This is a genomic window from Pseudomonas sp. GW821-FHT04D07 (assembly GCF_059420225.1).
Genome location: NZ_JBWKTH010000026.1, coordinates 57,672 through 103,780 on the forward strand (window position 1 = coordinate 57,672; position 46,109 = coordinate 103,780).

Genomic DNA, 46,109 nt, shown 5'->3' on the forward strand with positions numbered 1-46,109 from the left:
CGACGAACTGCTTATGACCGAGTACACGCCGTTGATCACTGAAACGCCCGCCGAGCACCCATTCGCCCAGTTCGTCCGCATTCTCGGCAAGGGTAAGCGTGGCGCCCGCAACCTGACCCGCGAAGAAGCCCGCGAGGCCATGGGCATGCTGCTGGACGGCAAGGTCGAGGACACCCAGCTCGGCGCCTTCCTGATGCTGTTGCGGCACAAGGAAGAAAGCCCGGAGGAACTGGCCGGCTTCACTGAAGCCCTGCGCGAGCGCTTGCAGGCGCCCAAGCTGGCGATCGACCTGGACTGGCCAAGCTATGCCGGCAAGAAGCGTCATCTGCCCTGGTTCCTGCTGGCCGCCAAATGCCTGGCGCAGAACGGCATCAAGATCTTCATGCACGGCGGTGGCGCCCATACCGCCGGTCGTCTCTATACCGAGCAGTTGCTCGAGACCCTGCGGATCCCGCTGTGCCGCAACTGGGCGGCCGTCGAGCAAGCGACCGGCCAGGGTAATATCGCCTTTATGCCCCTGGGCGACTGGGCAGCGCCCTTGCAGCGCATGATCGACCTGCGCAACACCCTCGGCCTGCGCTCGCCCATCCACTCCCTGGCGCGCCTGCTCAACCCGCTGGGTGCGCGCTGCGGCCTGCAAAGCATCTTCCATCCCGGCTACCAGGCAGTGCACCGCGAGGCCAGCGGCCTGCTCGGCGACACGGTGATCGTGATCAAGGGCGACGGCGGCGAAATCGAGGTCAACCCGGACAGCAGCAGCCATCTCTACGGCAGCACCGGCGGCGAAAGCTGGGACGAGGAATGGCCGGCGCTGTCCGAGCAACGCCATGTCAAACCGGCGACTCTGGAACCGGAACACCTCAAGGCCATCTGGCGCGGCGACGTCGAGGACAGCTACCCGCAACTGGCCCTGATCTCGACCATCGCCCTGGCCCTGCGTGGTCTTGGCACACCCCGCGAAGCAGCCTTCGAACAGGCCCGACGCTACTGGGATGCGCGGGATAGATCGATCTGATCGATAATTAACCCCGAGGGTTTGCGCTATTTTTTCGAACAAAGGCCTTTAGACTGGACTCCAACGCACACTTGCCGAGGAGTTTCCGATGGGCCTTTTGATCGACGGCCGCTGGCATGACCAGTGGTACGAAAGCAGCAAAGACGGCGCCTTCCAGCGCGAACAGGCGCAACGCCGCAACTGGCTGACCGCCGACGGCAGGCCCGGCCCCAGCGGCGAAGGTGGTTTCAAGGCCGAAGCCGGGCGTTATCACCTTTACGTCTCCCTGGCCTGTCCCTGGGCCCACCGCACGCTGATCCTGCGCCAGCTCAAGGGCCTGGAAAAACTGATCGATGTGTCCGTGGTCAGCTGGCTGATGCTGGAAAATGGCTGGACCTTCGACAAGGCCTACGGCTCCAGCGGCGATAAGCTCGATAACCAGGCCTTCATGCACCAGCGCTACACCGCCGATACCACCGACTACACCGGCCGCGTGACCGTGCCGGTGCTGTGGGACAAGCAGTTGCAACGCATCGTCAGCAATGAATCGTCGGAAATCATCCGCATGTTCAACAGCGCGTTCGATGGGCTGACCGGCAATCAGTTGGATTTCTATCCTGAAGCCTTGCGCCCGCAGATCGACAGCTGGAACGAGCGCATCTATCCGGCGCTGAACAACGGGGTCTATCGGGCTGGATTTGCGACGTCACAGGAGGCCTATGAAGCGGCCTTTGATGATGTGTTCGGTGAGTTGGAGCAGCTGGAACGGCATCTGGGGGAGAACCGTTATCTCGCGGGGGAATACCTGACCGAGGCGGATATACGACTGTTCACCACGCTGATCCGTTTCGATGCGGTGTACTACGGCCATTTCAAATGCAACCTGCGGCGGATTGCGGACTATCCGAACCTGTCAAGCTGGCTGCGGGAGCTGTATCAATGGCCCGGCGTGGCCGAGACGGTGGATTTTGCCCATATCAAGGGGCATTACTACGCCAGTCACCGGACCATCAATCCGACGGGGATTGTGCCCAAGGGACCGCAGCAGGATTTCACGGCCAAGCATGATCGCGAGCGGTTGGCGGGACGTGGGGTTTGGAAAAGCTGAGGGGCGCGCTGGAATCAGCACTTGAAAACGCCGCGCCCCTGTAGGAGCCCGCTTGCTGGCGATGGACGTCAACAATAACACGGAGAATCTGGATCACCGCGCTGCTCTTGCGTTCATCGCCAGCAAGCTGGCTCCTACAGTAGAGGTTCGCGTCAACCGTAGGGATGGCGTCAAACCTGGGATTGAGCGCCTTCGAACCAGGCCAGCTTCTCACGCAACTGCACCACTTCTCCGACAATTACCAGCGTTGGTGCATGCACTTCATGCTCCGCCACCAGTTGCGGCAGGTTGGCCAAGGTGCCGGTAAACACCCGCTGATTGGCCGTGGTGCCCTGCTGGATCAAGGCCGCCGGGGTCTGCGCCGAACGACCATGGGCAATCAACTGCTCACAGATCACCGGCAACCCGACCAAGCCCATGTAAAACACCAAAGTCTGCGCCGGCGCCACCAGATCCGCCCACGGCAGATCCGTGGAGCCATCCTTCAAGTGCCCGGTGACAAAACGCACCGACTGCGCATAATCGCGATGGGTCAATGGAATCCCGGCATAAGCCGAGCAACCGCTGGCCGCGGTGATTCCTGGCACCACCTGGAACGGAATACCCTGGGCCGCCAGCTCCTCGATCTCTTCGCCACCACGGCCGAAGATAAACGGATCACCACCCTTCAGTCGCAGCACGCGCTTGCCCTGTTTCGCCAGATCCACCAACTGCTGGTTGATCTGGTCCTGAGGCACGGCGTGATCGGCGCGACGCTTGCCGACATAGATCCGGTCCGCATCGCGGCGGCACAATTCCAGAATCGCCGGCGCCACCAGGCGGTCATACAGCACCACATCCGCCTGCTGCATCAGGCGCAAGGCACGGAAGGTCAGCAGGTCCGGATCACCCGGCCCCGCGCCCACCAGATACACTTCGCCCGGCGCATTCGGCGCCGCACCGTTGATCTTATCCAGCAGCAGACGCTCGGCTTCGGCACCCTGCCCGGCCAGTTGGCGGTCGGCAATCGGGCCCTGGAACACCTCTTCCCAGAACGCCCGGCGCTGTTGCACACCCGGAAACAGACCTTTGACCTGGGTCCGGAAACGCGCGGCCAAACCGGCCAGTTGACCGTAGGTCGAGGGAATCCAGGTTTCCAACTTGGCCCGGATCAAGCGCGCCAGCACCGGCGCATCGCCGCCGCTGGACACCGCGATGATCAACGGCGAACGGTCGACAATCGCCGGGAAGATCACGCTGCACAAGGCCGGCGCATCCACCACATTGACCGGCACGCAGCGCCGATGGGCATCCGCCGAGACCTGGGCGTTGAGCGGCTCGTCGTCGGTGGCGGCAATGATCAGCCCGCAACCGTCGAGGTCGGTTTCAAGGTAACCGCGCAACAGCAACTCGCCGCCGCTGCCACTGACCAGCTCACGCAACTGGACCTCGACCTCGGGTGCGACAACCCGTAGCACCGCGCCAGCATCAGCCAGCAGGCGGGATTTGCGCAAGGCAATCTCCCCCCCACCGACCACCAGCACACGGCGGCCACGCAGGTTGTGGAACAGCGGCAGAAATTCCATTTAGCCGATGACCTCGATACCGCCCATGTACGGTTTGAGCACTGCCGGCACACGGATCGAACCGTCGGCCTGCTGGTAGTTTTCCAGCACCGCCACCAGCGTACGGCCCACGGCCAGGCCGGAACCGTTCAGGGTGTGCACCAACTCGGGCTTGCCGGTTTCCGGGTTGCGGAAACGCGCTTGCATGCGCCGGGCCTGGAAATCGCCGCAGTTGGAGCACGACGAGATTTCACGGTATTTGTCCTGACTCGGCACCCAGACTTCCAGGTCGTAGGTCTTCACGGCGCTAAAGCCCATGTCGCCGGTGCACAGCGCCAGGACACGGTACGGCAGCTCGAGCAGTTGCAGGACCTTCTCGGCGTTGGCGGTCAGGCCTTCCAGGGCTTGCATGGAGGTCGACGGCTCGACGATCTGGACCATCTCGACCTTGTCGAACTGGTGCTGGCGGATCATGCCGCGGGTATCACGCCCCGACGCGCCGGCTTCACTGCGGAAGCACGGGGTGTGGGCGACGAACTTCAGTGGCAGCAGTTTCGGATCGAGGATTTCGCCGGAAACGATATTGGTCAGCGACACTTCGGCGGTCGGGATCAGGTACAGGTCGGCTTCGCCTTCGCGGCTGATCTTGAACAGGTCTTCCTCGAACTTCGGCAACTGGCCGGTGCCCTGCAGGGCTGGCGCCTGGACCAGATAAGGCGTGTAGGCCTCTTCGTAGCCGTGCTCGTTGATATGCAGGTTGATCATGAACTGCGCCAGGGCGCGGTGCAGGCGCGCAATCGGACCGCGCAGCAGGGCGAAACGGGCACCGGAGAGCTTGGCGGCGGTTTCGAAATCCAGCCAGCCAAACTTCTCACCCAGGGCAACGTGGTCCTGGATCGGGAAATCGAAGGCGGTCGGCGTGCCCCAGCGGCGTACTTCGACGTTGCCCTCTTCGTCGGCACCGACCGGCACGGAGGCGTCGGGCAGGTTCGGAATATTCAGCAGAATCTGGTCCAGCTCGGACTGGATCGCATCCAGCGCGACCTTGCCTTCGCTCAACTCGGAGCCCATGGTTTCGACACTGGCCATCAACGGCGCGATGTCTTCGCCGCGCTGCTTGGCCTGACCGATACTCTTGGAAACCGCATTGCGCTCGGCCTGCAATTGTTCGGTGCGGGTCTGCACCACCTTGCGCTGGTTTTCCAGCGCTTCGATGCGTGCCACATCGAGGCTGAAGCCACGGGAGGCCAGGCGATCCGCTACGTCCTGAAGGTTGCTACGTAACAGTTTGGAATCGAGCATGTCGGTTTCTCGTTATCAGAGTTTGGTCAAGGACAGGCCGGCCCAGGTCGCGAGCAGCCCGCCGAATACGCTGAGGGCCGTATAGCCCAGGGCAGTGAGCACCTGCCCGCTTTCCAGCAGGCGCACCGTATCCAGTGAAAAGGATGAAAATGTGGTCAGGCCGCCGACAAATCCCACGATCAAACCGGCGCGGATCTCAACCGGCACCTCGGGGCGCAGCAAAAACAGGCCGTAGAGCACGCCAATCACCAGGCAGCCCACGATATTAACGGCCAATGTCGCGCTATAGAAGTGCCGCGGCCAATTGGCGTTGACCAGGTTGCCGGCGGCGAAGCGTGCCAGGGTGCCGATAATACCGGCAACGGAGACGGCAAGGACCGTACGGATCAAGGTTTTCTCCGTTGCCGCGGGCTGTTGCGGTCGAGGATCGCCAGGTGGTTGAGCTTTTCGCCGATCTTCAGTTCCAGCCCGCGAGGCACTGGCTGGTAGAACGGCTGGGGCGCCAGTTCTTCGGGAAAATAGTCCTCGCCCGCCGCATAGGCCTCGGGCTCGTCATGGGCGTAGCGGTATTCGTCGCCGTAGCCCAGCTGTTTCATCAGCTTGGTCGGCGCATTGCGCAAGTGCAATGGCACTTCCAGCGAGCCATGCTCGGCGGCGCTGCGCATGGCGGCCTTGAAGCCCATATAGACCGCGTTGCTTTTCGGCGCGCAAGCCAGGTAGGTGATGGCCTGGGCCACCGCCAATTCGCCTTCGGGGCTGCCGAGCCGCTCCTGCACATCCCAGGCCGCCAGGCACAGGCTCAGGGCCCGGGGGTCGGCGTTGCCGATGTCTTCGCTGGCCATGCGCACCACCCGGCGGGCCAGGTAGAGCGGGTCGCAACCGCCATCGAGCATGCGTGCGAACCAGTACAGGGCGCCATCGGGATTCGAACCGCGCACCGACTTGTGCAGCGCGGAAATCTGATCGTAGAAGGCCTCGCCGCCCTTGTCGAAACGCCGACGGGTATCACCCAGCAAGCTTTGCAGCAGCTCGACGCCGATTTCCTCGCCGTCTTCGGCCAGGTCCGAGGCGTTTTCCAGCAGGTTGAGCAGCCGCCGGCCATCGCCGTCGGCCGCCGACAACAGCATCTTGAAGCCTTCTTCGCCCAGGCTCAGTTGGCGCTTGCCGAGGCCGCGCTCTTCGCTCAAGGCACGCTGCACCAGCTTGTTCAGCGCCACCTCGTCGAGGCTTTTCAGGACATAGACCCGCGCCCGGGAGAGCAAGGCGTTGTTCAGTTCGAACGAGGGGTTTTCAGTGGTGGCGCCGATAAAGATCAGCGTGCCGTCTTCCACATACGGGAGGAAGGCGTCCTGCTGGGACTTGTTGAAACGGTGCACTTCGTCGACGAACAGGATGGTGCGCTTGCCGTACTGCCCGGCCTGTTGCTTGGCGACTTCCACCGCCTGGCGGATCTCCTTGACCCCGGCCAATACCGCCGAGACGGTTTCGAAATGGGCGTCCGAGACTTCCGCCAGCAATCGCGCCAGGGTGGTCTTGCCCACCCCCGGCGGGCCCCAGAAGATCATCGAATGCAGCGCGCCCTGCTCCAGGGCTTCGCGCAATGGCTTGCCACGAGCCAGCAGATGCTCCTGGCCGACGTACTCATCCAGGTTGGTCGCGCGTAAACGGGCGGCCAGTGGCTGGGCAATCGGGGCACGGCTGAACAGGTCCATGGCGGGCGTCTGAAACCTCTTATTCCTGGATCACGTCCGCACCCTTGGGGATGTCGAACTTGAACTTGGCGGCATCGATGGGTTCATTGGCCTTGACCCCGGTGAACAGCAGGTTGGTGCGCTGGCCGACGCTGTCGACCAGTTGCATGTCATTGATCAGGCCATTGCGGAACGACAGACGCAGGCTGTCGAACAGGGTGTCCTTGGTTTTCGGCTTGAGGACGAAGTCGATCACCCCGCCGGCTTCCTTGGCACTGATATCGAAGCTTTCGCTGATCTTGGAGACATCACCGGACAGCAACAGAGCCGGCGTCTGGGTCAGGCGCAGGTCAAGCTTCTTGATGGTGACCTGTTCCAGATCCGGGTCCCAGAGGGTGACCTTCTGGCCATCGGAGATCATGGTCTGCTCCTGCGGCGCATCGGTGTGCCAGTAGAACAGGCCCGGGCGCTTGAGGGTCATTTCGCCAGCGGTTTCCTGCAGCTGGGTACCGCTGCCGTCCAGGGTCAACTGCGAGAAACGCGCGGTGAGGGTCTGGGATTTTTCGAGCAACTGGGTCAAACGTGCCACGTCCTTCGGATCGGCGTGGGCCGACAGCGTGGTCAGGGCCAGAACCGGCAGCAACAGCATGCGGATAAAACGCATGGGAATCCTCATTGAACTCATTGAAAAGGCGCGCCGCGTGAACCCACGCGGCACGGATCAGTCGCGCGACGGCCCGGGGGCGAGTACTTCACGCGAGCCGTTGGTGTTCATGGCGGTCACGACCCCGGCCATTTCCATGGACTCGATCATGCGGGCGGCTCGGTTGTAGCCGATCTTCAGCTTGCGTTGGACCGCGGAAATCGAGGCCCGACGGCTTTCCAGGACGAACTGTACCGCTTCATCGTAGAGCGCGTCGGTTTCGGCGTCGTCGCTATCGCCACCACCGCTGCCGCCGTCGAAGCCGCTGCCGGCCTCTTCGACGCCATTGAGGATGTCGTCGTTGTATTCCGGTGCACCGCGCAGTTTCCAGGCTTCCACCACCCGGTGGACCTCATCGTCGGAGACAAAGGCGCCATGCACGCGAATCGGCAGGCTGGTGCCCGGCGGCATGTAGAGCATGTCACCGTGACCGAGCAATTGCTCGGCGCCGCCCTGGTCGATGATGGTTCGCGAGTCGATCTTGCTCGACACCTGGAAGGCCATGCGGGTCGGGATGTTGGCCTTGATCAGGCCGGTGATCACGTCCACCGACGGCCGCTGGGTCGCGAGGATCAGGTGGATACCGGCGGCCCGGGCCTTCTGGGCGATACGGGCGATGAGTTCTTCGACCTTCTTGCCGACGATCATCATCATGTCGGCGAATTCGTCGACCACCACCACGATGGTCGGCAGCTTCACCAACAACGGCGCTTCATCGTGGATGCTTTCGCGGTTGTACAGCGGGTCGGTCAGCGGCGTGCCGGCTTCCTGGGCTTCCTTGACCTTGTGGTTGAAGCCCGATAGGTTACGCACGCCCATCTTGGCCATCAGCTTGTAGCGCCGTTCCATCTCGGCGACGCTCCAGCGCAGGGCGTTGGCGGCGTCCTTCATGTCGGTGACTACTGGGCAAAGCAGGTGCGGAATGCCTTCGTAGATCGACAGTTCGAGCATTTTCGGGTCGATCATGATCAGCTTGGCGTCTTCCGGACCGGACTTGAACAGGATCGACAGGATCATCGCGTTCACACCCACCGACTTACCGGAACCGGTGGTACCGGCCACCAGCAGATGCGGCATCTTCGCCAGGTCGGTGATGACCGGCTTGCCGCCGATATCGTGGCCCAGGGCCAGGGTGACCGGGGATTTCGCGTCGTCGTATTCCGGGGTTGAGAGCACTTCGGAGAAACGCACGATCTGGCGGTCCTCGTTGGGAATCTCGATGCCCACGGTGGTCTTGCCGGGAATGACTTCCACCACCCGCACGCTGGTCACCGCCAGCGAACGCGCCAGGTCCTTGGCCAGGTTGGAGATCCGACTGACCTTCACCCCCGCCGCCGGTTGAATCTCGTAACGGGTAATCACCGGACCCGGGTGGATAGAGTCCACCGAGACTTCGACGCCGAATTCCTTGAGCTTGATTTCCAACAGATGGCCGACGGCCGCCAGGGATTCCGGCGAGTAATTGAGCTGCTTCTTTTCCGCCGGATCGAGGATCGAGATCGGCGGCAAGGTGCCCTCCACCGCGCTGTCGACGAACAACGGCGCCTGTTTCTCTTTCTCCACGCGCTTGCTCTGCTGCACCGGTTTCACCGGTGCCGGGGCAATCACCGGCGGTATCTGCTTCTCGCGCTCGGACATGTGCTTGCTCAGGGCCTGCTCGCGCTCGATCAGGCGCTCCTTGACCTTGGCCTGCTCGCGCTTGTCGGGGACGCTCGGCGCCACCACATCGTGAACGCGGTCGTCGACTTCACGCAGTTGCGCCACCAGTTGCTTGCGCTCGACCCGGGCCGACCACCAACGATTCAGCGCGCCCTGGAACAGTTCGAACAGGTCCAGGGTGATCTTGCCGGTGACGTCCATGACCTTGAACCAGGAGAGGTCGGTGAATACTGTCAGGCCGAACAGGAACAAGGCGATGAACAACAGCGTACTGCCCTGGATGTTCAGGGCGTTTTTCGCCAGGTTACCGAGGCTTTCGCCCAAGGCACCGCCAGCGCCCGCCGGCAGGCCGAAGGGCTGATGGAAATGGATATGGGCCAGCGCGGCCCCGGACAGCACCAGGAACACCAGGCCGATCAGCCGCCAGGAAAACAGCCAGCCGCTCCATTGCCAGGGTTCGTGGCGCTGACGGAAGATCTGGTAGGTCTTGATCGCCAGCAGCAAGGGGAACACGTAGGCGAAATAACCCAGCACCATGAACAGGATGTCGGCGCTGTAGGAACCCGCGGGACCGCCGAAGTTCTGCACGTTATCGATCTTGCTGTTGTGGCTCCAGCCCGGATCGTCCTTGCCATAGGTCAGCAAGGCCATCATCAGGAACAGGCACAACGCGCCGATAGCGATCAGCGCACCTTCCTTGAGGCGATAATGCAGCTGCTGCCGCCAGAGCGGAACGACTGCTTTAGAGGGTGTGGCGGTGGATTTCTTCAAAATGATTCACTGTTTCATTACATAACCGGCATTGTACGGATTTGTCCGCCCGATGCCACGCTGTCACCGCATGGGTGTAGCATAACCGACAGCACTTTTCACGCGGTTCAATTTGAGCACGCATTCTCTTTTGTGACAAAGGCTTATGAGGTGTTTTATGAGCGCAACCAAGCATTCACGCCTGATCATCCTGGGTTCCGGCCCTGCCGGTTACAGCGCGGCCGTTTACGCCGCTCGCGCCAACCTCAAGCCTTTGGTCATTACTGGCCTGCAAGCCGGCGGTCAATTGACCACCACTATCGAGGTCGACAACTGGCCCGGCGATGTCGAAGGCCTGACCGGGCCGGTGCTGATGGAGCGCATGCAAAAACACGCCGAGCGTTTCGACACCGAGATCGTCTATGACCACATCCACACCGCCAAGTTGCAGCAGCGCCCGTTTATCCTCGAGGGCGACAGCGGTATTTATACCTGCGACGCCTTGATTATCGCCACTGGCGCCTCGGCGCAGTACCTCGGCCTGCCGTCCGAGGAGGCCTTTGCCGGCAAGGGCGTGTCGGCCTGCGCGACCTGTGACGGTTTTTTCTACCGCAACCAGGTGGTGGCGGTGGTCGGCGGCGGCAATACCGCGGTCGAGGAGGCCCTGTACCTGGCCAATATCGCCAAGGAAGTGCACCTGGTGCATCGCCGGGACAAGCTGCGCTCGGAGAAGATTCTCCAGGACAAGCTCTTCGAGAAAGCCGCCAACGGCAATATCCGCCTGCACTGGAACGAGAATCTGGATGAGGTGCTGGGCGATGCCAGCGGCGTCACCGGCGCCCGCCTGCGCCATAGCGACACCGGCGAAACCCGCGAACTGCCGCTGACCGGGGTGTTTATCGCCATCGGCCATAAGCCCAACACCGATTTGTTCGAGGGCCAGTTGAGCATGCACAACGGCTATCTACGGGTGCAAGGTGGCAGCGAGGGCAATGCCACGGCGACGGAAATCCCCGGGGTGTTCGCCGCCGGCGATGTGGCCGACCATGTCTATCGCCAGGCCGTTACCTCGGCCGGTGCCGGCTGCATGGCGGCACTGGACGCCGAGAAGTTCCTGGACGATAACTGAACCTGTAGGCGCTGCGCTGGCTTGCCAGCGATGACAATGGTGAATGTCACATCGCAATCGCTGGCAAGCCAGCGCCTACAGGTTGCGTAGCGCCAACAAGACCGCCCTCCCCTCCTCTGCCCAAGCCTGAATCCCATGCTGACCTGGTTACAACGCAACTCTCTGAGCTTCCCGCCCCTGGCCAAGGCCATGCGCGAACCCAACGGTCTGCTGGCCGCCGGTGGCGACCTGTCCGCCGATCGGCTGGTCCAGGCCTACCGCCATGGCTGCTTCCCGTGGTTTTCCGAAGGCCAGCCGATCCTCTGGTGGTCGCCGGACCCGCGCACCGTGCTGTTTCCCGACGAACTGCATGTGTCCCGCAGCCTGAACAAACTGTTGCGCCAGCAACGCTACCAGGTCACCTTCGACCGCGATTTCGCCGCCGTGATCCGCGCCTGCGCCGCCCCACGGGACTATGCCGACGGCACGTGGATCACCGAAGCCATGCAAAACGCTTATCTGCAGCTGCACGAGCGCGGTTTCGCCCACTCGGTGGAGGTCTGGGACAATGAGCAACTGGTGGGCGGCCTCTACGGTCTGGCAATGGGCCAGCTGTTTTTCGGCGAATCCATGTTCAGCCGTGCCGACAACGCCTCGAAATTCGGTTTCGCCACCCTGGTCCGACACCTCAAGGCCGCGGGTTTCGTCCTGATCGACTGCCAGATGCCCACCGACCACCTGCACAGCCTCGGCGCCCGGGCCATTCCCCGCGACGACTTCGCCCGCTACCTGAGCGAACACCTGGACCAGCCCAACAGCGCGACCTGGGTGCCCTGACCCGTTACGATCAGGTAACCTTCACACAGCGCCTAGGCGACTTTTCCCAGGCTGGCTTACACTTGATTCAATGTAATTGAAAGCTTATTCCGAGGGTCGATCATGACCGAGCTGGCGCGCTTGAAGTTTTATGCCACTCAACCCCACTCTTGCAGTTATCTGCCCGAAGAGCAGGCCACCACGCTGTTCCTCGACCCTAGCCAGCCCATGGATGTGCATGTCTACGCAGACCTGTCGGAAATGGGCTTCCGTCGTAGCGGCGACCACCTGTACCGCCCCCACTGCCAGAACTGCAACGCCTGCGTGCCGGCGCGGATTCCCGTGGCGCAGTTCCAGCCCGATCGCCAGCAGAAACGCATTTTCAAACGCAACACCGAGCTCAAGGTCAAGGCCGTCAAGCCAGGATTCAGCGAGGAATACTTCGATCTGTACCAACGTTATATCGAACAACGCCACGCCGATGGCGACATGTTCCCACCCAGTCGCGACCAGTTTTCCACCTTTCTGGTACGTGACCTGCCGTTCTCGCGCTTCTATGAGTTCCGCCTGGAGGGACGCCTGCTGGCCGTGGCCGTCACCGACCTGCTGCCTAACGGTTTGTCGGCGGTCTACACCTTCTACGAGCCCGCTGAGGAGCGGCGCAGCCTGGGGCGCTACGCTATCCTCTGGCAGATCGGCGAAGCGCAGCGGCTGGGCCTGGAAGCGGTCTACCTCGGCTATTGGATCAAGAACTGCAAGAAGATGAACTACAAGACCCAATATCGGCCGATCGAACTGCTGATCAACCAGCGCTGGGTCACCCTCAGTTAAAGCGCCGGTCCCGGCGCAATCGAACTGTATTTCCCAGGCCAGTACTAACCCCTTGGCGTGAACCCCCTTTTTCGGGCACAATGCACGCCGCTTTTGCCTGGCGCAGTTGCACCGGGCCATTCACTGGACACCGAGGGCTTTACTGCATGTCGAAAGAAGACAGCTTCGAAATGGAAGGCACTGTCGTCGACACCCTGCCGAATACCATGTTTCGCGTGGAATTGGAAAATGGGCACGTCGTAACCGCGCATATCTCCGGAAAAATGCGCAAGAACTACATTCGTATTCTCACCGGTGACAAAGTGCGCGTCGAGCTGACGCCCTACGACTTGAGCAAAGGGCGCATCACTTACCGCGCCCGCTAAGCAAGTCGATACAAAAACGCCCGGCATCGCCGGGCGTTTTTGTTTGTGTGCACTTTAGGGACTGACGCCCCTCTTTTGTGGGAGCCGGCTTGCCGGCGATGGAACCCTTGAATCCTGCATTGATCTCAGGGACGCCGTCGCCGGCAAGCCGGCTCCCACAGAAGACGCGGTGTTTTCAAAATCACAGACACAACAAAGGCGCCAGAAGGCGCCTTTGTTGTGTTTGCAGGACCTACATCACGCCATTTCAGCCGTGGTTTCGAACTCGAAAGTCAGCTCGCCATCCTTGATGTCGATGTGCACCACACCGCCATGGTCGGACAACTCGCCGAACAGGATCTCTTCGGCCAATGGCCGCTTGATCTTGTCCTGGATCAGACGCGCCATTGGACGTGCGCCCATTGCCGCGTCGTAACCACTCTCCGCCAGCCAACTGCGTGCCGCATCGGTGACTTCCAGCTGCACGCGCTTGTCTTCCAGCTGCGCCTGAAGTTCGGTAAGGAACTTGTCCACCACGCTCTTGATGACCTCATGACTGAGGCGACCAAACTGGATAATGGTGTCCAAACGGTTGCGGAACTCCGGCGTGAAGCTCTTCTTGATCACTTCCATGGCATCGGAAGAGTGATCCTGGTGCGCGAAGCCGATCGACGCACGCGCCGCGGTCTCGGCACCGGCGTTGGTGGTCATGATCACGATCACGTTGCGGAAATCCGCCTTGCGCCCGTTGTTGTCGGTCAGGGTCCCGTGGTCCATTACCTGCAACAGCAGGTTGAAGACTTCCGGGTGAGCCTTCTCGATTTCATCGAGCAGCAGGACGCAATGCGGTTGCTTGGTGATGGCCTCGGTCAGCAGGCCGCCCTGGTCGAAACCGACATAGCCCGGAGGCGCACCGATCAGACGCGATACGGTGTGCCGCTCCATGTACTCGGACATGTCGAAGCGCACCAGCTCGATCCCCATCGCCTTGGCCAACTGCCGGGCCGCTTCGGTCTTGCCGACACCGGTGGGACCGGCGAACAGGAACGAACCGACCGGCTTGTCCGGCGACTTCAACCCGGCACGGGACAGCTTGATGGCGGTCGACAACGAGTCGATGGCCGCATCCTGGCCGAACACGGTGAGTTTCAGGTCGCGTTCCAGGTTACGCAGCAGTTCCTTGTCGGAGCTGGTGACGTGTTTTGGCGGAATCCGCGCGATCTTCGCCACGATGTCCTCGACCTGCGCGACCTCGATACGCTTGACCCGTTTCTCGATCGGTTGCAGGCGCTGATAGGCCCCCGCCTCGTCGATCACGTCGATGGCCTTGTCCGGCATGTGCCGGTCATTGATATAACGCGACGCCAGTTCGGCGGCGGCGCGCAAGGCCTCGTCGCTGTACTCGATGTTGTGGTGCTGCTCGAAACGCCCTTTCAGGCCGCGCAGGATGCCGATGGTGTCTTCCACCGAAGGCTCGGACACGTCGACCTTCTGGAAGCGCCGCGCCAGGGCCCGGTCCTTCTCGAAGATGCCGCGAAACTCCTGGAAGGTGGTCGAACCGATGCAGCGGATATCACCCGAGGAGAGCAACGGCTTGAGCAGGTTCGAGGCATCCATGACGCCACCGGAAGCGGCACCCGCACCAATGATGGTGTGGATTTCGTCGATGAACAGGATCGCCTGCGGACGTTTTTTCAGCTCGCCGAGCAGCGCCTTGAAGCGCTTCTCGAAATCGCCACGGTATTTGGTACCGGCCAGCAAGGCACCGAGGTCGAGGGAATAGACCACGCTGTTGGCCAGCAGGTCCGGCACCTGGTTGTCGACGATGCGCTTGGCCAGGCCTTCGGCGATGGCTGTCTTGCCCACGCCCGCCTCGCCCACCAGCAACGGGTTGTTCTTGCGCCGACGCGCGAGGATCTGCGCCACGCGCTCGACTTCCAGCTCACGCCCGACCAGCGGATCGATACGACCCTGGCGCGCCAGTTCGTTCAGATTGCTGGCGTAAGCGTCCAGTGGATTGCCTGAAGATGAAGACTCACCGCCCTCTTCGTCCTGCATGTCTTGCTCGCCTTCGGAGTGATCGCCGTGCCCGGGCACCTTGGAGATGCCATGGGCGATGTAGTTGACGACATCGATACGCGCCACGCTTTGTTGCTTGAGCAGGAAGACCGCCTGGCTTTCCTGCTCGCTGAAGATCGCGACCAGCACGTTGGCGCCCGTCACTTCACGCTTACCGGAACTCTGCACATGGAAAACGGCACGCTGCAGGACACGCTGGAAGCCCAGAGTCGGCTGGGTTTCGCGATCCTCGTCATGAACGGGGATCAGCGGCGTGGTGGAGTCGATGAACTCCTGCAGGTCGTGCTTGAGTTTATCGAGATTGGCGCCACAGGCACGCAGGACGGTGGCGGCAGCCTCATTGTCCAAAAGGGCCAGCAGCAGGTGCTCGACGGTCATGAATTCATGACGCTTCGAGCGAGCCTCCTTGAAGGCAAGATTGAGGGTGACTTCGAGTTCGCGGTTTAACATAGTTCACCTCATACCCAAGTGGTCGGCATTAACCGTCCTTCTCGATTTCACAGAGTAGCGGATGCTGGCTTTCCCTAGCGTACTGGTTGACCTGCATGGCCTTGGTCTCGGCGATGTCGCGGGTAAACACTCCACATACTGCCCGTCCTTCTGTGTGGACGGCCAGCATGACCTTGGTCGCCAGCTCGCGATTCAGGTTAAAAAACACCTCGAGCACTTCGACGACGAAATCCATCGGTGTGTAGTCATCGTTGAACAAAACCACCTTGTACATCGGCGGCGCCTGCAACGCGGGCTTGGATTCCTGTACTGCAATACCCGCGGAATCGTCGTCGTGGGAATCCGGGCGATCCTGATTGAATGTTAGTCGAATCTGGCTGATTGCATGCATGGAAAGAAAGGTTCGTCAGTTGAGCAATTGCAGTGATGGGGACGCGGTGGACAGATTTCAATACTGACCGCCAGGTCACCTTGACTATCGGCAAAACGGTGTTACAACCAATAGAGCCCACAGTGGGTAATAAAGGTCCATACCGTCAACCGTTTTTCTGGTTCACGCAGTGAAGGATGAACTGGATGATACTCCAGTGATGGGGTCGTTTGCAGAGGGATATGAGCATGCTGAGTGGTAAAGTCAAGTGGTTCAACAATGCCAAGGGCTACGGCTTCATCATTGAAGAAGGCAAAAGTGAAGACCTGTTCGCCCATTACTCGGCCATCCAGATGGATGGCTATAAAACCCTTAAGGCTGGCCAGGCAGTAAGCTTTGAGATCATCCAGGGCCCCAAGGGCTTGCATGCGGTCAACATCCGGCAGTTGGTGACTGCTGCCGCGCCTGCTGCCAAACCGCAGAACGTTGCAGCACAAGCCCCCACAGCCAGAGTCTGAAAGCCACACACGTCCAGATAACGAAACGCCCGACCCAATCACTTGGGCCGGGCGTTTTCGTTGACCGCCGGTCGAGTTACATGTGCTTGATCAGCGCATCGCCAAAGCCGGAAGACGACACCAGCGTCGCACCGTCCATCAGCCGCTCGAAATCGTAAGTCACGGTTTTCGCGCCGATGGCACCGTTGGTGCCCTTGATGATCAGGTCGGCCGCCTCGGTCCAGCCCATGTGCCGTAGCATCATTTCCGCGGAGAGGATCAGCGAACCGGGGTTGACCTGGTCCTTGCCGGCGTACTTGGGCGCCGTACCATGGGTCGCCTCGAACATCGCCACGGTGTCCGACAGGTTGGCCCCCGGCGCGATACCGATACCACCGACTTCGGCGGCCAGGGCGTCGGACAGGTAGTCACCGTTCAGGTTCAAAGTCGCGATCACATCGTACTCGGCCGGACGCAGCAGGATCTGCTGGAGCATGGCATCGGCGATGGCGTCCTTGACCACCACGTTGCGGCCGGTCTTCGGATTCTTGAACTGCATCCACGGACCGCCATCGAGCAGGGTCGCGCCGAACTCTTCGGCCGCCACTTCGTAGGCCCATTCCTTGAAGGCACCCTCGGTGAACTTCATGATGTTGCCTTTGTGCACGATGGTCAGCGACTTGCGATCGTTATCGACGACATATTGCAGGGCCTTGCGCACCAGGCGCTGAGTGCCCTCTTTCGACACCGGCTTGATGCCGATCCCGCAGTCCTGGTCGAAACGGATCTTGGTCACACCCATTTCTTCTTTCAGGAACTTGATGACCTTGATCGCTTCCGGCGAACCGGCTTTCCATTCGATGCCGGCATAGATGTCTTCGGAGTTCTCACGAAAGATGGTCATGTCGACATCGCCAGGTTTCTTCACCGGGCTGGGCACGCCTTCGAACCAACGTACCGGACGCAGGCAGACATACAGGTCGAGCTGCTGACGCAAGGCCACGTTCAGCGAGCGGATACCGCCACCCACCGGCGTGGTCAGCGGGCCCTTGATGGAGACCACGTAATCCTTGACCGCATCCAGGGTTTCCTGGGGCAGCCAGGTATCCTGGTCATAGACCTGGGTGGCTTTCTCGCCGGCAAAGACTTCCATCCAGGAGATCTTGCGCTTGCCGCCGTAGGCCTTGTGCACCGCCGCGTCGACGACCTTGATCATCACCGGGCTGATATCGACGCCAATACCATCGCCTTCGATGAAGGGGATGATCGGGTTGTCAGGAACATTGAGAGAATGGTCTGGATTGACGGTGATTTTGTCGCCGACGGCCGGAACCTGAATCTTCTTGTATCCCATGTTGAACTCCATCTATGGATTGAACATCTGGCTGCGTTCGAGCGTACCCCAGGTGCTTGCGCGTGGGAACCTCACACCCGACTCATCTGCCGCGAAAAACCTCGAATTCGCGGCCTACAAGCTTGAAAGCAAAGGTAAAAGCGCCAAAGTCGAGCACTTCTTGCGACACCTCGCCGCAGGGCGCCCTGCGACCTTTAGACCAATGGACGAGTGTAGTCGCTTATGAAGCATCGGCGTTTTGCCAGCAACCTATGTATAATCGCGCCGCTGACCATGGAGTCACGCCGGCTGACCTCTCTACAACGAGACTTTCCGCCCGAAAAAGCCGGGTTGTTATAGCAATCCGACCGCTTGACGCTCGACTGATGCACCCAACATCACCGCGCGCGAAGAAACCTCGACATTCGGCTCATGGATGACTTTTGAACGAACGCGCTTACCCGGCGCATCTCGAGTTTCTGCGCATGCTTTAGCAAAGAAGAGAGTTAATCCGAATATGCCCAACCGTTCGAAGATCATCTACACCTTCACCGACGAAGCCCCTGCCCTCGCCACTTATTCACTGTTGCCTATCGTAGAGGCCTTTACCGCTTCGGCTGATATCGCCGTGGAAACCCGCGATATCTCGCTGGCCGGACGCATTCTCGCAAGCTTCCCCGAACAACTGGGCGCCAAGGCCGTGCCGGATCACCTCGCCGAACTGGGCGAGCTGGCCATCACCCCTGAAGCCAACATCATCAAGCTGCCGAACATCAGCGCCTCGGTTCCACAACTGCAGGCCGCGATCAAGGAACTGCAAGCCCAGGGCTTCAACATCCCGGACTACCCGGAAACCGTCAGCAACGACGCCGAGAAAGACGCTCGCGTCCGTTACGACAAGATCAAGGGCAGCGCCGTGAACCCGGTCCTGCGCGAAGGCAACTCCGACCGCCGCGCGCCGTTGTCGGTCAAGAACTATGCACGCAAGCACCCGCACAAGATGGGCGCCTGGGCCGCCGACTCCAAGTCCCACGTCGCGCACATGAGCACCGGCGACTTCTACGGCAGCGAAAAAGCCGCGCTGATCGACACGGCCGGCAGCGTCAAGATCGAGCTGATCGCCCAGGACGGTACTGCCAGCGTCCTGAAAGAGAAAACCAGCGTACAAGCCGGTGAGATCCTCGATTGCGCCGTGCTGAGCAAGAACGCCCTGCGCAGCTTTATCGCCGCTGAAATCGAAGACGCCAAGAAACAAGGCGTGCTGCTGTCGGTTCACCTGAAAGCCACCATGATGAAGGTCTCCGACCCGATCATGTTCGGTCAGATCGTTGCCGAGTTCTACAAAGACGCACTGACCAAGCACGCCGCCGTGCTGGAGCAGATCGGCTTCAACCTGAACAACGGCATCGGCGATCTGTACGCCCGCATCAAGGCCCTGCCGGCCGAGCAGCAGGCGCAGATCGAAGCCGACATCCAGGCGGTCTACGCCGCCCGTCCGGCGTTGGCCATGGTCAACTCCGACAAAGGCATCACCAACCTGCACGTGCCGAGCGACGTCATTGTCGACGCCTCGATGCCAGCGATGATCCGTGACTCCGGCAAGATGTGGGGCACCGACGGCCAGCTGCACGACGCCAAGGCAGTGATCCCGGATCGCTGCTACGCCACCATCTATCAGGCGGTGATCGAAGACTGCAAGCAACACGGCGCCTTCGACCCAACCACCATGGGCAGCGTGCCGAACGTCGGCCTGATGGCGAAAAAAGCCGAAGAGTACGGCTCCCACGACAAGACCTTCCAGATCAAGGTCGACGGTGTGGTTCGGGTTTCCGACAACAGCGGTCGCACCCTGCTGGAACAAACCGTGGAAGCCGGCGACATCTTCCGCATGTGCCAAGCCAAGGACGCGCCGATCCAGGACTGGGTCAAGCTGGCCGTCAACCGCGCCCGCGCCAGCAACACTCCGGCAATCTTCTGGCTCGACCCAATGCGCGCCCATGACGGCGTGGTGATCGAAAAGGTCCAGACCTACCTCAAGGACCACGACACCACCGGCCTGGACATCCAGATCATGTCGCCGGTCGATGCCATGAAACTCACCCTGGCCCGCACCCGTGCCGGCAAGGACACCATCTCGGTCACCGGTAACGTGCTGCGCGACTACCTGACCGACCTGTTCCCGATCATGGAACTGGGCACCAGCGCCAAGATGCTGTCGATCGTGCCGCTGATGAATGGCGGTGGTCTGTTCGAAACCGGCGCCGGCGGTTCGGCACCGAAACACGTGCAGCAACTGGTGGAAGAGAACTTCCTGCGCTGGGATTCCCTGGGTGAGTTCCTGGCCCTGGCCGCTTCCCTTGAGCACCTGGGCGTGACCTACAACAACCCGAAAGCCCTGGTGCTGTCGAAGACCCTGGACCAGGCCACTGGCCAGTTCCTCGACAACAACAAGTCGCCATCGCGTAAAGTCGGCAACATCGACAACCGCGGCAGCCACTTCTACCTGGCGCTGTACTGGGCCCAGGCCTTGGCCGCCCAGAGCGAAGACACTGCGTTGCAAGGCCAGTTCACCCAACTGGCCAAGACCCTGGCCGAGAACGAGGCGACTATCGTTGCCGAACTCAACGCCGTACAGGGCAAGCCAGTGGACATCGGCGGTTACTACCACGCCGATGCCGAGCTGATCAGCAAGGCCATGCGTCCGAGCACGACCTTCAACGCGGCGATTGCTGCGCTGGTGTAAGCGTTCTGGAAACACCACAAACCCCGGCCCAGTGCCGGGGTTTGTGTTTGTGGCCCAAGCATTCATCGCCCTGTGAATACAAATCCTGTGGGGCCGGCTTGCCGGCGATGAGGCCCCTGAGCCATGCATCGCCGGCAAGCCGGCTCCCACACGGGACCGCGTTCGCCCTATGATGCCCTCATGTTCAAAGAGAGCCCCACCCTATGGAATGGCAACCCCACATCACCGTCGCCACCGTCGTCGAAGACAATGGCCGTTTCCTGCTGGTCGAAGAACTGCAAGACGGACAGGTGGTCTTCAACCAGCCCGCCGGCCACCTGGACCCGCATGAAAGCCTCAGCGACGCCGCCCTCCGCGAAACCCTCGAGGAAACCGGCTGGGACGTCGAACTGACTGGCGTCATCGGTATCTATCTCTATACCGCCCCGAGCAACGGCGTAACCTACCAGCGCGTCTGTTTTGCCGGCAAACCGCTCAAACACCACCCCGAATATCAACTGGACCACGGCATCATCGGCCCGCGCTGGCTGACCCGCGACGAATTGCTGGCCCTGCGCCCGCAATGGCGCAGCGAGCTGATCATCCGTTGCCTGGACGATTATCTGGCCGGTCCCCCGCACAGTCTCGAGCTGATCCGCCCTTCTCTTTAGCCTTGCGGGCCCGGGCCTGTTAGAATCGCGTCCTTTTTCGAAGACACTCATTGAATCCCTATGCGTGATCCAGCTGCCACCGCCCCAGAAAACCTGCGCGTCATCGTCGGCATGTCCGGCGGCGTAGACTCTTCCGTTTCCGCTGTCCTGCTGATGGAGCAGGGTTATCAGGTGGAAGGCTTGTTCATGAAGAACTGGGAAGAAGACGACGGAACGGAGTACTGCACCGCCATGGACGACCTGGCGGACGCCCAGGCCGTGTGCGACAAGATCGGCATCAAGCTGCACACCGCCAACTTCGCCGCCGAATACTGGGACAACGTGTTCGAACACTTCCTGGCCGAATACAAGGCCGGACGCACGCCGAACCCGGACATCCTCTGCAACCGCGAAATCAAGTTCAAGGCGTTCCTCGACTACGCCCTGATGCTCGGTGCCGACCTGATCGCCACCGGCCACTACGTGCGTCGCCGCGACATCGACGGTCGCACCGAACTGCTCAAGGGTCTGGACCCGAACAAGGACCAGAGCTACTTCCTCCACGCCGTCGGCGGCGAGCAGATCGCCAAGACCCTGTTCCCGGTCGGCGAGCTGGAAAAGCCCGCAGTGCGTGCGATCGCCGAGAAACACGAGCTGGCCACGGCGAAGAAGAAGGACTCCACCGGCATCTGTTTTATCGGTGAACGGCGCTTCAGCGATTTCCTCAAACAGTACCTGCCGGCCCAACCGGGCGAGATCAAGACCACCGAAGGCGAAGTCATCGGCCGTCACCACGGCCTGATGTACCACACCATCGGCCAGCGCCAGGGCCTCGGCATCGGCGGCCTGAAGGACGCCAGCGACGAGCCGTGGTACGTGCTGCTCAAGGACCTGGAGCACAACGAACTGATCGTCGGCCAGGGCAACGAGCACCCATGGCTGTTTTCCCGCGCCCTGCTCGCCTCGGAGATCTACTGGGTCAACCCGGTGGACTTGAGCGCGCCACGCAAACTGACGGCCAAGGTGCGCTATCGCCAAAGCGACCAGTCCTGCACCCTGGAACAGACCGCAAACGGCTATCGCGCCGTGTTCGACGAACCGCAGCGCGCGGTGACCCCGGGTCAATCGGTGGTGTTCTACGACGGCGAGATCTGCCTCGGTGGCGGCGTGATCGAAGTCGCCGAGCCCTGGACCTTCAAGGAACAGCGTCCATGAGCCCGACCCAGGAGCAACTGACGGCGTTGGGCGGCGTATTTCTCGCCGCGGTGCTGGTGGACAAGATCGCCAAGAGCGGCCAATCCAGCGAAGCCGGCCTGAGCTGCATGCTCGGCAGCCTGCTGGTGCGCGACCCCAAGGACACCCTGGAAGTCTACGGCGGCGACGACCTCCAGCTGCGTGAAGGCTACCGCGCGCTGATCGGCGCCCTCGAGCGCGATCCCAGCGCCCTGCAACGCGAACCGCTGCGCTATGCCCTGTCGATGCTCGGCCTCGAGCGCCAACTGGCCAAGCGTGACGACCTGCTGGAGATCATCAGCAAGCGCCTGCCGCAGATCCAGTCCCAGGTCGAGCATTTCGGCCCGTCCCACGAAAACGTGGTGGCCGCCTGTGGCGCCCTGTACCAGGACACCCTGAGCACCCTGCGCCAGCGTATCCAGGTGCACGGCGACATGCGCAACCTGCAACAACCGAGCAACGCCTCGAAGATCCGCGCCCTGCTGCTGGCCGGTATCCGCTCGGCGCGCCTGTGGCGACAACTGGGCGGCCATCGCTGGCAACTGGTGGTCAGCCGGCGCAAGCTGCTCAAGGAACTGTACCCGCTGATGCACAGCGCCTAGGCGCTGTTATCCGCGAAAAGCGCAAGACGCCGGTCGGTTGGCAACAGACCGGTGGTTATTTTCATGTATGATACGCGCCCCATTTCGTTGCCCGACTGTCCGAGAACACCCCATGCAGCTTTCTTCGCTCACTGCGGTTTCCCCTGTTGACGGCCGCTACGCCGGCAAAACCCAGGCCCTGCGCCCTATTTTCAGTGAATACGGGCTGATCCGTGCGCGCGTGCTGGTGGAAGTGCGCTGGCTCCAGCGCCTGGCCGCCCACGCCGAGATCGGCGAAGTTCCGGCTTTTTCCGCCGAAGCCAACGCGGTCCTGAACACCCTCGCCGAGAACTTCTCCCTGGAACACGCCGAGCGTGTGAAGGAGATCGAGCGCACCACCAACCACGACGTCAAAGCCATCGAGTACCTGCTCAAGGAACAGGCCGCCAAGCTGCCTGAACTGGCCAACGTCAGCGAATTCATCCACTTCGCCTGCACCAGCGAGGACATCAACAACCTGTCCCACGCCCTGATGCTGCGCGAAGGCCGTGACGACGTGCTGCTGCCGCTGATGCGCCAGATCGCCGAAGCCATCCGCGAACTGGCCCAGCGCTTCGCCGCCGTGCCGATGCTCTCGCGCACCCACGGCCAGCCGGCCTCGCCGACCACCCTGGGCAAGGAACTGGCGAACGTCGTCTACCGCCTGGAGCGCCAGATCGCCCAAGTCGCCGCCGTGCCACTGCTGGGCAAGATCAACGGTGCCGTGGGCAACTACAACGCGCACCTGTCGGCCTACCCGCAGATCGACTGGGAAGCCAACGCCCGCGCCTTCATCGAAGACGAACTGGGCCTGGGCTTCAACCCCTACACCACCCAGATCGAGCCGCACGACTACATCGCCGAACTGTTCGACGCGATCGCGCGCTTCAACACTATCCTGATCGACTTCGACCGCGATATCTGGGGCTACATCTCCCTGGGCTACTTCAAGCAGCGCACCATTGCCGGCGAAATCGGTTCCTCGACCATGCCGCACAAGGTCAACCCGATCGACTTCGAGAACTCCGAAGGCAACCTGGGCATCGCCAACGCGCTGTTCCAGCACCTGGCCAGCAAACTGCCGATCTCCCGCTGGCAGCGTGACCTGACCGACTCCACCGTGCTGCGCAACCTCGGCGTCGGCTTCGCCCACAGCATCATTGCTTACGAAGCCAGCCTCAAGGGCATCAGCAAGCTGGAGCTCAACGAGCAGAAAATCGCCGCCGACCTGAACGCCTGCTGGGAAGTCCTGGCCGAGCCGATCCAGACCGTCATGCGTCGCTACAACATCGAAAACCCGTACGAAAAACTGAAAGAACTGACCCGCGGCAAGGGCATCAGCCCGGAAGCGCTGCAGACTTTCATCGACGGTCTCGAGATGCCCGCGGACGCCAAGGCCGAGCTGAAAAAGCTCACCCCGGCCAACTACATCGGCAACGCCGTGGCCCAGGCCCAGCGTATCTGATCGCACCGTACCCGCTCTGAACGCCCGGCTGAGCCGGGCGTTTTTATTCCAGTCTTAAAAATACGTTTTTTCAATAGGTTACACATGAATCCTGATACTCCTCTGCAACTTCTGGGCGGCATCACCGCCCGGGAATTTCTGCGTGACTACTGGCAGAAAAAACCGCTGCTGATCCGTCAGGCCATTCCGGATTTCGAAAGCCCGATCGACGCCGATGAACTCGCCGGCCTGGCCCTGGAAGAAGAAGTCGAATCGCGCCTGATCATCGAGCACGGCGAGCGCCCCTGGGAACTGCGCCGTGGCCCGTTCGCCGAAGACGCCTTCAGCCAACTGCCGGAACGCGAGTGGACCCTGCTGGTGCAGGCCGTGGACCAGTTCGTCCCGGAAGTCGCCGAGCTGCTGGAGCACTTCCGCTTCCTGCCGAGCTGGCGCATCGACGACGTGATGATCAGCTTTGCCGCACCCGGCGGCAGCGTCGGTCCGCACTTCGACAACTACGATGTGTTCCTGCTCCAGGGCCACGGCAAGCGCAACTGGAAAATCGGCCAGATGTGCGATTCCACCAGCCCGCTGCTGGAACACGCCGACCTGCGCATCCTCGCCGGCTTCGAGGAAACCGCCGAGTGGACCCTGGAACCCGGCGACATGCTCTACCTGCCACCGCGCCTGGCCCATTGCGGCGTGGCCGTGGACGACTGCATGACCTATTCGGTAGGTTTCCGCGCACCGAGCGCCGCTGAAGTACTGACCCACTTCACCGACTTCCTCGCCCAGTTCCTGCCGGACGAAGAACGCTACACCGACGCCGACGCGCAGCCGGTGGCCGATCCGCACCAGATCCAGCACGACGCCCTCGACCGCCTGAAAAGCTTGCTGGCCGAGCACATGAGCGACGAGCGCCTGTTGCTGACCTGGTTCGGCCAGTTCATGACCGAGCCACGTTATCCGGAGCTGGTGGTGGGCCCGGAACTCGAAGAAGAAGACCTGCTTGATGGCCTGCAACAGGGCGCGGTGCTGATCCGCAACCCGAGCGCACGCATGGCCTGGTCCGAAGTCGACGACGACCTGCTACTGTTCGCCAGCGGACAGAGCCGCCTGCTGCCGGGCAAGCTGCGCGAGCTGTTGAAAATGATCTGTGCGGCCGATGCGCTGCACGAGGATAATCTGGCGCCATGGTTGGCCGATGAAGATGGCCGTAGCCTGCTGTGTCAGCTGGTCAAACAAGGAAGCCTGGGATTTGCCGATGAATAGAATTCACGTACGTGTCGCGGACTGGCAAAAGGATAACGCCGAGATTCGGCGCATTCGTGAGTCGGTGTTCATCGCCGAGCAGTCGGTTCCACCGGAACTGGAGTGGGACGCCGATGACAGCGGTGCCGCGCATTTCCTGGCCTTCGAGGGAGACTTCCCGATTGGTACCGCCCGGCTGCTGCCGGACGGTCATATCGGCCGGGTGTCGGTGCTCAAGGACTGGCGCGGGCTGAAGGTCGGTGACGCGCTGATGCAGGCGGTGATCGGCGAGGCCGAGAAACGCGGCCTCAAGCAACAAATGCTCAGTGCCCAGGTCCAGGCGACCCGGTTCTATGAGCGTCTGGGGTTCAGCATTGTCAGCGAGGAGTTTCTCGAAGCCGGGATTCCCCACGTCGATATGGTGCGCAACTCGGTTTAAAAGCCGGCGCTGCTGCGCAGCCATTCGCGGGCAAGCTCCGCTCCCACAGGATTGAGGGCAACCACAGATTTTGTGTGTGGCGCAAAACCCGTGGGAGCGGAGCTTGCCCGCGAAGGCGTCAGCAGACACACTCCAAAAACGCCCCGCCATCCCCCGATGCCGGGGCGTTTTGCCGTCCGCGATTCAACTTGACCCACCAATGGCCGAGAAACTGTCAAACTCAAGCCATTGCCCAGTCCAACGCGGAGATAACGGACATGTCCCTACGCACCCTGCTCACCGGCCTGCTACTGACCTGCACGCTCAGCGCCCAGGCCGCCACCGAAATCATCCCCCTGAACTACCGCACCAGCGCCGACCTGCTGCCCGTGGCCCAGGACTTTCTCGGTAAGGACGGCAAGGCCAGCGCCTACCAGAACCAACTGATCGTCAATGCCGAACCGGCCAAGATCAAGGAACTGCGCGACTTCCTCGGACAACTGGACACCCCGGCCAAGCGCCTGCTGATCAGCGTCGACACCAGTGAAAACAACGATCAGAACAGCCAGGGCTACGCCGTCAACGGCCAGAACCAGACCCGTATCATCAACTACGGCACCGCCAGTCGCGACGGCGGCATACAGCAGGTGCAGACCGTCGAAGGCACCCCGGCACTGATCCAGGTCGGCCAGAGCGTGCCGCTGACCACCGCCATCAGCACCAACCAGTCCTTCGGCAACGGCTCCAACCAGAACCAGAACCCGAACCAGCAACCCCTGACGCAAATACAGAGCCAATACCGCAACGTGACCCAAGGCTTCTACGTCACCGCCAGCGTCACCGGCGACATCGTTCACCTGTCCATCAGCACAAATCGTGACCGGATCAGCCAGGAACGTCAGGATGTAGTGAATGTGCAAAGCACCGACACAACCGTCAGCGGGCGCCTGGGCGAGTGGATCACCCTGGCTGGCGTCAATGGCCAGAGCCAGGCCGACCGGCAGGCGCTAACCCGCAGCTACTCGACCTCCGGACGTAACGACATGACTTTGCGGGTGAAAGTCGACAGCCTGGACTAAAGCACCAAAAACTGACTGACAAGTCGTATTAGACTAAAGATGTAGTGCCTAAAAAAAAGCACTACAAAATGTTTGACGAGCCAAAAAACCGAAGGCATGATGACCTCGCTCCCGCTAATCAGGGGCCCTGGCAAGGGCCTTCGGATCGCCGCTCTAACCTACCCACCTGAGCCGATTCGTGTCTGTACCGCCCACAAGGCGCGTTTGACGAGGTTGCGACTGGAACGAAGTTGTCCCGAGGGACGGAAGCGTAATAGGTAGAACGGCAAGACCCTGAAGTCTGCATGAAGGCCCACGATGCCCCAATGCGCCCGATGGCTCGCCCTCGCCTCGCTCACTTCCCCCTTGAGCCCATCGTTCAATCGTCGCCTTCCCCGCCAGACCGCACCTGAGCGCCTAAGCTTCTGGTCAGCGAGCAGCCGTTTGTCCAAGCCCTCGGCTTGAACACCCGGCGGAGCATGAATTCTCCACCTAAAGACCTATGCGACGAGGTTTATCTCCATGGCACTGACACGCGAACAGCAAATTGCAGCCCTTGAAAAAGACTGGGCTGAAAACCCGCGCTGGAAAGGCGTGACACGCACTTACTCCGCCGCTGACGTGGTCCGCCTGCGTGGCTCGGTTCAACCCGAGCACACCCTGGCCCGCATGGGCGCCGAGAAACTGTGGAACCTGGTCACCCAGGGCGCCAAGCCATCCTTCCGTCCGGATAAAGATTTCGTCAACTGCATGGGCGCCCTGACCGGCGGCCAGGCCGTGCAACAAGTCAAGGCCGGCATCCAGGCGATCTACCTGTCGGGCTGGCAAGTGGCCGCGGACAACAACTCCGCCGAATCCATGTACCCCGACCAGTCGCTGTACCCGGTGGACTCCGTGCCGACCGTGGTCAAGCGCATCAACAACTCGTTCCGTCGCGCCGACCAGATCCAGTGGAAAGCCGGCAAGAACCCGGGTGATGACGGCTACATCGACTACTTCGCACCGATCGTGGCTGACGCCGAAGCCGGTTTCGGCGGCGTCCTGAACGCCTACGAACTGATGAAGAGCATGATCGAAGCGGGCGCCGCCGGCGTGCACTTCGAAGACCAACTGGCTTCCGTGAAGAAATGCGGCCACATGGGCGGCAAGGTACTGGTTCCAACCCAGGAAGCCGTACAGAAGCTGACCGCCGCCCGCCTGGCCGCCGACGTTGCCGGTACACCGACCATCATCCTGGCCCGTACCGACGCCAACGCCGCCGACCTGCTGACTTCGGACTGCGATCCGTACGACCAGCCATTCGTGACCGGCGAACGCACCCAGGAAGGCTTCTATAAAGTCCGCGCCGGCCTCGACCAGGCCATCGCCCGCGGCCTGGCCTACGCGCCGTACGCCGACCTGATCTGGTGTGAAACCGCCAAGCCGGACCTGGACGAAGCCCGTCGCTTCGCCGAAGCCATCAAGAAGGAATACCCGGACCAACTGCTGTCCTACAACTGCTCGCCGTCTTTCAACTGGAAGAAGAACCTGGACGACGCGACCATCGCCAAGTTCCAGCGCGAACTGTCGGCCATGGGCTACAAGCACCAGTTCATCACCCTGGCGGGTATCCACAACATGTGGCACAGCATGTTCAACCTGGCGCACGACTACGCCCGCAACGACATGACCGCCTACGTGAAGCTGCAGGAACAGGAATTCGCCGACGCGGCCAAGGGTTACACCTTCGTTGCGCACCAGCAGGAAGTCGGCACCGGCTACTTCGACGACATGACCACCGTGATCCAGGGCGGTTCGTCCTCGGTGACCGCGCTGACCGGTTCGACCGAAGAAGAACAGTTCCACTGAGTACGCTGCGAGCAAGCGGCCATCCCAGAACGAAGCAGAACTAACTGGAATGCCTGAAAAACTGACGCCCCGACTGGTTCGGGGCGTTTTTTTACCTATCACTTACGCCCCCCCCTGTAAGAGCGAGCTTGCTCGCGATGGACTTCAGGACACCGCATCCCTCCAGCAAACCCGGGTCATCGTTGGCGCCCATCGCGGGCAAGCTCGCTCCTACATCAAGGAATACGTTCGGCCATGACGATGCAAAACATTGATCCAGAGCGGTATCGATTGCGACAAAAAACGCTAAAACGACGCGCGACGCAACTTTCGTCGCACCGGCGTTTAAAGCCACTACACTTCCCTTCGCGGGCTACAACAAGCATTGGAGCGACCTAGATGATATCAATTATCATTCAATATTCACTTCGTTCATTACAATGCGGATAAAACATAATTAACAAAAAGGCCCCTAATGCCCACAGCGCATGGCCTGCGAGCCATCGAGACCTCAACATGTCCTTATTCCAGACAATAATTTCGCTATAGAAAATTTACTTGCCCGGTGTTTAGCCATAAAATCACCGGGATAGATTGCACTGCGACATATCGTCACTGCTTTTACTTCTTTATCACGCTCAGAGCCCCTTGCGCTCTGTTAAGGATTACCCGCATGCCCGAAGCGACCGGACTCATGGCCCACAACTGGGGCTTTGCCATTTTCCTGCTCGGCGTCGTCGGCCTCTGTGCCTTCATGCTCGGTCTTTCCAGCCTCCTCGGGTCAAAAGCCTGGGGCCGCAGCAAAAACGAACCGTTCGAGTCTGGCATGCTGCCCACCGGTAGCGCCCGCTTGCGGCTCTCCGCCAAATTCTATCTGGTCGCGATGCTGTTCGTGATCTTCGATATCGAAGCCCTCTTTCTCTTTGCATGGTCTGTGTCCGTCCGCGAAAGCGGCTGGACCGGATTCGTCGAAGCTCTCGTTTTCATAGCAATTCTGTTGGCAGGTCTTGTCTACCTTTACCGAGTGGGGGCGCTTGATTGGGCTCCGCAAGCTCGTCAGAAGCGGCAGGCGAAGCTGAAACAATGAGGCTTTGGCAATGCAATACAATCTCACTCGAATCGACCCGGATGCGCCTAACGAGCAGTACCCGATCGGCCAACGGGAAACCGTTTCCGATCCGTTAGAGGATCAAGTCCACAAGAACATCTACATGGGCAAGCTGGAAGACGTGCTGAACGGCGCGGTCAACTGGGGGCGCAAGAACTCCCTGTGGCCGTACAACTTCGGCTTGTCCTGCTGCTATGTGGAAATGACCACCGCCTTCACGGCGCCCCACGACATCGCCCGCTTCGGCGCCGAGGTTATCCGGGCATCGCCGCGTCAGGCGGATTTCATGGTTATTGCCGGCACCTGCTTCATCAAGATGGCGCCGATCATCCAGCGTCTCTACGAGCAAATGCTCGAACCCAAGTGGGTCATCTCCATGGGTTCGTGCGCCAACTCCGGCGGCATGTACGACATCTACTCCGTAGTCCAGGGGGTGGACAAGTTCCTGCCCGTGGACGTCTACGTGCCTGGCTGCCCGCCCCGCCCCGAGGCTTTCCTGCAAGGCTTGATGCTGTTGCAGGAGTCGATTGGCCAGGAGCGTCGCCCACTTTCCTGGGTCGTCGGTGATCAAGGCGTGTATCGCGCCGAGATGCCGTCGCAAAAGGAACAGCGCCGCGAACAGCGTATTCAGGTCACTAACCTGCGCAGCCCCGACGAAGTCTGATCCAGATCCGCTCTGTAAAAAGAAACGAGAAGCTGGCTTCATTCTTTACGTTGACCGAAAGCGATAAGAAACCATGACTACAGGCAGTGCTCTGTACATCCCGCCTTACAAGGCTGACGACCAGGATGTGGTCGTCGAACTGAACAACCGTTTTGGCCCCGAGGCCTTCACCGCCCAGGCCACCCGTACCGGCATGCCGGTGCTCTGGGTGACCCGGGCCAAGCTCGTCGAAGTCCTGACCTTCCTGCGCAACCTGCCCAAGCCGTACGTCATGCTCTATGACCTGCACGGCGTGGACGAACGTCTGCGCACCAAGCGTCAGGGCCTGCCGAGCGGCGCCGACTTCACCGTGTTCTATCACCTGATGTCGCTGGAACGTAACAGCGACGTGATGATCAAGGTTGCCCTCAGCGAAGGCGACCTGAGCATCCCGACCGTGACCGGTATCTGGCCAAACGCCAACTGGTACGAGCGTGAAGTCTGGGACATGTTCGGCATCGATTTCCCCGGCCACCCGCACCTGTCGCGCATCATGATGCCACCGACCTGGGAAGGTCACCCGCTGCGCAAGGACTTCCCGGCCCGTGCCACCGAATTCGATCCGTACAGCCTGACCCTGGCCAAGCAACAGCTTGAGGAAGAGGCCGCGCGCTTCCGCCCGGAAGACTGGGGCATGAAGCGTTCTGGCGCCAACGAGGACTACATGTTCCTCAACCTGGGTCCGAACCACCCTTCGGCCCACGGTGCCTTCCGTATCATCCTGCAACTGGACGGCGAAGAAGTCGTCGACTGCGTCCCGGACATCGGCTACCACCACCGTGGCGCCGAGAAAATGGCCGAGCGCCAGTCCTGGCACAGCTTCATCCCCTACACCGACCGTATCGACTACCTCGGCGGGGTGATGAACAACCTGCCGTACGTGCTCTCGGTCGAGAAGCTGGCCGGCATCAAGGTGCCGGACCGGGTCGACACCATCCGCATCATGATGGCCGAGTTCTTCCGGATCACCAGCCACCTGCTGTTCCTGGGCACCTATATCCAGGACGTCGGCGCCATGACCCCGGTGTTCTTCACCTTCACCGACCGCCAGCGCGCCTACAAGGTCATCGAAGCCATCACCGGTTTCCGCCTGCACCCGGCCTGGTACCGCATCGGCGGCGTCGCCCACGACTTGCCACGTGGCTGGGACGGTCTGGTCAAGGAATTCGTCGACTGGCTGCCAAAACGCCTCGACGAGTACACCAAGGCCGCCCTGCAGAACAGCATCCTCAAGGGTCGGACCGTCGGTGTCGCCGCCTACAACACCAAGGAAGCCCTGGAATGGGGTGTCACCGGTGCCGGCCTGCGTTCCACCGGTTGCGATTTCGACCTGCGTAAAGCCCGCCCCTACTCCGGCTACGAGAACTTCGAATTCGAAGTCCCGCTGGCGGCCAATGGCGACGCCTACGATCGCTGCATGGTCCGCGTCGAAGAAATGCGCCAGAGCATCAAGATCATCGACCAGTGCCTGCGCAACATGCCGGAAGGCCCGTACAAGGCGGATCACCCGCTGACCACGCCGCCGCCCAAAGAGCGCACGTTGCAGCACATCGAGACCCTGATCACGCACTTCCTGCAAGTTTCGTGGGGCCCGGTCATGCCGGCCAACGAATCCTTCCAGATGATCGAAGCGACCAAGGGCATCAACAGTTATTACCTGACGAGCGACGGCGGCACCATGAGCTACCGTACCCGGATCCGCACTCCAAGCTTCCCGCATCTGCAACAGATCCCTTCGGTGATCAAAGGCAGCATGGTCGCGGACTTGATCGCGTACCTGGGTAGTATCGACTTCGTTATGGCCGACGTGGACCGCTAAGCATGAACAGCCCGCTTATCCAGACAGACCGTTTCGCCCTCAGCGAAACCGAGCGCTCGGCCATCGAGCACGAGTTGCATCACTACGAAGACCCGCGCGCGGCGTCCATCGAAGCCCTGAAGATCGTCCAGAAGGAACGTGGCTGGGTGCCTGACGGCGCGCTCTACGCCATCGGCGAGATCCTCGGGATTCCGGCCAGCGACGTCGAAGGCGTCGCGACCTTCTACAGCCAGATCTTCCGCCAGCCGGTCGGTCGTCACATCATTCGCGTCTGCGACAGCATGGTCTGCTACATCGGCGGCCACGAGTCGGTGGTCAGCGAGATCCAGAGCAAGCTCGGCATCGGCCTGGGTCAAACCACCGCCGACGGCCGCTTCACCCTGCTGCCCGTCTGCTGCCTCGGCAACTGCGACAAGGCCCCGGCGCTGATGATCGATGACGACACCTTCGGCGACGTCCAGCCAGCTGGTGTTGCCAAACTGCTGGAGGACTACGTATGACCCTGACTTCCTTCGGCCCTGCCAACCGCATTGCGCGGTCGGCAGAAACCCACCCGCTGACCTGGCGCCTGCGTGATGACGCCGAGCCGGTGTGGCTCGACGAATACCAGGCCAAGGACGGCTACGCCGCCGCCCGCAAGGCCTTCGCCGACATGGCCACGGACGATATCGTCCAGACCGTGAAGGACGCCGGCCTCAAGGGTCGCGGTGGCGCGGGCTTCCCCACCGGGGTGAAGTGGGGCCTGATGCCCAAAGACGAATCCATGAACATCCGCTACCTGCTGTGCAACGCGGATGAAATGGAGCCGAACACCTGGAAAGACCGCATGCTGATGGAGCAACTGCCCCATCTGCTGATCGAAGGCATGCTGATCAGCGCCCGTGCGCTGAAAACCTACCGTGGCTACATCTTCCTGCGCGGTGAATACGTCACCGCCGCCAAGCACCTCAACCGTGCGGTGGAAGAAGCCAAGGCCGCCGGCCTGCTGGGCAAGAACATCCTCGGCAGCGGCTTCGACTTCGAGCTGTTCGTCCACACCGGCGCCGGGCGTTACATCTGCGGCGAAGAAACCGCGCTGATCAACTCCCTCGAAGGCCGTCGCGCCAACCCGCGCTCCAAGCCGCCCTTCCCCGCCGCCGTCGGCGTCTGGGGCAAGCCGACCTGCGTGAACAACGTCGAGACCCTGTGCAACGTACCGGCGATCATCGGCAACGGCATCGACTGGTACAAATCCCTCGCCCGCGAAGGCAGCGAAGACCACGGCACCAAGCTGATGGGTTTCTCCGGCAAAGTGAAGAACCCTGGCCTGTGGGAACTGCCGTTCGGCATCACCGCCCGCGAGCTGTTCGAAGACTATGCCGGCGGCATGCGCGATGGCTTCAAGCTCAAGTGCTGGCAGCCAGGCGGTGCCGGTACCGGTTTCCTCCTGCCCGAACACCTGGAAGCGCAAATGTATGCCGGCGGCATCGGCAAGGTCGGCACCCGTATGGGCACCGGTCTGGCCATGGCGGTGGACGACAGCGTCAACATGGTTTCGCTGCTGCGCAACATGGAAGAGTTCTTCGCCCGTGAGTCGTGCGGTTTCTGCACCCCTTGCCGCGACGGCCTGCCGTGGAGCGTCAAGCTGCTGCGCGCGCTGGAGAACGGCGAAGGCCAGGCCGGCGATATCGAGACCCTGCTGGGTCTGGTCGGTTTCCTCGGCCCGGGCAAGACCTTCTGTGCTCACGCACCGGGTGCCATCGAGCCATTGGGCAGCGCCATCAAGTATTTCCGTCCGGAGTTCGAGGCTGGTATCGCACACAAAAGTGCAGCCGTCCCGCCTTTGGCGCGACCGATCGTAGTCGGCGCATAACGTATCGAAAGGGAGGGCGGTCCGTGCCGTCCTCTTGCTCGCCTGAAGACGCACTTGTGATGCGCCAGGCGAGGACCAGGATTCCATTAGCCACGCCCGCGGACGCGGGCCAACGAAGAACTTTGAACCATGGCCACTATCCACGTAGACGGCAAAGCGCTCGAAGTCGATGGGGCAGACAACCTGTTACAGGCGTGTCTGTCGCTAGGCCTCGACATCCCTTATTTCTGCTGGCACCCCGCGCTCGGTAGCGTCGGTGCCTGTCGCCAGTGCGCGGTCAAGCAGTTCAATGACGAGAACGACAAGCGTGGTCGTATCGTCATGTCCTGCATGACCCCGGCTTCCGACGGCAGCTGGATCTCCATCGACGACGAAGAGGCGAAGGTGTTCCGCGCCAGCGTCGTCGAATGGCTGATGACCAACCACCCGCACGACTGCCCGGTCTGCGAGGAAGGCGGTCACTGCCACCTGCAAGACATGACCGTGATGACCGGCCACAACGAGCGCCGTTATCGCTTCACCAAGCGAACCCACCAGAACCAGCAACTGGGCCCGTTCATTTCCCACGAAATGAACCGCTGCATCGCCTGCTATCGCTGCGTACGCTTCTACAAGGACTACGCCGGCGGTACCGACCTCGGCGTGTTCGGTGCCCACGACAACGTGTACTTCGGTCGCGTCGAAGACGGCACCCTGGAAAGCGAATTCTCCGGCAACCTCACCGAGGTTTGCCCGACCGGTGTGTTTACCGACAAGACCCACTCCGAGCGCTACAACCGCAAGTGGGACATGCAGTTCTCGCCGAGCATCTGCCATGGCTGCTCCAGCGGTTGCAACATCAGCCCGGGCGAGCGCTACGGTGAACTGCGTCGGATCGAAAACCGTTTCAACGGTTCGGTCAACCAGTACTTCCTCTGCGACCGTGGCCGTTTCGGCTATGGCTACGTCAACCGCGAAGACCGCCCACGTCAGCCACTGCTGGCCAACGGCGCCAAGCTGAGCCTGGACGAAGCGCTGGATAAAGCCGCCGAGCTGTTGCGCGGTCGCAATATCGTCGGTATCGGTTCGCCCCGCGCCAGCCTGGAAAGCAACTTCGCCCTGCGCGAGCTGGTGGGTGCCGAGCACTTCTACTCGGGTATCGAAGCGGCTGAGCTGGAACGCATCCGCCTGGTCCTGCAAGTGCTCAAGGACAGCCCGCTGCCCGTGCCGAACATGCGCGACATCGAAGACCACGACGCCGTGTTCGTCCTCGGTGAAGACCTGACCCAGACCGCCGCGCGCATGGCCCTGGCCCTGCGCCAGTCGGTCAAGGGCAAGGCCGAGGACATGGCCGACGCCATGCGCGTCCAGCCTTGGCTCGACGCCGCGGTGAAAAACATCGGCCAGCACGCGCTGAACCCGCTGTTTATCGCCAGCCTGGCGGAAACCAAGCTCGACGATATCGCAGAAGAGTGCGTGCACGCCGCGCCCGACGACCTGGCCCGCATCGGTTTCGCCGTGGCCCACGCCCTCGACGCCAGCGCCCCGGCCGTCGAAGGCCTGGACGCTGAAGCCCAGGCACTGGCCCAACGCATTGCCGACGCCCTGCTGGCGGCCAAGCGCCCACTGATCATCGCCGGTACCTCCCTGGGTTCCAAGGCACTGATCGAAGCCGCGGCCAACATCGCCAAAGCCTTGAAGCTGCGCGAGAAGAACGGTTCCATCAGCCTGATCGTGCCGGAAGCCAACAGCCTCGGCCTGGCCATGTTCGGTGGCGAATCCCTGGACGCCGCCCTGCAAGCGGTGATCGACGGTAAGGCCGACGCCATCGTCGTGCTGGAAAACGACCTGTACACCCGCACCGACAAGGCCAAGGTCGACGCCGCACTGAACGCTGCGAAAGTCGTGATCGTTGCCGACCACCAGAAAACCGCCACCAGCGACCGCGCCCACCTGGTCCTGCCAGCGGCGAGCTTCGCCGAAGGCGACGGTACCCTGGTCAGCCAGGAAGGCCGCGCCCAGCGCTTCTTCCAGGTCTTCGATCCGAAGTACCTTGATGCCAGCATCCTGGTCCACGAAGGCTGGCGCTGGCTGCATGCCCTGCGCGCAACCCTGCTGAACCAGCCGATCGACTGGACCCAACTGGACCACGTCACCGCCGCCTGTGCTGCCAGCACCCCGCAACTGACGCGCATCGTCGATGCCGCGCCGTCCGCCGCGTTCCGCATCAAGGGCATGAAACTGGCCCGCGAACCGCTGCGTTACTCCGGCCGGACCGCCATGCGCGCCAATATCAGCGTGCACGAGCCGCGTACCTCCCAGGACGTCGACACCGCGTTCGCCTTCTCCATGGAAGGTTACTCGGGCTCCGTCGAACCGCGCCAACAGGTGCCGTTCGCCTGGTCGCCGGGCTGGAACTCGCCACAGGCCTGGAACAAGTTCCAGGACGAAGTCGGTGGTCATATCCGTGCCGGCGACCCGGGTACCCGTCTGATCGAAACCCAGGGTGATGCGCTGAACTGGTTCGCCAGTGTCCCGCGCGCCTTCAACCCGGCCCAGGGCACCTGGCAAGTGGTGCCGTTCTTCCACCTGTTCGGCAGCGAGGAAACCTCCTCGAAAGCCGCTCCGGTACAAGAACGCATCCCGGCCGCCTACGTCTCGCTGGCCAAGTCCGAAGCCGATCGTCTGGGTGTCAACGACGGCGCCCTGCTCAGCTTGAACGTTGCCGGCACCACCCTGCGTCTGCCGCTGCGCATCAACGAAGAGCTGGGTGCCGGCCTGGTGGCCTTGCCGGCCGGCCTGGCGGGCATTCCTCCGGCGATCTTTGGCAAATCCGTTGACGGTCTGCAGGAGGCAGCTCAATGACCTGGTTCACCCCTGAAGTGATCGACGTGATCCTCTCGGTCGTCAAGGCCATCGTCGTGCTGCTGGCCGTGGTGGTCAGCGGCGCGCTGCTGAGCTTTGTCGAACGGCGCCTGCTGGGCTGGTGGCAGGACCGCTACGGTCCGAACCGCGTCGGCCCATTCGGCATGTTCCAGATCGCCGCCGACATGCTGAAGATGTTCTTCAAGGAAGACTGGACACCACCGTTTGCCGACAAGGTGATCTTCACCCTGGCACCGGTAGTGGCCATGAGTGCCCTGCTGATCGCCTTCGCCATCATCCCGATCACCCCGACCTGGGGTGTCGCGGACCTGAACATCGGCCTGCTGTTCTTCTTCGCCATGGCCGGTCTGTCGGTGTACGCGGTGCTGTTCGCCGGTTGGTCGAGCGCCAACAAGTACGCCCTGCTGGGCAGCTTGCGCGCCTCGGCGCAGACCGTGTCCTATGAAGTGTTCATGGGCCTGTCGCTGATGGGCATCGTGGTCCAGGTTGGCTCGTTCAACATGCGCGACATCGTCGACTACCAGGCTCAACACCTGTGGTTCGTGATTCCGCAGATCTTCGGTTTCCTGACCTTCTTCATCGCCGGCGTGGCCGTGACTCACCGTCACCCCTTCGACCAGCCGGAAGCGGAACAGGAACTGGCCGACGGTTACCACATTGAATATGCCGGCATGAAATGGGGCATGTTCTTCGTTGGCGAGTACATCGGCATCATCCTGATCTCGGCGTTGCTGGTCACCCTGTTCTTTGGTGGCTGGCACGGTCCGTTCGGCATCCTGCCGCAACTGTCGTTCATCTGGTTCGCCCTGAAGACCGCGTTCTTCATCATGCTGTTCATCCTGCTGCGCGCTTCGATTCCGCGCCCACGTTATGACCAGGTGATGGACTTCAGTTGGAAATTCTGCCTGCCGCTGACCCTGATCAATTTGCTGGTGACCGCTGCGATTGTGTTGTTGAACACGCCTGCGGGCGCGGTTCAGTGAGGATTTGACCCATGTTCAAATATATTGGCGACATCGTTAAGGGTACTGGTACCCAGTTGCGAAGCCTGGTGATGATTTTCGGCCATGGCTTCCGCAAACGCGACACCCTGCAATACCCGGAAGAAGCGGTGTACCTGCCGCCGCGTTATCGCGGTCGCATCGTGCTGACCCGCGACCCCGACGGCGAAGAGCGCTGCGTGGCCTGCAACCTGTGCGCCGTGGCGTGCCCGGTGGGTTGCATCTCGCTGCAGAAAGCCGAAACCGACGACGGTCGTTGGTACCCGGAGTTCTTCCGCATCAACTTCTCGCGCTGCATTTTCTGCGGCCTCTGCGAGGAAGCCTGCCCGACCACCGCGATCCAGCTGACACCGGATTTCGAAATGGCCGAGTTCAAGCGTCAGGACCTGGTGTACGAGAAAGAAGATCTGCTGATCTCCGGTCCCGGCAAGAACCCTGATTACAACTTCTATCGTGTTGCAGGGATGGCCGTTGCCGGGAAGCCGAAAGGCGCTGCCCAGAACGAAGCCGAGCCGATCAACGTGAAGAGCTTGCTGCCTTAAGGAAGAACGATGGAATTCGCTTTCTATTTCGCATCGGGTGTCGCTGTTCTGTCCACGCTACGCGTGATCACCAACACCAACCCTGTGCATGCCCTGCTCTACCTGATTATCTCGCTGATCGCCGTGGCGATGACCTTCTTCAGCCTCGGTGCGCCGTTTGCCGGCGCCCTGGAAGTGATCGCCTACGCCGGTGCCATCATGGTGCTGTTTGTGTTCGTGGTGATGATGCTGAACCTCGGTCCGGCCTCGGTGCTGCAAGAGCGCGACTGGCTCAAGCCGGGGATCTGGATCGGTCCGGTGATCCTCTGCGCCCTGCTGCTGGTCGAACTGCTCTATGTGCTGTTCAGCCACAGCAGCGGCATGGGTATCGGTCAAACCACCGTGGGCGCCAAGGCCGTGGGCATCAGCCTGTTCGGTCCATACCTGCTGGTGGTCGAACTCGCCTCGATGCTGCTGCTCGCCGCAGCCATCACGGCATTCCACTTGGGCCGCAACGAGGCGAAGGAGTAATTCATGCCTGCTATCCCTCTTGAACATGGCCTGGCCGTCGCCGGCATCCTGTTCAGCCTCGGCCTGATCGGCCTGATGGTCCGCCGTAACATCCTTTTCGTGCTGATGAGCCTGGAGGTGATGATGAACGCCGCCGCCCTGGCCTTCATCGTCGCGGGCTCACGTTGGGCGCAGCCGGATGGACAGATCATGTTCATTCTGGTGATCAGCCTGGCAGCCGCCGAGGCCAGTATCGGCCTGGCGATCCTGCTGCAACTGTATCGCCGCTTCCACACGCTCGATATCGACGCTGCCAGTGAGATGCGCGGATGAACATGATCTTTCTGACTTTCGTATTCCCCCTGCTCGGTTTCCTGCTGCTGTCGTTCTCCCGTGGACGCCTCTCGGAAAACGGCTCGGCCCTGATCGGGGTCGGCTCCATTGGCCTCTCGGCCATCGTCGCCGCCTATGTGATCTGGCAATTCAACGTCGCGCCGCCCGAGGGTGGCCACTACACCCTGGTGCTGTGGCAGTGGATGTCGGTGGCGGGCTTTGCCCCCAACTTCGCCCTCTACGTCGACGGCCTGTCGATCACCATGCTCGGCGTGGTGGTCGGCGTGGGTTTCCTGATCCACCTGTTCGCCTCCTGGTACATGCGCGGTGAAGACGGTTACTCGCGCTTCTTCGCCTACACCAACCTGTTTATCGCCAGCATGCTGTTCCTGGTCCTCGGCGATAACCTGTTGTTCCTGTACTTCGGCTGGGAAGGCGTGGGTCTGTGCTCCTACCTGTTGATCGGTTTCTACTACAGCAACCGCAACAACGGTAACGCCGCCCTCAAGGCCTTTATCGTCACCCGTATCGGCGACGTGTTCATGGCCATCGGCCTGTTCATTCTGTTCACCCAGTTGGGCACGCTGAATATCCAGGAACTGCTGGTCAAGGCGCCGGAGCACTTCAAGGTCGGCGACTTCTGGATCGTCCTGGCGACCCTGATGCTGCTGGGCGGTGCGGTCGGTAAATCGGCGCAACTGCCGCTGCAGACCTGGCTGGCGGATGCGATGGCCGGTCCGACCCCGGTTTCGGCCCTGATCCACGCCGCGACCATGGTCACCGCCGGTGTCTACCTGATCGCCCGGACCCACGGTCTGTTCAGTCTGGCGCCGGATATCCTGCACCTGGTCGGCATCGTCGGTGGCGTGACCTTGGTCCTGGCCGGCTTCGCCGCCCTGGTTCAGACCGACATCAAGCGCATCCTCGCCTACTCGACCATGAGCCAGATCGGCTACATGTTCCTGGCCCTGGGCGTCGGTGCCTGGGAAGGCGCGATCTTCCACCTGATGACCCACGCCTTCTTCAAGGCCCTGCTGTTCCTCGCGTCCGGTGCGGTGATCGTCGCCTGCCACCACGAGCAGAACATCTTCAAGATGGGTGGCCTGTGGAAGAAACTGCCGTTGGCCTACGCCAGCTTCATCGTCGGTGGTGCCGCCCTGGCCGCCCTGCCGATCGTCACCGCCGGTTTCTACTCCAAGGACGAAATCCTTTGGGAAGCCTTCGCCAGCGGTAACCAGAATCTGCTCTATGCCGGTCTGGTCGGCGCGTTCATGACCTCGCTGTACACCTTCCGCCTGATCTTCATCACCTTCCACGGTGAAGCCAAGACCGAAGCCCACGCCGGCCACGGGATTGCCCACTGGCTGCCACTGGGCGTGCTGATCGTGCTGTCGACCTTCGTCGGTGCCTGGATTCATCCGCCACTGGCCGGTGTCCTCCCGGAAAGCGCCGGTCACGCCGGCGGCGAAGCCAAGCACAGCCTGGAAATCACCTCGGGGGCTATCGCCCTGGCCGGTATCCTGCTGTCCGCCATGCTGTTCCTCGGCAAGCGTCGCTTTGCGACCGCCGTCGCCAACAGCGGCATCGGCCGTTTCCTCTCGGCCTGGTGGTTCGCCGCCTGGGGCTTCGACTGGATCTACGACAAGCTGTTCGTCAAGCCATACCTGGCGATCAGTCATCTGCTGCGCAAAGACCCGCTCGACCAGACCATCGGCCTGATCCCGCGTATGGCCAAAGGCGGTCACACCGCCCTGAGCCGCACCGAGACCGGTCAGTTGCGTTGGTATGCCGCGTCGCTCGCCGCCGGTGCCGTCGTGGTGCTGGGCGCCATTGTGCTGGTAGCGGTCTGACTATGAACCTTGCGACATTGCGAAAGGAATTGAGCCCGTCATGATTCTGCCTTGGCTAATCCTGATCCCCTTTATCGGTGGCCTGCTGTGCTGGCTGGGTGAGCGCTTCAGCTCCACCCTCCCGCGCTGGATTGCGCTGCTGACCATGTCCCTCGAACTCGCCCTCGGCCTCTGGCTGTGGGCCCACGGGGATTTCCATCTGGCCCCGGCGCCTGGCGCCGATCCGACCTTCGCGCTTGAATTCAAGCAGATCTGGATCCAGCGCTTCGGCATCAATGTGCACCTGGCCCTCGATGGCCTGTCGCTGCTGATGATCCTGCTGACCGGCCTGCTGGGTATCCTCTCGGTGCTCTGCTCGTGGAAAGAGATCCAGCGTCGCGTGGGCTTCTTCCACCTGAACCTGATGTGGATCCTGGGCGGTGTCATCGGCGTGTTCCTCGCCCTCGACCTGTTCATGTTCTTCTTCTTCTGGGAAATGATGCTGGTGCCGATGTACTTCCTCATCGCGCTCTGGGGTCACAGTTCTTCGGACGGCAAGAAAACCCGGATCTACGCGGCGACCAAGTTCTTCATCTTCACCCAGGCTTCCGGCCTGATCATGTTGGTGGCGATCCTCGGTCTGGTCCTGGTCAACTTCAACAACACCGGTGTGATGACCTTCAACTACACCGACCTGTTGAAAACCAAGATGTCGCTGAGCACCGAGTACATCCTGATGCTCGGCTTCTTCATCGCCTTCGCGGTGAAACTGCCGGTGGTGCCGTTCCACTCCTGGCTGCCGGACGCCCACGCCCAGGCGCCGACCGCCGGTTCCGTGGACCTGGCCGGTATCCTGTTGAAGACCGCGGCTTATGGTCTGCTGCGTTTCGCCCTGCCGCTGTTCCCGCATGCCTCGGCGGAGTTCGCGCCGATTGCCATGACCCTGGGTCTGATCGGGATCTTCTACGGTGCGTTCCTGGCCTTCGCCCAAACCGACATCAAGCGTCTGATCGCCTTCTCCAGTGTTTCGCACATGGGCTTCGTGCTGATCGGGATCTACTCCGGCAGCCAACAAGCCCTGCAAGGCGCGGTGATCCAGATGCTCGCCCACGGCCTGTCGGCGGCGGCACTGTTTATCCTCAGCGGCCAGCTCTACGAGCGCACCCACACCCGCGACATGCGTGAGATGGGTGGCCTGTGGTCGAAGATCGCCTACCTGCCGGCCATCAGCCTGTTCTTCGCGGCCGCATCGTTGGGCCTGCCGGGCACCGGCAACTTCGTCGGCGAGTTCCTGATCCTGATCGGCACCTTCCTGGCGGCACCGTGGATTACCGCGATTGCCACTTCGGGCCTGGTGTTCGGTTCGGTCTACTCGCTGATCATGATTCACCGTGCCTACTTCGGCCCGTCCAAATCCGATGCCGTGCTGCATGGCATGGATGGCCGCGAACTGATCATGGTGCTGGGACTGGCGGTGCTGCTGATTTATCTCGGCGTGTACCCGCAACCGTTCCTCGATACTTCCGCCGCCACCATGCATGGTGTGCAGCAGTGGCTCGGCACCGCCCTCACTCAACTCGCTTCGGCCCGGTAAGAGCGCTATGGACCTGACGACTCAACACTTTATTGCGCTTGCACCGCTGCTGATCACCAGTCTCACCGTTATCGCGGTGATGCTGGCGATCGCCTGGCGCCGCAACCACTCACAGACCTTCCTACTCTCGGTGGCCGGTCTCAACCTGGCGCTGCTGTCGATTATCCCGGCGCTGAAAGTCGCGCCACTGGCCGTGACAACGCTGATCCAGATCGATGACTTCGCTTGCCTGTACATGGCCTTGATCCTGGTCGCCACCCTGGCCTGCGTCACCCTCGCCCACGCCTACCTGGGTGATGGCGGCGACGGCTACCCGGGTAACCGTGAAGAACTCTACCTGCTGATCCTGATGGCCGCCGCCGGCGGCCTGGTCCTGGTCAGCGCGCAGCACCTGGCCAGCCTGTTTATCGGCCTGGAGTTGCTCTCGGTACCGGTCTACGGCCTGGTGGCCTATGCGTTCTTCAACAAGCGGTCACTGGAAGCCGGCATCAAGTACATGGTGCTGTCGGCCGCGGGTTCGGCCTTCCTGCTGTTCGGCATGGCCCTGCTCTACGCCGAAGCTGGCACCCTGAGCTTCAGCGGTATCGGTCACGCCCTGGCGGCTACCGGTCTGCCAAGCCCGATTGCCCAACTGGGCCTGGGCATGATGCTGATCGGCCTGGCGTTCAAGCTGTCGCTGGTACCGTTCCACCTGTGGACCCCAGACGTGTATGAAGGCGCGCCTGCGCCGGTGGCGGCCTTCCTCGCCACCGCCAGCAAGGTGGCGGTGTTCGCCGTGATGATCCGCCTGTTCCAGATTTCTCCGGTAGCCAGCAGTGGTGTCCTGAGCAATGTCCTGGCGGTGATCGCCATCGCGTCGATCCTGGTGGGTAACCTGCTGGCGCTGACCCAGAACAACCTCAAGCGTCTGCTGGGTTATTCGTCCATCGCCCACTTCGGCTACCTGCTGATCGCCCTGGTGGCGAGCAAGGGCATGGCCGTGGAAGCCATGGGCGTGTACCTGGTCACCTACGTGATCACCAGCCTCGGTGCCTTCGGCGTGATCACCCTAATGTCCTCGCCTTACAAAGGCCGTGACGCCGACGCCCTGTACGAGTACCGCGGCCTGTTCTGGCGCCGTCCGTACCTGACCGCGGTACTGACCGTGATGATGCTGTCGCTGGCCGGTATCCCGCTGACCGCCGGTTTTATCGGTAAGTTCTACATCATCGCGACCGGTGTCGAGTCCCATCATTGGTGGCTGATCGGTTCGTTGGTACTGGGCAGTGCCATCGGCGTGTTCTACTACCTGCGCGTGATGGTCACCCTGTACCTGATCGAACCGAACCTGCGTCGTGTCGATGCCCAGTTGCACTGGGAACAACGTGCCGGCGGCGTGATGCTGCTGGCGATCGCGGTACTCGCCTTCTTCCTCGGCCTGTACCCGCAACCGCTGCTGGAACTGGTGCAACAGGCGGTACTGGCGAGCTAAACAGTCGCCGGCTGTACCCGACACCCCGCCCGAGGCAACTCCGGCGGGGTGTTTTGTTTCTGCTTCCCTTGTAGGAGCGAGCTTGCTCGCGATGGTAGTCCAGGCACCGCTGGGTATCTGATGCCCCGCGTTATCGTTGACGCCCATCGCGAGCAAGCTCGCTCCTACAGTAGACCTGGATCAATACCGCGCACGGTCCGATACCTTAGTCTCGCGACCTTTTGCGAACGATCCGACCATGGCCCTGCCCTCCCCCGAACTGCTGGCCCCCGCCGGCACCCTGAAGAACATGCGCTACGCCTTCGCCTATGGCGCCGATGCGGTCTACGCCGGCCAGCCGCGCTACAGCCTGCGGGTGCGCAACAACGAGTTCGACCACGCCAATCTGGCACTCGGCATCCAGGAGGCCCAGGCTCAGGGCAAGCGCTTCTACGTGGTGGTGAACATCGCCCCGCACAATGCCAAGCTCAAGACCTTTCTCAAGGACCTGGCGCCGGTGATCGCCATGGCCCCGGATGCGCTGATCATGTCCGACCCCGGTCTGATCATGCTGGTGCGCGAGCATTTCCCGCAGATGCCGATTCACCTGTCGGTGCAGGCCAATACGGTGAACTGGGCCAGCGTGCGGTTCTGGCAGCAACTGGGGCTGAGCCGGATCATCCTCTCGCGGGAGCTGTCCCTGGAGGAGATCGGCGAAATCCGCGAGCAGGTGCCGGACATGGAGCTTGAGGTGTTCGTCCACGGGGCGCTGTGCATGGCCTATTCCGGACGCTGCCTGCTCTCCGGGTACATGAACCACCGTGACGCCAACCAGGGCAGTTGCACCAATGCCTGCCGCTGGCAGTACAAGGCACAGCCGGCCGCGGAAAACCTGCTGGGCGAGATTGTCCAGGCCTTCGATCCCGTCGAGCCGACCCTCGGCCGGGGCGCGCCCACCGAGCAGGTATTCCTGCTCCAGGAGGCCCAGCGACCGGACGAGTCGATGCCGGCCTTCGAGGATGAGCACGGCACCTACATCATGAACGCCAAGGACCTGCGCGCCGTGCAGCATGTCGAGCGACTGACCCGCATGGGCGTGCATTCGCTGAAGATCGAAGGCCGGACCAAATCGCATTTCTACTGCGCGCGAACGACCCAAGTCTATCGTCGGGCGATAGACGATGCCGCGGCCGGGCGAGCGTTTGACCGCAGCCTGATGCAGGACCTCGAATCATTGGCCCAGCGCGGGTATACCGAGGGTTTCCTGCGGCGGCATGTGCATGACGAGTATCAGAACTACCAGCACGGCAGTTCGGTCTCGGAGCGCCAGCAGTTTGTCGGCGAACTGACGGGTGAGCGGCGTGAGGGGCTGGCCCAGGTCAAGGTGAAGAACCGTTTCGGGGTGGGTGATCATCTGGAGTTGATGACGCCCGCGGGCAATCTGCATTTCGATCTGGATGAGCTGCGCAATGAGCGGGGCGAGCGGATCGAGGTGGCGCCCGGGGACGGGCACACGGTGTACCTGCCGGTTCCGGATGGGCTGGAGTTGCGGTTCGGGTTGTTGATGCGGGATGTCACGACCGGCGATCAATAGATGGCAGAGGGCGGCCCCCTGATACCAGCCAGTTAAAGCCGGACACGGTCCCTGTGGGGGGGGGGGGGGGGGGGGGGGGGGGGGGGGGGGGGGGGGGGGGGGGGGGGGGGGGGGGGGGGGGGGGGGGG

40 protein-coding genes (1 of these 40 only partly in view) are annotated in these 46,109 nt (G+C 61.8%); 31 read left to right on the forward strand and 9 right to left on the reverse strand.

Features of this window, described 5'->3' with window-relative positions:
* From AC07T0_RS24730 to AC07T0_RS24740, 3 genes are all read left to right on the forward strand, one after another.
* Nucleotides 1-17 carry the 3' portion of a TusE/DsrC/DsvC family sulfur relay protein gene (locus AC07T0_RS24730; RefSeq protein WP_495003647.1) on the forward strand. 319 nt of this gene lie to the left of the window's left edge, so only the last 17 of its 336 coding nucleotides appear in the window; its start codon lies beyond the left edge, outside the window; the stop codon is at nucleotides 15-17.
* The gene (locus tag AC07T0_RS24735) at nucleotides 14-1,015 is read left to right on the forward strand and encodes a glycosyl transferase family protein (protein ID WP_495003648.1); all 1,002 of its coding nucleotides are present in this window, start codon (nucleotides 14-16) and stop codon (nucleotides 1,013-1,015) included. Before AC07T0_RS24730 ends, AC07T0_RS24735 begins: the two co-directional genes overlap by 4 nt.
* Before the next feature lie 88 nt (nucleotides 1,016-1,103).
* Entirely contained in the window at nucleotides 1,104-2,102 is a 999-nt protein-coding gene (locus AC07T0_RS24740; protein ID WP_495003649.1) for a glutathione S-transferase family protein, read from the forward strand.
* Between the two features lie 170 nt (nucleotides 2,103-2,272).
* On the opposite strand, the gene cysG is transcribed toward AC07T0_RS24740, so the two are convergent.
* The 6 genes from cysG to AC07T0_RS24770 are packed head-to-tail and all read right to left on the reverse strand — an operon-like array spanning nucleotide 2,273 to nucleotide 9,772.
* Nucleotides 2,273-3,667, reverse strand: coding sequence for a siroheme synthase CysG (cysG, locus tag AC07T0_RS24745; RefSeq protein WP_495003650.1), 1,395 nt, complete (start codon nucleotides 3,665-3,667; stop codon nucleotides 2,273-2,275).
* Complete coding sequence (gene serS, locus AC07T0_RS24750) at nucleotides 3,668-4,948, reverse strand: serine--tRNA ligase (protein WP_495003651.1); 1,281 nt, start codon at nucleotides 4,946-4,948, stop codon at nucleotides 3,668-3,670. It abuts the gene before it with no gap.
* Between the two features lie 15 nt (nucleotides 4,949-4,963).
* The gene (gene crcB / locus AC07T0_RS24755) at nucleotides 4,964-5,338 is read right to left on the reverse strand and encodes a fluoride efflux transporter CrcB (RefSeq protein ID WP_495003652.1); all 375 of its coding nucleotides are present in this window, start codon (nucleotides 5,336-5,338) and stop codon (nucleotides 4,964-4,966) included.
* On the reverse strand, nucleotides 5,335-6,660 hold the full coding sequence (locus AC07T0_RS24760; protein ID WP_495003653.1) for a replication-associated recombination protein A: 1,326 nt from the start codon (nucleotides 6,658-6,660) through the stop codon (nucleotides 5,335-5,337). The genes crcB and AC07T0_RS24760 overlap by 4 nt, the downstream gene beginning before the upstream one ends.
* Before the next feature lie 19 nt (nucleotides 6,661-6,679).
* Nucleotides 6,680-7,303: an outer membrane lipoprotein periplasmic chaperone LolA gene (lolA, locus tag AC07T0_RS24765; protein WP_495003654.1), complete on the reverse strand. Its 624-nt coding sequence runs from the start codon at nucleotides 7,301-7,303 to the stop codon at nucleotides 6,680-6,682.
* A gap of 57 nt (nucleotides 7,304-7,360) precedes the next feature.
* Entirely contained in the window at nucleotides 7,361-9,772 is a 2,412-nt protein-coding gene (locus AC07T0_RS24770; RefSeq protein WP_495003655.1) for a DNA translocase FtsK, read from the reverse strand.
* A gap of 157 nt (nucleotides 9,773-9,929) precedes the next feature.
* On the opposite strand from AC07T0_RS24770, the gene trxB reads away from it, so the two are divergent.
* The 4 genes from trxB (at nucleotide 9,930) to infA (ending at nucleotide 12,871) form a co-directional block, all read left to right on the forward strand.
* The gene (gene trxB / locus AC07T0_RS24775; protein ID WP_495003656.1) at nucleotides 9,930-10,880 is read left to right on the forward strand and encodes a thioredoxin-disulfide reductase; all 951 of its coding nucleotides are present in this window, start codon (nucleotides 9,930-9,932) and stop codon (nucleotides 10,878-10,880) included.
* 135 nt (nucleotides 10,881-11,015) lie between these two features.
* Nucleotides 11,016-11,696, forward strand: a complete 681-nt coding sequence (aat, locus tag AC07T0_RS24780) for a leucyl/phenylalanyl-tRNA--protein transferase (RefSeq protein ID WP_495003657.1) — start codon at nucleotides 11,016-11,018, stop codon at nucleotides 11,694-11,696.
* A gap of 102 nt (nucleotides 11,697-11,798) precedes the next feature.
* Entirely contained in the window at nucleotides 11,799-12,506 is a 708-nt protein-coding gene (locus AC07T0_RS24785) for an arginyltransferase (protein WP_495003658.1), read from the forward strand.
* Between the two features lie 146 nt (nucleotides 12,507-12,652).
* The gene (gene infA, locus AC07T0_RS24790) at nucleotides 12,653-12,871 is read left to right on the forward strand and encodes a translation initiation factor IF-1 (RefSeq protein WP_002553999.1); all 219 of its coding nucleotides are present in this window, start codon (nucleotides 12,653-12,655) and stop codon (nucleotides 12,869-12,871) included.
* 237 nt (nucleotides 12,872-13,108) lie between these two features.
* On the opposite strand, the gene clpA is transcribed toward infA, so the two are convergent.
* Nucleotides 13,109-15,379 carry an ATP-dependent Clp protease ATP-binding subunit ClpA gene (gene clpA / locus AC07T0_RS24795; protein WP_248800039.1) on the reverse strand — a complete coding sequence of 757 codons (2,271 nt, stop codon included), beginning with the start codon at nucleotides 15,377-15,379 and terminating at the stop codon, nucleotides 13,109-13,111.
* Between the two features lie 28 nt (nucleotides 15,380-15,407).
* On the reverse strand, nucleotides 15,408-15,770 hold the full coding sequence (clpS, locus tag AC07T0_RS24800; protein ID WP_040069302.1) for an ATP-dependent Clp protease adapter ClpS: 363 nt from the start codon (nucleotides 15,768-15,770) through the stop codon (nucleotides 15,408-15,410).
* Nucleotides 15,771-15,997: 227 nt separating this feature from the next.
* Here clpS and cspD point away from each other — a divergent pair, with 227 nt between their 5' ends.
* Entirely contained in the window at nucleotides 15,998-16,267 is a 270-nt protein-coding gene (gene cspD / locus AC07T0_RS24805) for a cold shock domain-containing protein CspD (protein ID WP_495003659.1), read from the forward strand.
* Nucleotides 16,268-16,343: 76 nt separating this feature from the next.
* Here cspD and icd read toward each other — a convergent pair whose 3' ends face one another.
* Entirely contained in the window at nucleotides 16,344-17,600 is a 1,257-nt protein-coding gene (gene icd / locus AC07T0_RS24810; RefSeq protein WP_495003660.1) for an NADP-dependent isocitrate dehydrogenase, read from the reverse strand.
* Between the two features lie 496 nt (nucleotides 17,601-18,096).
* Between icd and AC07T0_RS24815 the strand changes: the two genes are divergently transcribed.
* From AC07T0_RS24815 to trhP, 23 genes are all read left to right on the forward strand, one after another.
* Complete coding sequence (locus AC07T0_RS24815; protein WP_495003661.1) at nucleotides 18,097-20,322, forward strand: NADP-dependent isocitrate dehydrogenase; 2,226 nt, start codon at nucleotides 18,097-18,099, stop codon at nucleotides 20,320-20,322.
* Nucleotides 20,323-20,525: 203 nt separating this feature from the next.
* The gene (locus AC07T0_RS24820) at nucleotides 20,526-20,972 is read left to right on the forward strand and encodes an NUDIX hydrolase (RefSeq protein ID WP_495003662.1); all 447 of its coding nucleotides are present in this window, start codon (nucleotides 20,526-20,528) and stop codon (nucleotides 20,970-20,972) included.
* Nucleotides 20,973-21,032: 60 nt separating this feature from the next.
* Nucleotides 21,033-22,166 (forward strand): tRNA 2-thiouridine(34) synthase MnmA, encoded by a 1,134-nt coding sequence (mnmA, locus tag AC07T0_RS24825; RefSeq protein ID WP_495003663.1) that lies wholly within the window; start codon nucleotides 21,033-21,035, stop codon nucleotides 22,164-22,166.
* Nucleotides 22,163-22,786, forward strand: coding sequence for a high frequency lysogenization protein HflD (gene hflD / locus AC07T0_RS24830; protein WP_495003664.1), 624 nt, complete (start codon nucleotides 22,163-22,165; stop codon nucleotides 22,784-22,786). The genes mnmA and hflD overlap by 4 nt, the downstream gene beginning before the upstream one ends.
* Nucleotides 22,787-22,898: 112 nt before the next feature.
* The gene (purB, locus tag AC07T0_RS24835; RefSeq protein ID WP_495003665.1) at nucleotides 22,899-24,269 is read left to right on the forward strand and encodes an adenylosuccinate lyase; all 1,371 of its coding nucleotides are present in this window, start codon (nucleotides 22,899-22,901) and stop codon (nucleotides 24,267-24,269) included.
* A gap of 84 nt (nucleotides 24,270-24,353) precedes the next feature.
* Nucleotides 24,354-25,520: a ribosomal protein uL16 3-hydroxylase gene (locus AC07T0_RS24840; protein ID WP_495003666.1), complete on the forward strand. Its 1,167-nt coding sequence runs from the start codon at nucleotides 24,354-24,356 to the stop codon at nucleotides 25,518-25,520.
* Nucleotides 25,513-25,938 carry a GNAT family N-acetyltransferase gene (locus tag AC07T0_RS24845; RefSeq protein ID WP_495003667.1) on the forward strand — a complete coding sequence of 142 codons (426 nt, stop codon included), beginning with the start codon at nucleotides 25,513-25,515 and terminating at the stop codon, nucleotides 25,936-25,938. Before AC07T0_RS24840 ends, AC07T0_RS24845 begins: the two co-directional genes overlap by 8 nt.
* 257 nt (nucleotides 25,939-26,195) lie before the next feature.
* Nucleotides 26,196-26,996: a secretin N-terminal domain-containing protein gene (locus AC07T0_RS24850; RefSeq protein ID WP_495003668.1), complete on the forward strand. Its 801-nt coding sequence runs from the start codon at nucleotides 26,196-26,198 to the stop codon at nucleotides 26,994-26,996.
* A gap of 501 nt (nucleotides 26,997-27,497) precedes the next feature.
* Entirely contained in the window at nucleotides 27,498-28,823 is a 1,326-nt protein-coding gene (gene aceA, locus AC07T0_RS24855) for an isocitrate lyase (protein ID WP_495003669.1), read from the forward strand.
* A 652-nt stretch (nucleotides 28,824-29,475) separates the two neighbouring features.
* Nucleotides 29,476-29,889: an NADH-quinone oxidoreductase subunit A gene (locus AC07T0_RS24860; protein WP_495003670.1), complete on the forward strand. Its 414-nt coding sequence runs from the start codon at nucleotides 29,476-29,478 to the stop codon at nucleotides 29,887-29,889.
* Between the two features lie 10 nt (nucleotides 29,890-29,899).
* On the forward strand, nucleotides 29,900-30,574 hold the full coding sequence (locus AC07T0_RS24865) for a NuoB/complex I 20 kDa subunit family protein (protein WP_100940076.1): 675 nt from the start codon (nucleotides 29,900-29,902) through the stop codon (nucleotides 30,572-30,574).
* A 73-nt stretch (nucleotides 30,575-30,647) separates the two neighbouring features.
* Entirely contained in the window at nucleotides 30,648-32,432 is a 1,785-nt protein-coding gene (gene nuoC, locus AC07T0_RS24870; RefSeq protein ID WP_495003671.1) for an NADH-quinone oxidoreductase subunit C/D, read from the forward strand.
* A 2-nt stretch (nucleotides 32,433-32,434) separates the two neighbouring features.
* Nucleotides 32,435-32,932 carry an NADH-quinone oxidoreductase subunit NuoE gene (gene nuoE / locus AC07T0_RS24875; protein WP_495003672.1) on the forward strand — a complete coding sequence of 166 codons (498 nt, stop codon included), beginning with the start codon at nucleotides 32,435-32,437 and terminating at the stop codon, nucleotides 32,930-32,932.
* Nucleotides 32,929-34,284 carry an NADH-quinone oxidoreductase subunit NuoF gene (gene nuoF / locus AC07T0_RS24880; RefSeq protein WP_103495049.1) on the forward strand — a complete coding sequence of 452 codons (1,356 nt, stop codon included), beginning with the start codon at nucleotides 32,929-32,931 and terminating at the stop codon, nucleotides 34,282-34,284. Before nuoE ends, nuoF begins: the two co-directional genes overlap by 4 nt.
* Nucleotides 34,285-34,413: 129 nt before the next feature.
* Nucleotides 34,414-37,128 (forward strand): NADH-quinone oxidoreductase subunit NuoG, encoded by a 2,715-nt coding sequence (nuoG, locus tag AC07T0_RS24885; protein ID WP_495003673.1) that lies wholly within the window; start codon nucleotides 34,414-34,416, stop codon nucleotides 37,126-37,128.
* Nucleotides 37,125-38,132 carry an NADH-quinone oxidoreductase subunit NuoH gene (gene nuoH / locus AC07T0_RS24890; RefSeq protein WP_495003674.1) on the forward strand — a complete coding sequence of 336 codons (1,008 nt, stop codon included), beginning with the start codon at nucleotides 37,125-37,127 and terminating at the stop codon, nucleotides 38,130-38,132. Before nuoG ends, nuoH begins: the two co-directional genes overlap by 4 nt.
* Nucleotides 38,133-38,143: 11 nt before the next feature.
* Nucleotides 38,144-38,692 (forward strand): NADH-quinone oxidoreductase subunit NuoI, encoded by a 549-nt coding sequence (gene nuoI, locus AC07T0_RS24895; protein WP_017131319.1) that lies wholly within the window; start codon nucleotides 38,144-38,146, stop codon nucleotides 38,690-38,692.
* 9 nt (nucleotides 38,693-38,701) lie between these two features.
* Nucleotides 38,702-39,202 (forward strand): NADH-quinone oxidoreductase subunit J, encoded by a 501-nt coding sequence (nuoJ, locus tag AC07T0_RS24900; RefSeq protein WP_495003675.1) that lies wholly within the window; start codon nucleotides 38,702-38,704, stop codon nucleotides 39,200-39,202.
* A gap of 3 nt (nucleotides 39,203-39,205) precedes the next feature.
* Complete coding sequence (gene nuoK, locus AC07T0_RS24905; protein WP_100940069.1) at nucleotides 39,206-39,514, forward strand: NADH-quinone oxidoreductase subunit NuoK; 309 nt, start codon at nucleotides 39,206-39,208, stop codon at nucleotides 39,512-39,514.
* Nucleotides 39,511-41,364 (forward strand): NADH-quinone oxidoreductase subunit L, encoded by a 1,854-nt coding sequence (nuoL, locus tag AC07T0_RS24910; protein ID WP_495003676.1) that lies wholly within the window; start codon nucleotides 39,511-39,513, stop codon nucleotides 41,362-41,364. The genes nuoK and nuoL overlap by 4 nt, the downstream gene beginning before the upstream one ends.
* A 40-nt stretch (nucleotides 41,365-41,404) precedes the next feature.
* Nucleotides 41,405-42,937, forward strand: a complete 1,533-nt coding sequence (nuoM, locus tag AC07T0_RS24915) for an NADH-quinone oxidoreductase subunit M (protein WP_495003677.1) — start codon at nucleotides 41,405-41,407, stop codon at nucleotides 42,935-42,937.
* Nucleotides 42,938-42,944: 7 nt separating this feature from the next.
* The gene (gene nuoN, locus AC07T0_RS24920) at nucleotides 42,945-44,408 is read left to right on the forward strand and encodes an NADH-quinone oxidoreductase subunit NuoN (RefSeq protein ID WP_495003678.1); all 1,464 of its coding nucleotides are present in this window, start codon (nucleotides 42,945-42,947) and stop codon (nucleotides 44,406-44,408) included.
* Between the two features lie 238 nt (nucleotides 44,409-44,646).
* Complete coding sequence (trhP, locus tag AC07T0_RS24925) at nucleotides 44,647-45,981, forward strand: prephenate-dependent tRNA uridine(34) hydroxylase TrhP (protein ID WP_495003679.1); 1,335 nt, start codon at nucleotides 44,647-44,649, stop codon at nucleotides 45,979-45,981.
* Nucleotides 45,982-46,109: the final 128 nt, after the last annotated feature.

What these genes read in the sequence shown, in the direction of transcription:
- infA (WP_002553999.1), top strand. Translation starts at nt 12,653, where the DNA reads ATGTCGAAAGAAGACAGCTTCGAAATGGAAGGCACTGTCGTCGACACC.
- hflD (WP_495003664.1), top strand. Translation starts at nt 22,163, where the DNA reads ATGAGCCCGACCCAGGAGCAACTGACGGCGTTGGGCGGCGTATTTCTC.
- mnmA (WP_495003663.1), top strand. Translation starts at nt 21,033, where the DNA reads ATGCGTGATCCAGCTGCCACCGCCCCAGAAAACCTGCGCGTCATCGTC.
- nuoK (WP_100940069.1), top strand. Translation starts at nt 39,206, where the DNA reads ATGCCTGCTATCCCTCTTGAACATGGCCTGGCCGTCGCCGGCATCCTG.
- serS (WP_495003651.1), bottom strand. Translation starts at nt 4,948, where the DNA reads ATGCTCGATTCCAAACTGTTACGTAGCAACCTTCAGGACGTAGCGGAT.
- nuoE (WP_495003672.1), top strand. Translation starts at nt 32,435, where the DNA reads ATGAACAGCCCGCTTATCCAGACAGACCGTTTCGCCCTCAGCGAAACC.
- nuoN (WP_495003678.1), top strand. Translation starts at nt 42,945, where the DNA reads ATGGACCTGACGACTCAACACTTTATTGCGCTTGCACCGCTGCTGATC.
- nuoH (WP_495003674.1), top strand. Translation starts at nt 37,125, where the DNA reads ATGACCTGGTTCACCCCTGAAGTGATCGACGTGATCCTCTCGGTCGTC.
- AC07T0_RS24815 (WP_495003661.1), top strand. Translation starts at nt 18,097, where the DNA reads ATGCCCAACCGTTCGAAGATCATCTACACCTTCACCGACGAAGCCCCT.
- AC07T0_RS24760 (WP_495003653.1), bottom strand. Translation starts at nt 6,660, where the DNA reads ATGGACCTGTTCAGCCGTGCCCCGATTGCCCAGCCACTGGCCGCCCGT.
- icd (WP_495003660.1), bottom strand. Translation starts at nt 17,600, where the DNA reads ATGGGATACAAGAAGATTCAGGTTCCGGCCGTCGGCGACAAAATCACC.
- aat (WP_495003657.1), top strand. Translation starts at nt 11,016, where the DNA reads ATGCTGACCTGGTTACAACGCAACTCTCTGAGCTTCCCGCCCCTGGCC.
- nuoG (WP_495003673.1), top strand. Translation starts at nt 34,414, where the DNA reads ATGGCCACTATCCACGTAGACGGCAAAGCGCTCGAAGTCGATGGGGCA.
- AC07T0_RS24735 (WP_495003648.1), top strand. Translation starts at nt 14, where the DNA reads ATGACCGAGTACACGCCGTTGATCACTGAAACGCCCGCCGAGCACCCA.
- aceA (WP_495003669.1), top strand. Translation starts at nt 27,498, where the DNA reads ATGGCACTGACACGCGAACAGCAAATTGCAGCCCTTGAAAAAGACTGG.
- nuoI (WP_017131319.1), top strand. Translation starts at nt 38,144, where the DNA reads ATGTTCAAATATATTGGCGACATCGTTAAGGGTACTGGTACCCAGTTG.
- clpA (WP_248800039.1), bottom strand. Translation starts at nt 15,379, where the DNA reads ATGTTAAACCGCGAACTCGAAGTCACCCTCAATCTTGCCTTCAAGGAG.
- nuoF (WP_103495049.1), top strand. Translation starts at nt 32,929, where the DNA reads ATGACCCTGACTTCCTTCGGCCCTGCCAACCGCATTGCGCGGTCGGCA.
- AC07T0_RS24865 (WP_100940076.1), top strand. Translation starts at nt 29,900, where the DNA reads ATGCAATACAATCTCACTCGAATCGACCCGGATGCGCCTAACGAGCAG.
- trxB (WP_495003656.1), top strand. Translation starts at nt 9,930, where the DNA reads ATGAGCGCAACCAAGCATTCACGCCTGATCATCCTGGGTTCCGGCCCT.
- cspD (WP_495003659.1), top strand. Translation starts at nt 15,998, where the DNA reads ATGCTGAGTGGTAAAGTCAAGTGGTTCAACAATGCCAAGGGCTACGGC.
- nuoC (WP_495003671.1), top strand. Translation starts at nt 30,648, where the DNA reads ATGACTACAGGCAGTGCTCTGTACATCCCGCCTTACAAGGCTGACGAC.
- AC07T0_RS24740 (WP_495003649.1), top strand. Translation starts at nt 1,104, where the DNA reads ATGGGCCTTTTGATCGACGGCCGCTGGCATGACCAGTGGTACGAAAGC.
- AC07T0_RS24845 (WP_495003667.1), top strand. Translation starts at nt 25,513, where the DNA reads ATGAATAGAATTCACGTACGTGTCGCGGACTGGCAAAAGGATAACGCC.
- purB (WP_495003665.1), top strand. Translation starts at nt 22,899, where the DNA reads ATGCAGCTTTCTTCGCTCACTGCGGTTTCCCCTGTTGACGGCCGCTAC.
- trhP (WP_495003679.1), top strand. Translation starts at nt 44,647, where the DNA reads ATGGCCCTGCCCTCCCCCGAACTGCTGGCCCCCGCCGGCACCCTGAAG.
- nuoL (WP_495003676.1), top strand. Translation starts at nt 39,511, where the DNA reads ATGAACATGATCTTTCTGACTTTCGTATTCCCCCTGCTCGGTTTCCTG.
- lolA (WP_495003654.1), bottom strand. Translation starts at nt 7,303, where the DNA reads ATGCGTTTTATCCGCATGCTGTTGCTGCCGGTTCTGGCCCTGACCACG.
- nuoJ (WP_495003675.1), top strand. Translation starts at nt 38,702, where the DNA reads ATGGAATTCGCTTTCTATTTCGCATCGGGTGTCGCTGTTCTGTCCACG.
- cysG (WP_495003650.1), bottom strand. Translation starts at nt 3,667, where the DNA reads ATGGAATTTCTGCCGCTGTTCCACAACCTGCGTGGCCGCCGTGTGCTG.
- AC07T0_RS24860 (WP_495003670.1), top strand. Translation starts at nt 29,476, where the DNA reads ATGCCCGAAGCGACCGGACTCATGGCCCACAACTGGGGCTTTGCCATT.
- AC07T0_RS24785 (WP_495003658.1), top strand. Translation starts at nt 11,799, where the DNA reads ATGACCGAGCTGGCGCGCTTGAAGTTTTATGCCACTCAACCCCACTCT.
- AC07T0_RS24850 (WP_495003668.1), top strand. Translation starts at nt 26,196, where the DNA reads ATGTCCCTACGCACCCTGCTCACCGGCCTGCTACTGACCTGCACGCTC.
- AC07T0_RS24840 (WP_495003666.1), top strand. Translation starts at nt 24,354, where the DNA reads ATGAATCCTGATACTCCTCTGCAACTTCTGGGCGGCATCACCGCCCGG.
- AC07T0_RS24820 (WP_495003662.1), top strand. Translation starts at nt 20,526, where the DNA reads ATGGAATGGCAACCCCACATCACCGTCGCCACCGTCGTCGAAGACAAT.
- clpS (WP_040069302.1), bottom strand. Translation starts at nt 15,770, where the DNA reads ATGCATGCAATCAGCCAGATTCGACTAACATTCAATCAGGATCGCCCG.
- nuoM (WP_495003677.1), top strand. Translation starts at nt 41,405, where the DNA reads ATGATTCTGCCTTGGCTAATCCTGATCCCCTTTATCGGTGGCCTGCTG.